Annotated in this window: 48 protein-coding genes, 1 tRNA gene and 3 pseudogenes (1 of these 52 running past the window's edge); 4 read left to right on the forward strand and 48 right to left on the reverse strand. The window is 34.9% G+C overall.

What is annotated here, in order from left to right; translation table 11 throughout:
• Nucleotides 1–199 precede the first annotated feature (199 nt).
• From MQX03_RS20600 to MQX03_RS17140, 32 genes and pseudogenes are all read right to left on the reverse strand, one after another.
• Nucleotides 200–388 (reverse strand): annotated as a pseudogene (locus tag MQX03_RS20600) (RHS repeat-associated core domain-containing protein); the annotation flags it as partial.
• Nucleotides 389–437: 49 nt separating this feature from the next.
• Entirely contained in the window at nt 438–974 is a 537-nt protein-coding gene (locus tag MQX03_RS16990; protein WP_242804469.1) for a hypothetical protein, read from the reverse strand.
• 644 nt (nt 975–1,618) lie between these two features.
• Nucleotides 1,619–1,810: pseudogene (locus MQX03_RS20605) on the reverse strand (RHS repeat-associated core domain-containing protein); the annotation flags it as partial.
• A 62-nt stretch (nt 1,811–1,872) separates the two neighbouring features.
• Nucleotides 1,873–2,130, reverse strand: coding sequence for a hypothetical protein (locus tag MQX03_RS17000; protein WP_242804471.1), 258 nt, complete (start codon nt 2,128–2,130; stop codon nt 1,873–1,875).
• Nucleotides 2,131–2,264: 134 nt separating this feature from the next.
• Nucleotides 2,265–3,923, reverse strand: a complete 1,659-nt coding sequence (locus tag MQX03_RS20555; protein ID WP_317224929.1) for an RHS repeat domain-containing protein — start codon at nt 3,921–3,923, stop codon at nt 2,265–2,267.
• A 415-nt stretch (nt 3,924–4,338) separates the two neighbouring features.
• Nucleotides 4,339–4,530 (reverse strand): annotated as a pseudogene (locus MQX03_RS20480) (RHS repeat-associated core domain-containing protein); the annotation flags it as partial.
• Between the two features lie 32 nt (nt 4,531–4,562).
• Nucleotides 4,563–5,084: a hypothetical protein gene (locus MQX03_RS17015; RefSeq protein WP_242804473.1), complete on the reverse strand. Its 522-nt coding sequence runs from the start codon at nt 5,082–5,084 to the stop codon at nt 4,563–4,565.
• Complete coding sequence (locus tag MQX03_RS17020) at nt 5,044–6,861, reverse strand: RHS repeat domain-containing protein (RefSeq protein ID WP_242804474.1); 1,818 nt, start codon at nt 6,859–6,861, stop codon at nt 5,044–5,046. Before MQX03_RS17020 ends, MQX03_RS17015 begins: the two co-directional genes overlap by 41 nt.
• A gap of 248 nt (nt 6,862–7,109) precedes the next feature.
• Entirely contained in the window at nt 7,110–7,640 is a 531-nt protein-coding gene (locus MQX03_RS17025) for a hypothetical protein (protein WP_242804475.1), read from the reverse strand.
• Between the two features lies 1 nt (nt 7,641).
• Nucleotides 7,642–11,151, reverse strand: coding sequence for a DUF6443 domain-containing protein (locus MQX03_RS17030; RefSeq protein WP_242804476.1), 3,510 nt, complete (start codon nt 11,149–11,151; stop codon nt 7,642–7,644).
• Nucleotides 11,152–11,158: 7 nt separating this feature from the next.
• Complete coding sequence (locus MQX03_RS17035; protein ID WP_242804477.1) at nt 11,159–11,836, reverse strand: IS1 family transposase; 678 nt, start codon at nt 11,834–11,836, stop codon at nt 11,159–11,161.
• A 134-nt stretch (nt 11,837–11,970) separates the two neighbouring features.
• The gene (locus MQX03_RS17040) at nt 11,971–12,525 is read right to left on the reverse strand and encodes a hypothetical protein (protein ID WP_242804478.1); all 555 of its coding nucleotides are present in this window, start codon (nt 12,523–12,525) and stop codon (nt 11,971–11,973) included.
• Complete coding sequence (locus MQX03_RS17045; protein WP_242804479.1) at nt 12,488–15,913, reverse strand: DUF6443 domain-containing protein; 3,426 nt, start codon at nt 15,911–15,913, stop codon at nt 12,488–12,490. Before MQX03_RS17045 ends, MQX03_RS17040 begins: the two co-directional genes overlap by 38 nt.
• 7 nt (nt 15,914–15,920) lie before the next feature.
• A complete protein-coding gene (locus tag MQX03_RS17050; protein WP_242804480.1) occupies nt 15,921–19,391 on the reverse strand; it encodes a hypothetical protein in 3,471 nt (1,156 codons plus the stop codon).
• A 3-nt stretch (nt 19,392–19,394) separates the two neighbouring features.
• Entirely contained in the window at nt 19,395–20,936 is a 1,542-nt protein-coding gene (locus MQX03_RS17055) for a T9SS type A sorting domain-containing protein (RefSeq protein WP_242804481.1), read from the reverse strand.
• Between the two features lie 266 nt (nt 20,937–21,202).
• Nucleotides 21,203–22,588 (reverse strand): NADH-quinone oxidoreductase subunit N, encoded by a 1,386-nt coding sequence (locus tag MQX03_RS17060; protein ID WP_242804482.1) that lies wholly within the window; start codon nt 22,586–22,588, stop codon nt 21,203–21,205.
• 125 nt (nt 22,589–22,713) lie between these two features.
• Complete coding sequence (locus MQX03_RS17065) at nt 22,714–24,207, reverse strand: complex I subunit 4 family protein (RefSeq protein ID WP_242804483.1); 1,494 nt, start codon at nt 24,205–24,207, stop codon at nt 22,714–22,716.
• On the reverse strand, nt 24,207–26,120 hold the full coding sequence (gene nuoL, locus MQX03_RS17070; protein WP_242804484.1) for an NADH-quinone oxidoreductase subunit L: 1,914 nt from the start codon (nt 26,118–26,120) through the stop codon (nt 24,207–24,209). Before nuoL ends, MQX03_RS17065 begins: the two co-directional genes overlap by 1 nt.
• Before the next feature lie 3 nt (nt 26,121–26,123).
• Entirely contained in the window at nt 26,124–26,453 is a 330-nt protein-coding gene (gene nuoK, locus MQX03_RS17075; protein ID WP_047447237.1) for an NADH-quinone oxidoreductase subunit NuoK, read from the reverse strand.
• 3 nt (nt 26,454–26,456) lie between these two features.
• Entirely contained in the window at nt 26,457–26,954 is a 498-nt protein-coding gene (locus MQX03_RS17080; protein ID WP_242804485.1) for an NADH-quinone oxidoreductase subunit J family protein, read from the reverse strand.
• Complete coding sequence (locus tag MQX03_RS17085) at nt 26,954–27,511, reverse strand: NuoI/complex I 23 kDa subunit family protein (protein WP_076452809.1); 558 nt, start codon at nt 27,509–27,511, stop codon at nt 26,954–26,956. The genes MQX03_RS17080 and MQX03_RS17085 overlap by 1 nt, the downstream gene beginning before the upstream one ends.
• A gap of 78 nt (nt 27,512–27,589) precedes the next feature.
• The gene (gene nuoH / locus MQX03_RS17090) at nt 27,590–28,651 is read right to left on the reverse strand and encodes an NADH-quinone oxidoreductase subunit NuoH (RefSeq protein WP_129534832.1); all 1,062 of its coding nucleotides are present in this window, start codon (nt 28,649–28,651) and stop codon (nt 27,590–27,592) included.
• A 90-nt stretch (nt 28,652–28,741) separates the two neighbouring features.
• On the reverse strand, nt 28,742–29,740 hold the full coding sequence (locus MQX03_RS17095) for a 2Fe-2S iron-sulfur cluster-binding protein (protein ID WP_129534831.1): 999 nt from the start codon (nt 29,738–29,740) through the stop codon (nt 28,742–28,744).
• Nucleotides 29,741–29,796: 56 nt separating this feature from the next.
• Nucleotides 29,797–30,663, reverse strand: coding sequence for a hypothetical protein (locus MQX03_RS17100; RefSeq protein ID WP_242804486.1), 867 nt, complete (start codon nt 30,661–30,663; stop codon nt 29,797–29,799).
• 14 nt (nt 30,664–30,677) lie between these two features.
• The gene (nuoF, locus tag MQX03_RS17105; protein ID WP_129534830.1) at nt 30,678–32,033 is read right to left on the reverse strand and encodes an NADH-quinone oxidoreductase subunit NuoF; all 1,356 of its coding nucleotides are present in this window, start codon (nt 32,031–32,033) and stop codon (nt 30,678–30,680) included.
• A 65-nt stretch (nt 32,034–32,098) separates the two neighbouring features.
• Nucleotides 32,099–32,608 (reverse strand): NADH-quinone oxidoreductase subunit NuoE family protein, encoded by a 510-nt coding sequence (locus MQX03_RS17110; protein WP_129534829.1) that lies wholly within the window; start codon nt 32,606–32,608, stop codon nt 32,099–32,101.
• Between the two features lie 104 nt (nt 32,609–32,712).
• The gene (gene nuoD, locus MQX03_RS17115; RefSeq protein WP_047447218.1) at nt 32,713–33,936 is read right to left on the reverse strand and encodes an NADH dehydrogenase (quinone) subunit D; all 1,224 of its coding nucleotides are present in this window, start codon (nt 33,934–33,936) and stop codon (nt 32,713–32,715) included.
• 69 nt (nt 33,937–34,005) lie between these two features.
• Nucleotides 34,006–34,500 (reverse strand): NADH-quinone oxidoreductase subunit C, encoded by a 495-nt coding sequence (locus MQX03_RS17120; protein WP_129534828.1) that lies wholly within the window; start codon nt 34,498–34,500, stop codon nt 34,006–34,008.
• Nucleotides 34,501–34,505: 5 nt separating this feature from the next.
• On the reverse strand, nt 34,506–35,066 hold the full coding sequence (locus MQX03_RS17125) for an NADH-quinone oxidoreductase subunit B (RefSeq protein WP_047447216.1): 561 nt from the start codon (nt 35,064–35,066) through the stop codon (nt 34,506–34,508).
• A gap of 102 nt (nt 35,067–35,168) precedes the next feature.
• Nucleotides 35,169–35,540 carry an NADH-quinone oxidoreductase subunit A gene (locus MQX03_RS17130; protein WP_047447213.1) on the reverse strand — a complete coding sequence of 124 codons (372 nt, stop codon included), beginning with the start codon at nt 35,538–35,540 and terminating at the stop codon, nt 35,169–35,171.
• Between the two features lie 121 nt (nt 35,541–35,661).
• On the reverse strand, nt 35,662–35,838 hold the full coding sequence (locus MQX03_RS17135; protein ID WP_242804487.1) for a hypothetical protein: 177 nt from the start codon (nt 35,836–35,838) through the stop codon (nt 35,662–35,664).
• A 1-nt stretch (nt 35,839) separates the two neighbouring features.
• Entirely contained in the window at nt 35,840–36,964 is a 1,125-nt protein-coding gene (locus MQX03_RS17140; protein ID WP_129534827.1) for a GTP cyclohydrolase, read from the reverse strand.
• Between the two features lie 107 nt (nt 36,965–37,071).
• Between MQX03_RS17140 and MQX03_RS17145 the strand changes: the two genes are divergently transcribed.
• Complete coding sequence (locus tag MQX03_RS17145) at nt 37,072–37,761, forward strand: zinc metallopeptidase (protein ID WP_129534826.1); 690 nt, start codon at nt 37,072–37,074, stop codon at nt 37,759–37,761.
• 3 nt (nt 37,762–37,764) lie between these two features.
• Here the strand turns inward: MQX03_RS17145 and MQX03_RS17150 are convergent, their stop codons facing one another.
• The 7 genes from MQX03_RS17150 to rbfA form a co-directional block, all read right to left on the reverse strand.
• Entirely contained in the window at nt 37,765–38,370 is a 606-nt protein-coding gene (locus tag MQX03_RS17150; protein WP_242804488.1) for an IMPACT family protein, read from the reverse strand.
• A gap of 12 nt (nt 38,371–38,382) precedes the next feature.
• The gene (ribD, locus tag MQX03_RS17155; RefSeq protein ID WP_242804489.1) at nt 38,383–39,408 is read right to left on the reverse strand and encodes a bifunctional diaminohydroxyphosphoribosylaminopyrimidine deaminase/5-amino-6-(5-phosphoribosylamino)uracil reductase RibD; all 1,026 of its coding nucleotides are present in this window, start codon (nt 39,406–39,408) and stop codon (nt 38,383–38,385) included.
• Nucleotides 39,409–39,467: 59 nt separating this feature from the next.
• Nucleotides 39,468–41,273 carry a DUF349 domain-containing protein gene (locus MQX03_RS17160; protein WP_242804490.1) on the reverse strand — a complete coding sequence of 602 codons (1,806 nt, stop codon included), beginning with the start codon at nt 41,271–41,273 and terminating at the stop codon, nt 39,468–39,470.
• A gap of 70 nt (nt 41,274–41,343) precedes the next feature.
• Entirely contained in the window at nt 41,344–42,081 is a 738-nt protein-coding gene (locus MQX03_RS17165) for a shikimate dehydrogenase family protein (RefSeq protein WP_242804491.1), read from the reverse strand.
• 62 nt (nt 42,082–42,143) lie between these two features.
• Nucleotides 42,144–43,955: an endonuclease gene (locus MQX03_RS17170; protein WP_242804492.1), complete on the reverse strand. Its 1,812-nt coding sequence runs from the start codon at nt 43,953–43,955 to the stop codon at nt 42,144–42,146.
• A gap of 50 nt (nt 43,956–44,005) precedes the next feature.
• On the reverse strand, nt 44,006–45,211 hold the full coding sequence (locus MQX03_RS17175) for an ABC transporter permease (RefSeq protein WP_242804493.1): 1,206 nt from the start codon (nt 45,209–45,211) through the stop codon (nt 44,006–44,008).
• 6 nt (nt 45,212–45,217) lie between these two features.
• The gene (gene rbfA / locus MQX03_RS17180) at nt 45,218–45,577 is read right to left on the reverse strand and encodes a 30S ribosome-binding factor RbfA (protein WP_129534819.1); all 360 of its coding nucleotides are present in this window, start codon (nt 45,575–45,577) and stop codon (nt 45,218–45,220) included.
• 174 nt (nt 45,578–45,751) lie between these two features.
• Here rbfA and mce point away from each other — a divergent pair, with 174 nt between their 5' ends.
• Entirely contained in the window at nt 45,752–46,150 is a 399-nt protein-coding gene (mce, locus tag MQX03_RS17185) for a methylmalonyl-CoA epimerase (RefSeq protein ID WP_242804494.1), read from the forward strand.
• Between the two features lie 62 nt (nt 46,151–46,212).
• Nucleotides 46,213–46,286, forward strand: a tRNA-Ile gene (locus MQX03_RS17190).
• An 85-nt stretch (nt 46,287–46,371) separates the two neighbouring features.
• Here MQX03_RS17190 and MQX03_RS17195 read toward each other — a convergent pair.
• From MQX03_RS17195 to MQX03_RS17210, 4 genes are all read right to left on the reverse strand, one after another.
• Nucleotides 46,372–47,847 carry a serine hydrolase domain-containing protein gene (locus MQX03_RS17195; protein ID WP_242804496.1) on the reverse strand — a complete coding sequence of 492 codons (1,476 nt, stop codon included), beginning with the start codon at nt 47,845–47,847 and terminating at the stop codon, nt 46,372–46,374.
• A gap of 30 nt (nt 47,848–47,877) precedes the next feature.
• Complete coding sequence (locus MQX03_RS17200) at nt 47,878–48,933, reverse strand: serine hydrolase domain-containing protein (protein WP_242804497.1); 1,056 nt, start codon at nt 48,931–48,933, stop codon at nt 47,878–47,880.
• A gap of 139 nt (nt 48,934–49,072) precedes the next feature.
• Nucleotides 49,073–50,206, reverse strand: a complete 1,134-nt coding sequence (locus MQX03_RS17205) for a helix-turn-helix domain-containing protein (protein ID WP_242804499.1) — start codon at nt 50,204–50,206, stop codon at nt 49,073–49,075.
• A gap of 235 nt (nt 50,207–50,441) precedes the next feature.
• Nucleotides 50,442–50,927 (reverse strand): hypothetical protein, encoded by a 486-nt coding sequence (locus MQX03_RS17210; protein WP_242804500.1) that lies wholly within the window; start codon nt 50,925–50,927, stop codon nt 50,442–50,444.
• Between the two features lie 228 nt (nt 50,928–51,155).
• On the opposite strand from MQX03_RS17210, the gene MQX03_RS17215 reads away from it, so the two are divergent.
• Entirely contained in the window at nt 51,156–54,197 is a 3,042-nt protein-coding gene (locus MQX03_RS17215) for a VIT domain-containing protein (RefSeq protein WP_242804501.1), read from the forward strand.
• A 122-nt stretch (nt 54,198–54,319) separates the two neighbouring features.
• On the opposite strand, the gene MQX03_RS17220 is transcribed toward MQX03_RS17215, so the two are convergent.
• The 5 genes from MQX03_RS17220 to MQX03_RS17240 form a co-directional block, all read right to left on the reverse strand.
• Nucleotides 54,320–54,712 (reverse strand): hypothetical protein, encoded by a 393-nt coding sequence (locus tag MQX03_RS17220; RefSeq protein ID WP_242804502.1) that lies wholly within the window; start codon nt 54,710–54,712, stop codon nt 54,320–54,322.
• Between the two features lie 299 nt (nt 54,713–55,011).
• On the reverse strand, nt 55,012–55,695 hold the full coding sequence (locus MQX03_RS17225; RefSeq protein WP_242804503.1) for a hypothetical protein: 684 nt from the start codon (nt 55,693–55,695) through the stop codon (nt 55,012–55,014).
• 36 nt (nt 55,696–55,731) lie between these two features.
• Nucleotides 55,732–56,220, reverse strand: coding sequence for a GDYXXLXY domain-containing protein (locus MQX03_RS17230; protein ID WP_129534800.1), 489 nt, complete (start codon nt 56,218–56,220; stop codon nt 55,732–55,734).
• Nucleotides 56,207–57,280, reverse strand: a complete 1,074-nt coding sequence (locus MQX03_RS17235) for a DUF4401 domain-containing protein (protein WP_242804504.1) — start codon at nt 57,278–57,280, stop codon at nt 56,207–56,209. Before MQX03_RS17235 ends, MQX03_RS17230 begins: the two co-directional genes overlap by 14 nt.
• A protein-coding gene (locus MQX03_RS17240) for a DUF2157 domain-containing protein (RefSeq protein ID WP_242804505.1) crosses the window boundary here: on the reverse strand, nt 57,270–57,671 show its 3' end. The gene runs 555 nt beyond the window's last position; only the last 402 of its 957 coding nucleotides appear in the window; its start codon lies beyond the right edge, outside the window — the gene reads right to left on this strand; its stop codon occupies nt 57,270–57,272. The genes MQX03_RS17235 and MQX03_RS17240 overlap by 11 nt, the downstream gene beginning before the upstream one ends.

The raw sequence follows: 57,671 nt of genomic DNA on the forward strand, positions 1-57,671 counted from the left end.
GTACTTGAATAGAACTGTCTGTTGTCGCATCTAAAAGTTTTTGGGATTTAGCACTAAGTGTTTTTCCTTTTACTGCAGTTGCTTTTACTTTTCCGGTTTCATTGTTCATTGTTAACTTCAATTCTCCGCTTACAGATTTTCGAAGTTCTTTCAAAGTTTCTTGTGATTTATTTCCTTTGATGATTACGTCAGTAACTCCACGTCCATCAGGGTCAATAAATTTCATAGGATTGTTCACAGCATAATTATAAGTTGACCATCTGCGGTATTTCTCCGCAAGCGGATCGACCACACCCCATCTTCCAATATCGGGCATATAAAATCTTGCACCATAATCATACATTCCGGTCTCTTGCAACTCCTTTCCGTTGTACTTGTATTGATACGAAAAACCTTATTATCTCCCACACAATACAATCGTGTGGGAGCGAGGGTTTTTACAGATTTGTATTAAATGTTTTTGCGCTCCGAATAAATGTTTGAAGATTTTCAGTTTTTATATTATAGAGCAGTATTTTGTATTTCCCATTTGTATATAATTTCGATACCCTTCCATTATGTGCTTTATAGAGATGATTTTCGTTATATTTTCTTTTATCCCAATACTCTCCAATATATTTTAAAACTTCATTGTGAGTAATATCTTTTAATTCCCAATTCTTAGACGTCTGTACTTCATTTTTATAAGAAGAGTAAATATAAAAGATTTGCTTGTCATTATATTCAAAGAAAAAGTTATTACTAGCTATATTCCAATTAACAATATTTTTAGGTAAAGTTATTGAAAAATGAGTTGTATAATATACATCGTGATCAGCTGAAGTATTAACTTTACTAACATATTTAAGTCTATTCTCATTGCCACTGTAATCAAACACCATAGTATTATTATTTATACTATTTTCTGGCACATCTACATAAGAAGCACAAGAACTAAGCAACAAAGTCAATAAAGCAAAGATTGAATATTTCATAATTATTTATTTACTTTTTCCATGGCTTTTTTAAACATTGAATAATCTATTGTAATAATAGAACCTCCACTATTATAAAATCCTATTGTAGGGGAGTATGTACTTGGAGGCGGTGTTCCTCCTTTCTGACTCAAAGGCAATGATCCAACAACTTCTGTCCATCCCAAAACCATAGATGGCTGATTCCCTTGCATATTTTTAGGATCTGTATCATTGTCTGCCCCCATTGAAGGTGTTGGCGCTCCGTAAGCAACGACTTTACCATCACTGTCATATTCAAGAGGATGTAGATGTGCATCAGAAGCTACAGTATCACCTTTTTCTTTTAAGTCTTTTCGAGCTTCGCTCCATTGCTTTGAACCTAATATTCCTGCTTTTTCACTTGTGATCGTTTTTGATGATTTCTTATTTTGTCCAAATAAAAATCCTTTTTCAGTTCCTGTTTTATCTGTTTTACCAAAAGTATATATATCGTCAATCTGTTTAATCTGATCATTAGTTATCTGATTAACAATATGACCGCTATTAATTGCAGCATCCGTATCAGCTTCCTTTTTACTAGTAGTTAAAACTATTTTCTTATCAGTTTTACCATCTTCGACATGTTTTGTGAGCTGCCCTTTTAAATTATAATAGTCGGTAAGAGGACTTCTTCCATCAGGATCAATATATCTGATCGGGTTATCAAATGCATAATTATAAGGAGACCATCTTCTCATTTTCTCTGCCAACGGATCTACAACCCCCCATCTACCAATATCCGGCATATAAAATCTTGCTCCGTAGTCATACATTCCCGTCACTTGAAGTTCCTTTCCGTTGTACTTATACTGATAAAAACCTCGCAAAATACGAGGTTTTTATCATCTGCCCCACGATACAATCGTGCGGGATTAATTTATTTCCATGTATAAAGACCACAAGTATTATTTGAATATTCAAAATAATCTATGCCAGAAAAACTATTCCATGTTTCTTTACCTTCAACTTCAAAAACCAATTTCTTTTCGTTATAATTATTCTGAATCATCCGAGATAATTCAAAATTATAACTATGATTAAGCATGATTAATTTACTATTTTTAGGATGTTTGCATTTAGTTTTCTGAGAAATAAATACACCTTTTTTATTATTCTTGTATTCGAAATTAATCATATACCATGATTGAGTAGAATCAATATTGGTAACTTTTCCTATAATTTCTTCTGAATGAGTTTGTCCTTTTGACTTACAACATATTATTGTAAATAACAGGCAAAATAATATTATATAGCTGTAGCTTTTCATTATTACTTACGTTTTAAAGTTTTATAATTTCCAATTTCCTTAACGGCTTTAGTATTTACATTTTGAATTCTATAAGAATCAGTATATTCAATATACTTACTAGAACCAGCACTATAATTTGGAGATTTTATTGAAGTCCAATTTGGATTTGGATCGATGTTTCTTGGATCAAGCCTATTCGCTTCTTTATGTGAATAATTATAACCTTTACTGTTATTTTCCTCAGAAGTGGCTGCTGGAGCATTTGGAAAACATTCTGCCATAACAATTGCCTCTAGTGTTTCATGTAAAATTCCATAACCTGTTTTAGATCCATAATAAGCCTGATCAAGATTCCCCAACATTTCTGGATTGACTACATTTGTTGCAGTCGTTATTCCTGTCGAGGGATCTGTTTTAGACCCTCTGGATGCTCCACCTACATATTTACTATTATCTTCATCAATACGCATATCAGAATCAGTTTCAATTTTAGCAACAATAGCTGTGTTAGTAGTTGCGTCTAATAACTTACTTGCTCCTTCAGATAAAGTAACTCCCTCCACAGCGGTTGCAGTAACTTTACCTTTTTTGTCCATAGATAGTGTTAATTGCCCATCTACTGCTGATTGCATTTGATTCAATGCTTCTTGTGCCCCACTTCCTTTTATGATAACATCTTTTGTTTCTCTTCCATCAGGATCGATAAAACGTATAGGATTGTTGAAAGCATAATTATAAGGACTATGACGGGTCATCTTCTCCGCCAACGGATCCACAACACCCCATCTTCCAATATCCGGCATATAAAATCTTGCCCCATAATCATACATTCCGGTCTCTTGGAGTTCCTTTCCGTTGTACTTATACTGATAACTTGGGTTTCCAGCTAAAGCATTGTATCCTTCGTGCTTCAACCCAAAAGGATAATAGTTATTTTCTTCAAGAACTTCTATGCTGCTGCCATTGCTCTGGTAGCTTAATCTCACATTTCCCAAGTGGTCACTATAATTGTAAATATACTTATTTTTTTCAAAATCAAAATAACCTTCGGCAGTGGGTGAAAATTTTAAAGAAACGGTTGCATTTGGGTTTGCAAAAGTCGCATTTCCTTCATACTGAAAACTATCAAGATATTCTGTCGTTTTAATGGCAAGATAGAGATTGATCCCATCTTTATAACTATATTGCTTTCTTAACTTTATACCATCTGCACGATATATGTATACGCTATTCACAAATCTTGCTCCACCTCTGCTTGGTATTGATTGATTAAATTTAATATATTTAGGAAGATTTAAAAAGTTATAATCAATTTGCAAAATTCCTTTATCTAAATGATTAATCATGTTCCCATTGAGATCATAATTAATTGTGTTTCCTGACGTATCAGGATATCCGAAGTAATTGGTTGAGGTATCTGTAACGCTACTGAGTCTATTACTTTGATTATTATTTTCATATGCATAAGTAAGATTATCAATCTGCATTGCTGAACCTGTAGTAGTATTTTTTGAGTTTCGGTAGAGATGTTTGATATTTCCATTAAAATCATATTCAATAGATTCTCCAAAATGATTATCCTGTGGTACTGTTCCAAAAGGTTCGGAATAATAACCAAAAACCAATCTGTTTAAACTATCATAGTAATAAGAATATCTCCGGTGCATCTGCTGTTGCAACGTATGCGGTTAATGGTTTTCCGAACCCATTATCTTCTTTTTTACCGTTCTTATAAGCAATGTTTTTTGCTAAAACAATATCTCTTTTACTAAATTTATTTGTACTACTATATTCTTTTCCTCCATCCATTATTTGCATATCTATTTCTCCTCCATGTGTATGTCCGTCAGCAACAATTTCACCTAGTTTTGATGCTTCAGCAATATCTTCTGGTTTATATTCTTTTGTCATGCCGGGTGAACCAACTTCTGGTACAGTATAACTATAAAAAGTTTCTCCGTTTGCATCTGTGGATTTGTAAAAAAATGTAGAAAGTTCTAAATTATAATTAATGGAAAGACCATTATACAGTTTTCCAAAATCACGTGCTGCATCTCTTAAGGTTTTGAAAGGATCTTTAGGATCCATCACCTGCATTCCATCCGGATCAATGAAACGGATAGGATTATTTACAGCATAAGCATACGTAGAATGTCTTCTGTACTTCTCCGCCAACGGATCTATTACGCCCCATCTACCGATATCCGGCATATAAAATCTTGCACCATAATCATACATTCCGGTCTCTTGAAGTTCTTTACCGTTGTACTTATATTGATAAGCATTCTACCTTTACACTTTACGAGATTACTTAAATATTATTCTGTAAGATTTAAATTTTCACATATTGGAAAAAGAATAGGATAAAATTGGTTTTGATTATTTTTAAAATAACTTTTTTCTTCAGAATTTTTTGTTCTGTTATCATATTCCTTTAATGTTGTAAAGCCAAAATAAAAATACGTGATATTTTTTGGAAGTTTAAAAATTGTATATTTATTCTTTAAAGTAGATATGCGAGATAATTCTGCACAACTTCCTAATAATTTTTTTTTCTCATTTGGAAAAACACCTTGAAACAAAGTATTATCATTAAATAAAAACATTTTTCCTTCTAAAATTAATTTGTCGATATTAATATTGCTGGAAATATTCTTTTCTGAAGTAAGAAACAATTCATAACTTCCTTTTACTGCAACAACTACAGCATTATCAATTTTCACTTTGTCCTGAACTAAATAAAATGTTTTTATCTCTTGAGACTTAATCAATAAAATATTACATATAAGTAGAAAGAAACTAATTGGCAGCCTTAACCTTACCATTTCTAAATTTCTCATAATCTTGATCTGTTTTTAAGTTATTATTCCGTATATGTATTGTAGCTTTAGGTTGAGTTGAATTTGAATTATTAGGATTATCAGGACTACCTCCAATAGCATCTAAAATTTCTTTTACATGATTTGAAGTAACCTCAGTAGAGTCTGAATTCCCCATTATATCTTCATATTTATGACTTACACCTAATGTATGACCGACTTCATGACCTCCTGTGCCCGTTGAAGGGTCTGATTCAGAATCTTTTACCCTTACGTATTTACTTAATCCTGCTACTCCCTTTATTCCTTCATTAAAACTGTCGTCTGGTGCCGTTCTATAAGAGTTACCCTCGCCAGATGAATCATTCCAAACAGAACTTTCAACAACTTGCTTGACTGTTTGACCTTTTTCGGGAGTTACTTCAGATGTTTTTAATTGAAAGTTTATTTTCAAGGAAATTTTGTTTCCATTAGCATCTTTATATGAATAATTATATTTACCACTTTTATCATTCCAAAGTTGTATAGCTCCATTTGCTGATTTCATATCACCTTTGACAGCGTAATATGTAGCTTTTATCGTAATAGTACCTGCTTTTAAGTCTACATAAACCCCATAATCTCTACCATCATAATCAACAAATATTGCAGGGTTATTTCCAACATAAGTATATGGAGACATTCTTGTATATTTCTCTGCCAATGGATCAACCACACCCCATCTACCAATATCCGGCATATAGAACCTTGCGCCATAATCATACATTCCGGTCTCTTGGAGTTCTTTTCCGTTGTACTTATATTGATATGCATTATTAAAACTATAAAACATCATATTCATATGCATCATTCCAAAGGGATAGTAGTCGGTGACCTCTTCTATATCCCCCATTATTATTCCCGGCATACACGGTTGGTCAGGAGGTGAATTATCACAATTCTTAATACCGTCTCCTTTAACGATTCCATCACCATCAGAATCACTATAGTTCAATCTTACGTTACCTAGGTGATCTGTATAATTATAATAGTATCTAGCTCTTAATGCATCGTAAAAGCCTTCTGATGTTGGAATAACGCTTAACTTCATTCCATTATTTGCTACATTTCCATACGGATCTACCCAATATCTATATTGAAACCCATCTAAATAATTCGTTTCTAAAGTACCAAAGAGCTTCTTCACTTTAACTCCGTCTGCACGGTAAGTATAATTGGTTACCTGTCCGTTCTGAGTAATCTGCTTGGGTAAATTTAAATAATTATATTGTATTGACGAAATACCCTTGTCTACAAATGAGGTCATATTTCCATTTAGGTCGTATCCTATATCTGTAGGTGTAGCTTTATAAGGATAGCCATATGCTGTGGTAACGGCATCAGTTATTTTCTGCAAACGGTTGCTTTTATTATTGTTTTCGTACTGATAGGAAAGATTATCAATGAGCATAGCGGTAGTTCCGAATCTATGAGCGGTCCTCTTCATAGTCTTTATATTCCCGTTGAGATCATAGGTAACTTTCTCGTAATATTCTCTTAGTGAAGGATTGGTTTCGTCTTGATAAAATCCTGCTGACAGTCTGTTTAGACCATCATACACGTATCCATATCTTTTTAGAGGATCATTTTCATTACCAATTCTCCAATCCACTTCTGCAATATTCCCATTGTATCTTGGAAGAACTTGTAAAGCTGTATCAGATGTATCTGGAGTTTGCAGACCTTCCACCTGATTATATTTGATTTTATAACCAAATAAGTCAGCCCCAAGATTATTGGGATCGTTGATGTGCGTCATCCAACCTCTGATATTGTATTGGTAATTTTGTTTTCCTAAATTTTATAAACTTACTGTTTTCACCAACACATCTGAAACACCTATAGAAAGTAGACTGCATTTGAATAGTTAAATTTCTTTCAAAAATAAAAAGAGTAACAATTTAGTTACTCTTTTTAATGGTTTTTATTAATTATTTTTTTCTAAACATCGATTAATAAAGGAAACCAACACTTCTGATACATTACCTCGATTTTTATACAAGAAAATTACTTGCAATTTAAATCGTTTTTCATTTCTCTGGGCATTGCAATAGATGTAGTTTCTTTTTTATAAATCAACAAATTATCTTTGCAGAAGTAATAACTCGTACCTTTTTTTTTGTCATCAGTTAGATATCCCATATCCTCAGTAAAAGCTTTTACAGAGTCAATAACTTTATATTCAGACAGTTTTTTTATAATATTTGGATCTCTGCCTTTCTCATCATCATACCAGCAAAACAATCTGCCTTTATACTCAATATATTGATCCTTAATCCTACCTTCAGGAGAGCCATTAACAACATATATTTTATTAATATTGCCAATAATGCTTACTCCCACAATTCCAGAATTATACTCTTTAGAATAAAGATTGAAAACTTTATCTTTTTTCACCAAATAAGATGTATTATAAAAATCTATTATTGCATTTTTGATAGCAATTTCATTATTGCCATTTTGAGATAATTCTTTTTTCCAAGTCGAGCAACTTGAAATCATTAAACTAAAGAAAATTAGTAAACTGTATTTTTTCATTTTAATAATTTGTATAATCAATTCGTTGTACTTTATTGGAATTAGCTTCTCTTGTTAGAATTAAAAATTTATAAAACTCTTTTCTATAATTAGATTTAGTTTCAAGGTCTTGACGAGATGGGTTTTCTATATCTGTTCTACTGTATCCTATTGTTGGATGAGTATGAAAACTGGTATTCTGGAAATATCCGTCAAACATTGGAGCTCCAATTCTACACCAATATAATGAGCTAACAGAACTACCATTCGTATTATTTTTATATTTTTCTAAATAAACCTTACTAATTGCTCCATTTTCACTAGCATCTTTTGAAAGATATGCACCAGCTAATTCTACACCGACATAATCAGAGAGTGCAACGACAAAATCTTCTGCTTGTTCTAAAGTGGCTTGATTTTTTCCGCCAACATCAATAATTTGATCGTTTTCTTTAAAATTTTGACCATTTTTCAAAATCCCTTTTGCAATATTGTCAACTTCAACTTTTGCTTCCCCTTTTTTATTAATTTTCACAATTCTGTCAGGTCGGTCATTCGTTTCTCCTACTTGTCTTACTTCTCCTGTTTTTTTATTAAATGTAAAATCGGTTAAAGGCATACTATTCCTATAATTCATAAACGCCTGTTGAGCAGCAGATCCCGTAAGAGGTGCTCTTCCGTCCGGATCAATGAAACGAATAGGATTATTAAAAGCATAATTATAAGGACTGTGACGAGTCATCTTTTCTGCTAATGGGTCTATTGTTCCCCAACGAATTACATCCGGCATATAAAATCTGGCACCGTAATCATACATTCCGGTCTCTTGCAATTCTTTGCCATTATATTTCATCTTAAAAGCGTTTCTACTGTTTGCCTGTGCAATATGATCGAAAAGCATCCCAAAAGGATAGTAGGTATTGTTGGCAACAATCTCTCCGGGAATAAAATAGTCAATACAATTTCCGTCATAACATTCCTTGATTCTCTCATCCCTGCCTTTTATGCTACCATTATGATCAGAATCTGCATAACTTATTCTCACATTTCCTAAGTGATCAACATAATTGTACACGTACAAATTCAGCAAAGCATCATAATAACCTTCAGATGTCGGAAGAAATCTCAACTTCATTGCTGCAACAGATGTCAATCCCGATTCGTCTTCCCCAGGCTGAGTGTATTTGTACTGGAAACCATCCAGATAATTAGTTTCTACAGTTCCATAGAGCTTCTTCATTTTTACTCCGTCTGCACGGTAAGTATAATTTGTTACCTGTCCGTTCTGAGTAATCTGCTTGGGTAAATTTAAATAATTATATTGAATTGATGAAATACCTTTATCATTAAAAGTCGTTGTATTGCCGTTTTCGTCATACCCAATATCTGACGGAATGTTTATGTAAGGATAACCCAAAGAAGTTTGGTTGCTTTCCGTAATACTTTTCAGTCTGTTGCTTAGGTTATTGTTTTGATACTCATAAGAAAGCTCATCAATTACCAAAGCTGTAGCACCCATTCTTTGAGCAGATCTTTTCATGCTCATGATGTTTCCATTGAGGTCGTATGTTGCTTTCTCGTAATATTCTCTTAGTGAAGGATTGGTTTCGTCTTGATAAAATCCTGCCGACAAACGGTTCAGATTATCGTAAACATACCCATATCTTTTCAGTGGCTCATTTTCCTGTGTAGAAGTCTTCCAGTCGATTTCTGCAATATTACCATTAAAACGAGGTTTTACCTGCAATGCAGTATCTGAAGTGTCTGGAATTACTAAACCTTCCACCTGATTGTATTTAATTTTATAACCAAATAAGTCAGTCCCAAGATTATTAGGATCATTGATCTGCGTCATCCAACCTTTGATATTGTATTGGTAATCAACCGTCTGAAGACCGTTTCCTACAATCTTACCGCCTACTTTCTTTGTTTTAAGCTGGGACAGCTCATTATATTCATTCTGAGCCAGAATTTCTTCCGTATTGTTGTCTATCTTGTGTTTATGAACTTTTAACCTGTTTTGATGGTCGTAGGTAAAAGTTTCGGTAATCACTTTTTCGGTGTCGTTGGCTAATCTTTTATGATACGTTTTGGTCTGCAAAACTGTTCCTGCAAAATCAAGTTCAGATTCGGTTTTGGTGTAGCCTCCAAGATGATTGATGGCGTAACTTCCGACAGTTCTTCCTTTGGTATCGTAGTAGGAGTAGCTTTTCGTCCAGTTATCATCTTCAATATTCTTTACCAAAGTCATTACCGGAAGGCTCTTGGTGCTTTTCCCCAATGTCGCTGCATTATCCGTTAAGATCGTTTTCCCGTAGATCGTGGAAGGAAAAGAAGGATTGAAGCTGTATGCAGGATAACTGTCATAGTAATTGACACTCAGGATTTTCATGCTTCCTGTAGGAAATGCATTTTTGGTGTAAAACACGTCCATCCCGTTCAGGTTAAATGATGTTTCACTTCTCACCTCATTGTTCCCCGGATTAGCCGTCATGTTGTTTATAGCGGTCTGCATTGCCGTTCTGGTCGCTGTATTGGAAAAGAAACCGGTATAGACCACTCTTCCAAATGAGTCATATTTGGTAAACATCCAACCTTTGGCGGCAAAATTATTTGTGGTTGTTCTCAGATTCGCATCCTGAGTCAGCACCAAACGATCCTGTTTATCATACACCATATATTCCCATCCTTTTCCGGGAAGTTTCTTTTCTGCCAATCTGCTGTCTCCATCATATCGGTATTGATAACAGAGATTATCCAGAGCAGTCTGGTTTACAGCTCCCACTGATGCTAAAGGGGGAATTACATAAGCTAACTGATTAAATTCATTGTAAACATAGTAAGTATCAACATTATTGCCTCCGTCATTTTTCCTCACCAGTAAAGTCTGGCCTTCTCCATTTTTAAACTCGATGGTTTTGTTGCCGTCTTCATCAATTACTGTATTTTTAAATAATTTATTAGCCTCGTAATTAACAGTCTGGCTGAGGACAGAATGGGTAGCTCCATTCACCGATGTAGTCGTTGTGGTATATTTTTTAACGGCATCTGCAACGCTGTTGGCATCATACTCAAACTTTACGGGTTTGTCGTTCCATGCATTTCCTACCTGCTTTTGTTCGAAAACTCTGTTTAAGGGCGAGCTTTCGAGAAGCTTTTCAGCATATATTTTCTCTGAGCCATAGATTGCAGGCTGTATTGCATTGGCAAGCGGATCGGGAACAATCGCCCCATTCATCGTTCCGGATTGAGGAACGGGAAGATAATCTTTTACCTGTCTTCCGTATTGATCGTACTCTATGTGGGAGACAACATCTTTTCCTTGTGGTGAGGCTTTTACACTGACCACTTGTTTCGGTCTTCCGAGACCGTCCAGATACTGAACGGTTTGTATTTGTTTTGCTGTGGAGCTTGATGTAGTTACAGGTTCAAGGTAAACCCTTGTCTGTATATAATTTTCTGTATTCGTTGCCTGTGCATGGGATAAACCTGCTACAAACAACATACTGATGGGGATAATAAGTTTTTTCATTGTGTTTTTATGACCAAAAATATATTTTCAGAATAGCATTAAGCATCAAAACATTTTTACTAAAACAGATTGTCTTTCTGTTCAGTCTTTTTAAATGTGTTCTGATACTCAGGTTTTTTCTTTCAATAGAATTAGTTCCAAATCTTTTGGTCTGATGAATTTCTTTTGGAATTAAGTATTGATAATTTCTGAGTTTATCGGTATGAATTTTTTCAGGATTTGAATGGAGTAAAGTCTTGATAACCACATTTAAAGTTTCATTGGATCTTTTTCCTAAATTAAAACATATTACATTTTTGCTGTCTTTTTCTAAGGCATAAACAAGCCATATTATTTGTTTTTTATTTCCGATGTATGTTCTTAATTCGTCAACCTCATATGTTTTGTTAGAATTACCTGAAGGTGGTCGTATGCAATCCGAAATATTAATTATCCTTTTGAGAAGAGTAGTAGTTGATATTCTTAAAAATCTCGCAATGCTTCTTATTCCCATCCCTTCTTTCGTTAAACGAATGATTTTTATATCAATATTTTTTCTGTATGCTTGGTAAGAATACTTTAAAACGCTGGTTTTTCTGCATGAGGTACATTGAAATCTTTGTTTACCGTTTTTTGTTTTTCCAAACTTTATAAACTTATTTTTTTCACCAACACATCTGGAACACATATAGAAAGTAGACTGCATTTGAGAGAGTAAATTTCTTTCAAAAATAAAAAGAGTAACTAAATTGTTACTCTTTTTTAAGGTTTTTAAGAGTGATATTTTCTTAAACATCCATCAATAAAGGAAACCAACACTTCTGATACATTACCAGGGGTTTATGGGTAGGAGTTATATTTATAGTCTTTAAGAACTAAAATCCCAAAATATTTCCATTCAAATTCATCTTGAAAATTAATCTTTAAAATTAAATCTTCTTTTGTTTTTGAAAGAACTTCAATAGAATTGATAATTCTATGATGTGAAGGATATCCTCCAAATGGAGATTTTGCAATAAAGACGTCTTCGCTTTGTCGTTGTAAACTAAACTCATCAAATATTCCTAACTTAATATTTTTTTGGATATCGAAATTATCAGGTTGTAAACTAATCATTTTTTGAAAAGCTCTAATTGTATCATTATATTTATACAAAACTTCTTTGTCTGAATCATACTTCAAATATTCATATTTCATTTTTGATGTATCCTCTCTAAACCGATCAAAGATTCCAATATTAACTTTTTCATTATTTACTATTGCTGATTTATAGGTTACAACAATTGGTTTGTAGATTTCTAAAATCTGTCCTTCAGCCATATTTGATAAAAATATTATTGCTAAAAAAACTATATTTTTAATTACTTCCAATCTTATTATCTTTTCTTTTATCATTTTCTCTTAAGTTTATAAGTTGCTTTTTGATTATTTCTGCAGGAGAGCCGGGGGTTCGTTTTCCTTCGAGTTTAAAGTAGGTTGACCCATAATTTATATGGTCTTCTTCGGCACTCGCATCAAGACGATCCTCTATATGAGCTTTTATTTCATGATAAACTGCTTCTGCCAAATCATAATTGTCATATTTTACAGAATTAGATTCTCCATCAACATCAACTGTTGTATTATAACCTTCATTATTACCATCTTTTTTAAAGAAATTTTCATTTAAAGATATTAAATGTATTTTTTTTCCATTGGATTGAGATACATCTAAATCATTGAATTCAGCAGAATTTTTAAACGTAGGATTATCTTTAGAAATGATCACTTTATTAGTACTTAATTTTACAAATCCTTTTGATTTTGCATCACTAATCGTTTCGGCAACAGTCTGAGAATTAACACCAAAATCTTTCGAATTAATATATATATCATCGGTCTTACTGTTACCGTACTTATCCCATAACTTTTTTCCTTCCGGAGTCTTATACATTGTTTCTTTAGATGCTTTAAAAGCTCCATTAGCAGTTAGTATAAATATGTCTGTTGCCTGCCTTCCATCCGGATCAATAAACCTAATTGGATTATTAAAAGCATAATTATATGGCGACCATCTTCTCATCTTCTCCGCCAACGGATCAACAACACCCCATCTTCCAATATCGGGCATATAAAATCTTGCGCCGTAATCATACATCCCAGACTCCTGAAGTTCCTTGCCGTTGTACTTATACTGATAACTAAGATTTCCGGCAAGAGGATTATACCCTTCATGCTTCAACCCAAAAGGGTAATAGTTGTTTTCTTCAAGAACTTCTATGCTGCTGCCATTACTTTGGTAGCTTAATCTTGTATTTCCTAAATGATCAGTATAGTTGTAAATATACTTATTTTTTACAAAATCAAAATAACCTTCTGAGGTGGCCATAAAGTTTAATTGAAAATTGTAGGAAGGTATTCCTGATAAAGGAGTGTAATCATATTCATACTGAAAACCATCAAGGTAATCAGTTGTTTTTGTTGCCATTTGAAGATTTGTACTATCCTTATAATCATGTACTTTTCGAAGTTTGGTTCCATCTGCACGGTATATATGTGTTGTATTTACATATCTGTCTCCTTTTCTGCTGGGAATAAAATCATTAAACTTAATATAGTTCGATAAATTTAGATAATTATAATTTATCTGCAGGATTCCTTTATCTTCATGAGCAGTCATATTGCCGTTAAGGTCATACGGTATGGTGATACCTGAAGTATCAGGATAGCCATTGTATTGACCTGATAGATCCGTCACACTATTTAATCTGTTCCCTATATAATTATAATCAAGATTGTCAATCGTCATTGTCGTGGCACTTCCGGGTAATATTCCTTCCGACCTTTTAAGGGTTTTAATATTTCCGTTCAGATCATATGTCATTTTTTCGAAATATTCCTTAGCTGCAGGATTTATTTCATTCTGATAAAACCCTGCCTTTAGTCTGTTTAAACCATCATAAACATATCCATAGCGTCTTAGATTGTCATTAGGATTTGTGGCAGTCTTCCAGTCTACCTCTGCAATATTCCCGTTGAATTTCGGAAGCACTTTTAATGTTCCGTCTAAAGCATCGGGAGTTTCTAAGCCTTCTCTTTCATTATATTTTATTTTATAACCAAAAAGATCGCTTCCCAGATTATTGGGATCGTTGATGTGCGTCATCCAACCTCTGATATTGTATTGGTAATCGACAGTCTGAAGACCGTTTCCTACAATTTTCCCTCCCACTTTCTTTGTTTTAAGCTGGGACAGCTCATTATATTCATTCTGAGCCAGAATTTCTTCCATATTGTTGTCGATTTTATGCTTGTGCGTCAGCAGTCGGTTTTGGTGGTCGTAAGAAAAAGTTTCGGTAATCACTTTTTCGGTATCGGTGGCTAATCTTTTATGATACGTTTTGGTCTGCAAAACTGCTCCTGCAAAATCCAGCTCAGATTCGGTTTTGGTGTAGCCTCCGAGATGATTGATGGCGTAACTTCCGACGGGTCTTCCTTTGGTATCGTAGTAGGAGTAGCTTTTCGTCCAGTTATCATCTTCTATGTTCTTTACCAAAGTCATTACCGGAAGGCTCTTGGTACTTTTTCCCAGTGTGGCGGCATTATCGGTTAAGATCGTTTTCCCGTAAATTGTTGAAGGAAAAGCAGGATTGAAGCTGTAAGAAGGGTAGGTGTCATAATAGTTAACAGACAACACAGTCTCGATATTAGCAAAATAACCGTTGCTGTAATAAATCTGCATTCCGTTTTTCGTAAAACCGGATGCATGCCTTGATTCGGTAATCACCAAATTTCCTGCCTGATTCTGCATACTTTCTCTGATTCCTCCAGCAATGATTCCGGTATAAATTACTCTTCCAAACTGATCGTATTTTGTAATGAGCCATTTACCCTGTTGATTTAAGTTGGCATCCTGTGTTAAAACAAGCCGGTCTGCTTTATCATACACCATATATTCCCATCCTTTTCCGGGAAGTTTTTTTTCTACCAATCTGCTATCACCGTCATATTTGTATTGGTAGCAGAGATTGTTTAAGGTAGTTGTATCTACAGAGTGGGCAGCAACTGCTAAAGGCGGAATGACGTAAGCGAGCTGGTTGTAATCATTATAGATATAGAACGTATCGGCACTCGTTGTTGCGTCCAGCATTATTCTTACAAGCAAGATTTGACCCTGACCGTTCTTGAACTCAATGGTCTTGTTTCCGTCTTCGTCAGTCACCGTGGTTTTGTACAACTGGTTGGCTGCATAATTTCCGGATATGCTGATTGATGATTCAAAAGTTGAATAATTAAATGCAGCGGTATATTTTCTTACTTCTCCGTCTGCATTGGCACTGTATTCAAACTTTACGGGTTTGTCGTTCCATGCATTTCCGACGTGCTTCTGTTCGAAAACTCTGTTTAAGGGCGAGCTTTCGAAAAGCTTTTCAGAATATATTTTCTCTGAGCCATAGATTGCAGGCTGTGTTGCATTGGCAAGCGGATCGGGAATAATTCCGCCATTCATCGTTCCGGATTGAGGAACGGGAAGATAATCTTTTACCTGCCTTCCGTATTGATCGTACTCTATGTGGGAGACAACATCTTTTCCTTGTGGTGAAGCTTTTACACTGACCACCTGCTTCGGTCTTCCCAAACCGTCCAAATACTGAACGGTCTGTATTTGTTTTGCTGTGGAACTACTTGTGCTAACAGGTTCAAGGTAAACTCTTATCTGTATATAATTTTCTGTATTCGTTGCCTGTGCATGGGATAAACCCACTACAAACAACATACTGATGGGGATAATAAGTTTTTTCATTGTGTTTTTATGGTTTGTAGTTGTACGTGTTTTCCTTTAATATCTTTCCTTCTTCATCAATAACTTTTTCCAGTCTGCCGGCAGAATCATATTTGTAGATTTCTCTAATTCCTGATGGTGGCGTAAGGGTCGTCACCCCAATCAAAGGATCATACGTAATGGTTGCCATCTGGAAACTTTTAAAGTTGACATCATTTCTAAGGGCATCCAAAGCAGCAATCAGACTGCTCTCGGTTGCAGGATTTGCAGCATCAGAGTTGGATGCATTAATGATGGCAGTAATCAGAGAATTGTTTTTGATGTTGTCATACAATGCACCTTCTATTTTAGCAATGGGCTGCGTTTTATGATACCCCCAAATGATCGAAGTGGGTTTGCCATCCTTTGTCGTGTATTGCAATACATTCCCCTTATCATCATATTGATCGTAGATCAATTCGGTTTTCAGAGGATTATTGGCTTGAGATTCTTTTATCAATTTTGGTAAATACGATACATTATCAGACCAGGTGTTAGAATAATCTATTTCTTTGGTATTGAGCAGAATATCATTTTTGAATGTTTCTATTTTTTTGATCTCAGAAATACGGTTTTGAGAATAACCCGAGTTGTTCCCGATGTCATAGTAGAACTTTTTTTTGATGTTACTTCCATCACTCGTGGTAACCCCATGTTGGGCTATCTTCTTATTGGTGTTATTATATTCAAAAGTTTCATTTTGCTCCATCATTTTTTGAGTAGCCCCTTCATAAAAATAATTTCTGGTAGTTTTATTGGTGAGTTTTGCCCAACCGTATGCGGATATTAACGGATAAAAATCGATATCATTAACAGGAGAAGTTCCTAATAAATGAGATTTAGAAAAAGAGTCACAAGAAAAAGAATTACCACATTCCAAAATTTCAGTTTGTGCCATCTGCTGTGCTGCAAGATATCCCTGAAAACTATGGTTGGGTTTCAATCTTCCCTGAAACAGCATTCCGTCTGGCCTATTGAATCTGTACCCATATGTTTTTTCATAATTTTCAAACGAATAGGTATTGAGAGTTTCATTAAGCAGTCTGCCAGACTCATTTTTTATTCTTTCTTCTAACAAAAGTCCTCTTTTGTAATCAATGTTTTTAGAAGGCAAATAGGGTTTGGTATATGTAATTAATTCTGTTTCAGGATAATCAATAGGAGATGAGAAAACCTGTTCTGTAGATCCTAATCCGGTTTCTATGATTCTGACGTTTTTATATCCTACACTGCTTCCCTGTGTAAATACCTGTTCCTGGTTTGATATAACAAATTTTGATAAGTACTGGTAATCTTGACTATTAATTTGATATGAAGAATAGGGAGGTAATTCGCACTTTGTTCCTAATTGTTTTACAAATCTATATTCTTCGAACTTTGGCTTTCCAAAAACAAGAGATCCACTGCTTTTAAAACGATCAGAATGGAGATTGTAATGATATATTTTTTCTTTATTTGGGTTGATATTTTGATTAGGTACCTCATAGTAATCTTGAGGTATCTCACCATTAAAATATCCAATTTTTTTAATTCTGTTTCCACCTCCATACAGAAATTTATTATTTTGATTGAAACTGTGATAGTTTACGGTCATATTATCCGTATCAGTATAATTTAACTCAAAATTAAGTCTTGTAAGTACATATTGAGTATTGGGCTCCAGAATAAATTCTTTACAGCAATTAGCTTCGGGCAGTATACAATGTATCGACCCGATAGGTATATTTTGTCCATTTACAATTTTAGAAATATGGAATGTTCTTGTCCAATTAGAATTATTATCCAAAACAATACTTGGATACACTATTATTTTTCTCTTTTCAGTTGAGATAGGTATACTATGTGTGCTTGAACTATTCGTAAAATAGTAGGGTACAGTTTCTATAAAAGTACTGTTGTCAGGATTCTCGGCAAAATCATTAATAGGCTCATTACCTGTAAAAGAATACTGATTTGTTTCAAAAAGAAAGACTGCAGATCCTCTGGTAGGATATTTAATCCTTTGTAATACATCATAAGTACTTACATGAGGTGATGCCTCCCTCATGTAAGTGATATCTTGTGCATTACAATTATCCGAATTAAAGGTGTTAAAATAGCCCCAGAAATCTCTGCCAAATACAGAAGGATTACCGGAAGAGCTGCTTCTTTTATAGTAAAATTCATGTTTTTCTGTGCCGCTTTGATTAGGATAACTCTTAACAATTGACTTCAAAAACATTCTTTTGACAATAATTTGATTATAATCATAATCTAATGTAAACTTTGATACAAGAGATTGGTTGATGTTTTTTAATTTGATCTCCTTTAAGAATGGAGTACTTGCGTTTGTAGAGTAGTCATCTCGACCCGTGAGGTATGTAAAATCAATGATTGCTTTGTCAGCTATAGTGATCGTTTTAATTTTTTTTGTTGTAACAATATTATTATTGCTTACTGTTGATTCCATAGGTGGAATTTCATTCCAGCAGTTAGCATATTTCATTGCATTCATGCCAGCATCGTCATATTCATTTCGGGTTTTATTGTATTGCAGATTATTTTCTTTAAAAACTGTGTCATCGTATGAAATGTCAAAAACCGTTTTATTATTAGAATCAATCACTTTAGTTAGATGAAATGAACTTCTAAAGGCTTTGTCATCACTATGTGTATTGGAACTCACGTAATTATTGTTTTGAATCGTTAGATGCAACCCGTCTGATGATTTTGCAGTAGTTTCATAAACATCAAAAATGTACTTGTATCCTTTTTCATCAAATATTGTAAAACCTGTCGGTGTATAGGGCTGATTATAGTACGTTTCAAAATTAGTCTGAATATGTAAACGGTAATCATTCAGAGGCTCAACAATTAATTGGTTATCTATCCTTTTCAAATAAAAACTACCGGTATTACCCATAAAATTAAATTGCCAAAGATCATGTTCTGTATCATACTTTCCGTTTTCTACAGTTTCCCAGTAATATTCGTTAGCAATATTTGGATTGTTTTGTTCAAAATTTACCGGATTTTGAATCCATTGGTAATAGATATTATTATGATTGTTAACAGTTGTATGATACATTCCAACTTTACCACTTTGATTTGTTCCCGCCATGACCAATTCTTCATCGGGTAACCCTCTCACAGTCCTGGATACAGTTCCTCCCGCAAAAACACTCCATCCCAATCCCACATCTCCGGCAACATTATCAGCTTTCACATTTCCTGGATGATATTTTAATGAAATATCTAGTTCGATATCTTTTGAATGTGTAGAAAGTTTGTATAAAGGGATGCTGATATCAGGAGTTCCTGTATAACCACTCACGGGTATTTCCTCAAATTTCATCAGTGAACTTACAGAAGGAGATGGCGGTACTATTTTAGGTAATTCATTAGATATTTCCGGATTTGCAGATTGCGCAAAAACCAGATAAAAACTATTTAATAATAATATGATGCATAATTTTCTCATAATCTATTTTTTAATCAATTTAGCATTTGCTGTTTTATTCGTATCCGTTTTTATCGTCACCAGATACGCTCCCTGAATCAGATTCTGAGTATTAATCTTAGTCACTTTATTCTTGGTTTTCAGGCTTTGAAGCTGTCTTCCCCCCATATCATATAACGTAATATCAGCTTCCTTAAAATCAAAACCGATCTCCGCATAACAATAATCAGAGACAGGATTCGGATAAATCTTAATATCCAGTTTTTCAATCAGCTGATCCAACTGCTTATCTCCAAGCTTCACAATCTTCCAGTTCTCTTTTCCTAATTCCTCAGCACTTGTTCCTGCCAGAATGATAGAACCGTCTCTGTTTAATTTAATATCAGATAACCTTTCCTCCTTTTTTCTTGATTCACCTTTCACATGCTTTCTCCACTGTTCATTACCATCCTGATTCAAATAAAGCATCCAAAATGTTTCATCATCTGCTTCTATTCTTCCTTCCGCCTGCGTGTAACCACCCAATAAAATCCCTTTTGAGTTCTTATCGTCTCCTGTTTTTACCACATTCATGCCCATCAGAACATCTCTGTTCTTAAAGTTGTAAGACTTTTGCCACAACTCTTCACCTCTATCGTTCAATGAGATCAACCATATATCAGTACCTTCTTCAATGCTCACAGATTTATTTCCCGATCTTTCAGATCTCGATTCTCCGCCAACAATAAATCCTGTAGAAGTCATCGCCAGAGTTCTTAAATGATCATCTCCTTTACCACCGAAGTTTTTTTCCCATTCTACTTTTCCGTCTTTGCTCAGCTTCACCACCCAAAAATCACCTTCACCGAAATTTTCTGTTTTTTTTGATCCACCTGCATTACTTCTTGAATAAATTCCGAGCAATGCTCCTCCGTCAACTGTAGGAATCATTTTTTCTACCTCGTCTAATCCTCTTCCGCCTAAAATGATTTGTGAAAGTTCTTTCCCGTTTTTATCAATTCTTGAGATAAAAACATCTTTCGATCCGTAACCTTTCGGTGCATTCTGCACATTTCCTGCAACAAAAAATCCAAAATCTGTAGTCTGAATAACCGCCCTGGCTTCTTCATCCTGAGAAGTCCCCAAAGTTTTCTGCCATAGCTCATCACCAAATTCATTGATTCTGATCAACCATAAATCTGAGCCTCCTTTAGCATCCTCTTTTTTGTCTAACCCTTTTCCGGAGTAAGAAGTCCCGGCCAACAGAAAACCACCTTCCTGAGTAGCGACCGTTGCAGAAAGAAAATCATGGTTCTGTCCGGAGAAATATTTTTCCCAGACTTCTTCACCTTGTTGGTTGAGTTTTATCAAGTGGAAATCGTAACCGTTATTTTGTTTGTTTTCGGAAGTGATTTTTTTCGATTGAATAGAGCTTCCTGTAATGAGGTATTGCTGATCGATTGTTGTGGTGACCTGCGAAAGAAAATCCTGAGTAGAAGATTTAATGTCTTTCTGCCATACCACATCCTGAGCATACCATACTGCGGCAGTGCATAGTAGAGCTGCACTCATGTAGATTTTTTTCATGATTTATGTTTTTATTTTAAGTTATTTTTTGCTAAGATAAAAATATTTTGAACTCCTGCTATAAGGGAAACCTTAAAAGAAGTAAATATTGATTATAATTTAATTTCTGATGTTTTTCATATCATTTATTGTTTTTAAATTCTTTATGGCAAATATCAACATCTAATGCGACAGAAGGTGACGTATTATTTTAATTGAATATTGATATCATAAAAAAACCTTCCAATTCATTGGAAGGTTTTATAGTATATAATGTAAATCTTATTTTATAATCCGAATTGTTTTGCAAACAAATCAGGGAAAACCCCCAAAGCAACCAACGATACGATAATCGCTACTGCAACGATATTATATGTAATCGTTACTTTTTCTGAAGTTTTGAAAGTGGTTTCTTTAAAGAAGAACATCGCAATAATCAGTCTTAAATAATAAGCAATAGAAATCGCCGAACCTAAAACCGCTACGATTACTAAGAACGTATTGTCATCTTTTGTCAACGCCTGAGCAAACAATGAGAATTTACCCATAAACCCTGCCGTCAACGGAATTCCCGCCATTGATAATAAAGAGATGGTTGCAACAACAGCCAGTAAAGGTTCTGTTTTTGCCAATCCTTTGAAAGCTCCGAAAGAAGTTTCTCTTTTCACTTTTTCTACCCAGATCAGACACATAAAAACTCCAACGGTAGAAAGAGAGTAGGCGAATAAGTAGAATGCTAAAGTATATGTAGAAAGCGCATTCATGCCGAAGAAAACCAAACCGATATATCCTGCATGAGAAACTGACGAGTATGCCAACATTCTTTTTGCATTGGTTTGTGCAAGTCCCATTACATTGGCAAGAACCAAAGTGATGATTAAGAAAACACCAAGAATATTAATCCATTCAGCGGTAACGCCAGAGAATCCTATCGTCATTAATCTGAACAGTGCAAAGAATCCTGAGATTTTCACCACACTTGCCATAAAAGCCGTAATCAATGAAGGCGAACCAGCGTAAACATCAGGGCTCCACATGTGGAACGGTGCCAAAGCTACTTTGAATGACATTGCACAAAGCATTAGGATAACTCCTAAAATCAACATAATATTTTTAGGATTCGTGATCGTAAATTCCTGAATTCTATATAAATCGAAAGTTCCTGTACTTCCGTAGATAAATGCAATACCAAACAATAGGAAACCTGTTGCAAATGCACCCATCAGGAAATATTTAATAGAAGCTTCGTTTGATCTTAAATCTGTTTTGTTCGCTCCCGCCATTACGTACAACGGAATAGAAAGGATCTCAACGCCTAAGAACAAAGTCACTAAGTTTTGGAAACCGAAAAGGATGATTCCGCCACAAAGAGCAAACAACATTAATGCATACAATTCTGACTGGTGGCTTCTGTGATTGCTGAATGCAAAACCTCCCAGAAAGAACAAGAGTAAAGTCGTTACAATAGAAATCTTTGTGAATAAAGCAGCATTTGCGCTGAATTCATACATGTGTCTGTACTGCTCAAAGAATGAAGCTTCCGGTAAGAAACTCACATACAAGGCAATGATTAATCCAAAAATCCCAATGTATCTTGCGAATTTTCCATGCTCAAAAACTCCCGAAAATAACGCAGCAACTGCAGTTAGGAAAACAATAATTAAAACACTCATAATTTATATTTGAGATGAGAAGGTTTAAAGTTTTTAGTTTAAAGTTTTCAGTTCAATGTTGAACTTTTTACCCGGCTCTTTTTACTTTTTACCTCTTAATTCTTTAATCTTTTACTATTTAAATTTTAGTTAATCATTGAAGTATAAATAAACTTCAGTGAACTACTTACCATATCAATGACCGGCTGAGGAAAAACTCCCAATACAATTACAAATACTGCAATACTTGCCAATACCGAAAATTCTACTGCTGATAAATCTTTTGCTGTGCTTAAGACTGCATCGTCTCCCTGTCCGAACATTGCTTTTCCGTAGAATCTTAAAAGATACACTGCACAAAGAATAACGGTAAGACCGGCAATTACTGAAGCCAGTACATTAAAGTCGAAGATCGATTTAATCAAAATAAATTCTCCGATGAAACCATTCGTCAATGGAACGCCCATTGAACCTAATATGATAATCAAAAACAAAACGGCAAACTTCGGAGCGACTTTCGCCAAACCTCCCATCTGTCTGATGTCTCTTGATTTAAATCTTTTGTATAAAATATCAGCACAGAAGAATAAACCAGCCACGTTAATACCGTGAGCAAATGTCTGTACCAAAGCTCCTTCCGCTCCTTCAATCGTAAATGTTCCTCTTAAAGTAAGCACTGCTGATGAGAAAATACCTGCCACCATCAATCCAACGTGAGAGAAAGAAGAATAAGCAATGATTCTCTTCATATCAGTCTGGATAATCGCAATCAATGCTCCGTGAACAATTCCTACAATCGCTAAAATAATTACAATCTGTCCGGAAATTCCGAAGATTGCGGTTGGCGTAATTGGAAGAAGATAACGAAGTACACCATAGATTGCCATTTTAAGCATAATCCCTGATAACAACATCGATCCCTGAGTAGGAGAGTAGGTATAAGTATCCGGCTGCCAAGTGTGGAAAGGGAAAACCGGAAGTTTTACTGCAAATGCAAAGAAAATAAACCAGAAAACAATGATTTGCTGAGTCTCGCCAAGGTCTGCATTATACAGATCTGTTAAAGCAAATGATGCTGAATGTGTGTAAACGTAGATTAAACCTGCCAGCATAAACAAAGATCCTACGAAAGTATACACGAAGAATTTTGTTGTGAACTCCAGTCTTTTGTTTTCCTGACCCCAAAGTGCGGCGATAAACCAGATCGGAATCAAAGTTACTTCCCAGAAAATGTAGAACAACAATCCGTCTAAAGCGGTGAAAACACCAACCAATCCGAACTGCATCAGCAAAATCAGACCGTAGAAAGAATTTTTATAGCTTACATTTTCGTTAAAAGATGATAAAATAATGATCGGCATCAAAATATTGGTCAGCAATAAAAGAAGCAAGCTCATTCCGTCAATTCCGAAATGAAGATTACTTTTTATAAATTGTGACCAAGGATAGTTGATCTCGTACTGCAATACGCTGTCTACGGTTGGATTAAAATCAAAATCCGAAACAACGTAAAATGTAAGCAGCATTTGAATCAAAGCAATTCCTAATGCCAGGTATTTGCTGGAAGTATTCTTCCATGCAAAGACCAATCCCGAACCTACTAGAGGTAAAAGTAATAATGTTAATAGTAAATAAGACATTATTGTAATATAAAGTTAACAATCAGTATAATTCCCACAGCTAAAGACATGATCAGAATGTAGTTTTCTACATTTCCGTTCTGTATACGCTTCATCGATCTTCCGCTGTCTTCAGCGCCTTCTCCGATGTAGTCTACAAAACGATCCAACACGCCTTTGTCAAACATTTTTCCGCCACGTCCCAGTCCTTCAACAGTTTTTACAATTAATGCATTGTAAAGCTCGTCAACGTACAGTTTCTTAGCAGAAAGTTTTTCCCATCCTGTATAATCGTCTTCAGCGATAGCTCTTTTTTTCTTATTTACATAAGTATTTTTCACGATAAACCAAACTGCAAAAAACATTGCAACAGTTGCTCCTAAAAGAATAAATTCAGTGCTTTCTGCTACGCCTGTAAGGGTAGTTTCCATTTGCTTAAAGCTTTCCGGTGTCAATACTGGTTTCAGCCATTCCATTAATTTAGCATAATGACCGTGACCGATAAAGTGAGGAAGGTTAATGAAACCTCCAACCACTGAAAGGATTGCCAAAACGATTAACGGTAAAGTCATACTTGTAGGACTTTCGTGTAAATGATGTTTCTGTTCGTCCGTACCTCTGAAATCTCCGTGGAAAGTCAGGTAATACAGTCTGAACATATATGTTGCAGTAACAGCTGCTAAGATAAATAACATCACCCAGTAAATTGGGTTTTTAGCATAAGCTGCTACTAAAATTTCGTCTTTTGAAATCATCCCTGATAATAAAGGGAATCCCGAGATGGCTAAAGTTCCGATCAGAAAAGTTGCGTGGGTAATTGGAATGTATTTTTTCAAACCTCCCATGAAACGCATATCCTGTTCGTTGCTCATTGCGTGGATTACAGAACCTGCACCCAAGAATAACAAAGCTTTAAAGAAAGCGTGTGTCATTACATGGAACATTGCTGTTGTATAAGCTCCCAAACCTAAAGCGATGAACATGAAACCAAGCTGTGAAACTGTAGAATATGCCAATACTTTTTTGATGTCGTTTTGACGAAGTGCATAGAAACCTGCCAATGCTGCAGTTAAGAATCCGATTAATAAAATTCCGTCTTGTACGGTGGGCGCTAAAGTAAATAAGAAGTTTGATCTTACTACCAAATAAATACCTGCCGTTACCATCGTCGCCGCATGAATTAATGCAGAAACCGGAGTCGGACCGGCCATAGCATCGGGTAACCATGTATATAAAGGAACCTGAGCAGATTTTCCTGTAGCACCGATAAATAAACTCGCTGTGATAAATATGATGATCGTTCCATCTAATTCAAATTTCCCTGCGTTTTGAGCGACCGTTAAATAATCAACAGCGTTTGTCTGAGAAGCAATCATAAAGATTCCAATCAACAAAGCAAGGTCACCAATTCGGTTCATGATGAAAGCTTTTCTTGCTGCTTTCCCATATTCTTCGTTCGTGTACCAGAAACCAATCAGTAAATAAGAACACAAACCTACACCTTCCCATCCGATGAATAAGATTAAGTAGTTGCTTCCCATTACCAAAAGTAACATTGAGAAGATAAACAGATTTAAATAAGTAAAAAACTTATAGAAACCTTTATCATGACTCATATATCCGATAGAGTAGAGGTGAATCAAAGATCCGATTCCTGTGATAATCATGACCATCATTAATGACAGCTGATCGATCTGGAAACCGAAGTTGATTTGAATTCCGTTGACTCTGAACCATTCAAAAGCTCTTACGATTACGGGCTGGTTTTCAGAATTGAAATTCATGAAAATGCTTACTGCAATACAGAACGGAATAAAAACCATTGCTGTAGCCAGAGAACCAACCACTATTTTTGGAAGATTTTTTCCGAATAAACCGTTAATAAGAAAACCTAAAAGTGGTAAAAGTATTATTGCATAGACTAAATTCTCCATTCTTTATCCTCTTAATTTATTAAATATACTTACATCCACAGAACGGGTATTTCTATAGAGCATCGCAATAATTGCCAAACCTACAGCAACTTCTGCAGCAGCAACCACCATAATGAAGAAAACTAAAAGTTGTCCGTCACTGTTACCGTTGTACGCCGAAAATGCAGCTAACAAAAGGTTTACAGAATTAAGCATAAGCTCCACACAACCCAAAATTACAATTGCATTTTTTCTCAGCAATACTCCCAAAACCCCAAGACAGAACAATACTGACGAAAGGATAATGAAATATTCCAGAGGGACGCTTTGCATAAAAGTATTTACTTCTCCCATAATTTATAAATCTTTTTTACCGATTAATACCGCACCTACAATCCCTGCTAAAATCAGGATGGAAGCAAGCTCAAACGGCAAAACATATTCGTTGAATAAAAGTCTTCCCAGATTCTTCGTAAGACCAACACCTTTGTCTACGTTTTCTACGACCAAATGTTTCTCCTGAACTCCTCTGAAAACACCTAAAACCCCAATTAACAAAAGACCTGCAGTAAAAACTCCAACAAACTTTAAAGTATTGTTCTTCTTACTTTCGTCTTCTTTATTAAGGTTAAGCATCATCAGTATATAAAGGAATAAAACCATGATCGCACCTGCGTAAACGATGATCTGTATGATAGCCAAAAACTGAGCATTCAGAAGAATGTACATTCCGGCAATTGAAAACATTGTAACAATTAATGACAGAATAGCGTAGAGAGGATTTCTCGCAAATACGAAGTAAACCGCACTTGACACTGCTAAAAACGCCACCAAGAAAAATAAAAACTGATCCATTATTTTACCGCATTTTTTTGTTTCTCGGACTGTCTTTCTGTGATGTCAATCCTTTCATTAATTTTTTCAACCAATTTATCTTTTCCATAAATGAAAGAACCTCTGTTGGTTTCTACATCCACCAAACGGTCAGTCAAATAAATTGCAGATTTCGGACAAGCTTCTTCACACATTCCGCAGAAAATACATCTCAACATATTGATTTCATATACTGATGCATATTTTTCTTCTCTGTAAAGATCTTTTTCTTCTCTTGTTCTTTCTGAAGCCGTCATTGTAATTGCTTCGGCAGGACATGCCACCGCACACAAACCACAAGCTGTACATCTTTCTCTGCCTTCTTCATCTCTTTTCAGAACGTGCTGACCTCTCCAGATATCTGCTCTCGGTTTTTGTACTTCCGGATAAGAATAAACATTCGGAGCACGTTTTACAACGGTTCTCACAGCATGCTTAAAAGTAATCCCCATTCCCTTGAAAATCGCCGGAAGGTAGATTTTCTCAGAAAAGGTCATTTCTTTATTCGAAACAACTTTTGATCTGTTTGTAAGTTTCATTTATTTATAGATGTTAGATGTTAGACTTTAGATTTTAGACCAATCTTGTCTGTTATCTTAATTTATATTCAATTTTATTTAATTTCCAAAAGCTAAAATTACAGCTCCAGTAATCATCAGGTTAACCAATGCCAATGGAATTAATGTTTTCCATCCTAAGTGCATCAATTGGTCGTATCTGAATCTTGGAAGCGTCCATCTGATCCACATAAAGATCAAAATTCCGACTATAGTTTTCGTTAAAAATGCTACAATACTTAAAATTCCCGCTGCATTTTCTCCCCAGTTCTGAGTGACCCACTCAATTCCAGGATAATTGTAACCTCCGAAGAAAAGAACTACGATAAATGCATTTGAAATGAACATGTTTACATATTCACCAAACATATATAATCCTAACTTCATTGAAGAATATTCTGTTGAATATCCTGTAACCAATTCAGATTCACATTCTGGTAAATCGAAAGGGTGACGGTTGGTTTCTGCCAAAGCCGATACAAAGAAAATTAAAAATGCTAAAGGTTGGTAAAGTATATTCCAATTTAATCCGTCTATCTCAAAAAGACCCCAGATTTTCCCTGAAGTCTGAGTTTCAGTAATTACTTTTAAATCTAAACTTCCTGACATCATGATGATAGAAAGTAACGCAAGACCCATCGCCAATTCGTAAGAAATCATCTGCGAAGAAGCACGGATTGCACCCAGTAATGAATACTTATTGTTGGAAGCCCAGCCTCCGATCATAATTCCGTAAACTCCGATAGAAGCCATACCGATAATGAATAGTACACCTACATCAATATTAGCAACCTGTAGATCGAAAGATTCACCACCAATATTCAAAGTTTTACCCCAAGGAATCACCGCTCCGGTAATCAATGAAATAAACATCACCAATGCAGGTCCCAATACAAAAAGGAATCTTTCTGCATTTTGAGGGGTAAAATCTTCTTTAAAGAAAAATTTCCCACCATCTGCAAGAGGCTGCAGCAAACCGAATGGTCCAGATCTGTTAGGTCCGATTCTGTCCTGCATGATTGCCGCCACTTTTCTTTCTGCCCAGGTAGAGTAGGCCGCTATCGTTAATGATAACAGGAAAAGTGCCAGTACAAGTATTAATTTAAATGTAAGTAAATCCATTTTTTATTTTAGAAATTAGAAATTAGAAGTTAGAAATTAGAGGCTAGATTAAATCTGCTATCTAATGTCTGAAATCTGATGTCTTTAAAATTATTTTTCGTCTTTTTCGCTGATTTCTTTCGCCATCGGATTGTCTAAAACTCTCAATTCGTCTTTAGGTTTCTCGTAATGGTTCAATGAAATAACTGAATGTCTGTCAATATGTCTCGGACCTTCAATGTTCCAGTCGGATAAATTTTTTCTTTCAAAACGACAAGTGTCACAGATAAATTCTTCAACTTCTCCCCACTGATCTTTTCTTGCAGTAACTCTTACAATCTCGTCACCTTTCATGTAAACAGTAGCTTTCCCTGAACATTTATCACATTTACAAGAAGCGTTCATTGGCTTTGTAAACCAAACTCTGCTTGCAAAACGTGCTGTTCTGTCAGTTAAAGCTCCTACCGGACAAACGTCGATGACGTTTCCGATAAAGTCATTATCTAAGGCTTTATTTAAATAAGTAGAAATTTCAGCATGATCTCCTCTGAACAAAATTCCGTGCTCACGCTCACCAGTCAATTGATTCGCCGCTAGAACGCATCTTGCACATAAGATGCAACGGTTCATATTCAACTTAATGTGTGGACCTAAGTCGTCAGCTTCGTATGTATTTCTCTTAAATTCAGTTCTGGTTTCAAGATTTCCGTGCTCGTAACCTAAATCCTGAAGATGACATTCTCCAGCCTGATCACAAACCGGACAATCTAATGGGTGATTCACCAACAAAAATTCAGTAACGGCTTTACGACCTTCCTGTGCTTTATCAGAAGAAAGGTTTTTCACTTCCATTCCGTCCATCACATTCGTTCTGCAGCTTGCTACCAATTTAGGCATCGGACGCGGGTCTGCTTCCGAACCTTTAGAAACCTCTACCAAACATGTTCTACATCTTCCTCCACTGGCTTCCAATTTGCTGTAATAGCACATTGCTGGTGGTACAGATTTTCCACCGATTTGTCTTGCTGCTTCCAAAATAGAAGTTCCAGGCAAAACTTCAGCAGTCTGTCCGTCTATCGTTATTTTAAATTTCTTAACCTCTTCGCTCATATTCTTTCGCTTTATAATGCGCTAAGCAATAGTTCTATTTATTAATTAAAATCAAATTACTTTGACTTTTTTGCTGTATTAAAAGTATATCCGATTCCAAAATTAACTTGTGCAAAAGTGAAATCCTGACTTGCTTTATCTGAAAATCCGCTTAATCTTGTTTTAACATCCGGAAGATTAATGTAGCCATATTTTACTTCTACTCTTGCTACAATGTGTCTCCACAAAATAAAATTAAGGTTGGTTCTTGCATCTAATCCGAAACCTGCTACATGAAATCTGTCGCTTCTTTCGTAACCAAATAATTTAGCATTGGTCTTCGGAAATAAAACTCCTGCACCTGCACCATAACCCCAATTGATATCAAAATTCTTCGTATGTAATAGATTTTTATATTTTTCTAAACCGAAGTTGATATAATTCAAACCATCGGTATGCTCATACGTTAAAAACTGCTCATCAGATAAATCAATCTGACCATTTTTTACCATTTTAGCAAATTCAGGGTTGTCTATACGTCCTGAAAAATCTACCGTCTGATCTTGATCCATCACATATTTCATGTGGTCTAATCCTCCTACAATTGCCAAATTATCTTTAATAAAATAGGCGATTCTTACATTCGTCTGAGGAATTGTAATTCTTCCCGGATTAAAATAAGTTCCCCAATCAAACTTTGTCTGTCTGTCGTGAGCAACCACATTATTCAACTGAAAATCATACCCATCTCCTTTAAATCTAATATCAGATTTGCTGTATTTAGCAAAATTCCAACCCCAAAATAAAAGAACGCTCCCTTTTTTGAAAGTTTTGTTATTATTTACCCTAATTCCATCTCCAAGTTCTACACTTTTTTGATCATTATGTTCTTGTCCAAAAACAAAATTCGACATCAATAATCCAACAACAATTAACTTCTTCAAAATTTCAATCTCTATTAATTACTTGCTGCAACTGGAATCGGGTCTGCATAATTGGCTAAACCGTAATTCTGAGTTTGACTTAATTCAGGATTTTTCACATGCCACTCAAATTCATCTCTGAAATGACGAATCGCTGCTGCTACAGGCCATGCTGCTGCATCACCCAATGGACAAATGGTGTTTCCTTCGATTTTTCTCTGGATATCCCAAAGCAAATCGATGTCTTCCATTTTTCCTTCTCCTTTTTCTATTTTCTTTAAAATCTTGTGCATCCATCCCGTTCCTTCGCGGCAAGGAGTACACTGTCCGCAACTTTCGTGATGATAAAATCTCGCCAAAGTCATGGTATGTTCTACAACACACTGGTCTTCATCCAAAACAATAAAACCTCCAGAACCCATCATCGTTCCGGTAGCAAAACCACCGTCAGCAAGAGATTCATAGTTCATATATCTTGGTTCACCGTTTACGGTTTTCAATAATAAGTTTGCCGGAACAATCGGAACTGAACTTCCTCCTGGAATACAAGCTTTAAGCTTTTTCCCATTTGGAATTCCGCCACAATATTCGTCAGAGTAAATGAATTCTTCAACCGTAATGGTCATGTCGATTTCGTAAACTCCGGGCTTATTGATATTTCCGCAAGCAGAAATTAATTTTGTACCTGTAGATCTTCCAACACCTATTTTAGCATATTCTGCTCCTGTAATATCAATAATCGGAACGATTGCTGCGATAGATTCAACGTTGTTTACAACCGTCGGTCTTTCCCAAAGTCCTTTTACAGCCGGGAAAGGTGGTTTTAATCTTGGGTTTCCTCTTTTTCCTTCAAGAGATTCAAGTAAAGCCGTTTCTTCACCACAGATATAAGCTCCGCCACCTCTCTGAACATAAATTTCACAATCGAAACCTGTTCCTAAGATGTTTTTACCTAAAAATCCTGCAGCTTTAGCTTCTTCAATTGCCTCTTCCAAAATATCAGGAATCCATGAATATTCTCCACGGATGTAGATATAAGAAACATTTGAACCTAAAGTGTAGGACGAAATCAACATTCCCTCAATCAAAAGATGAGGAAGAAATTCCATTAAATATCTGTCTTTGAAGGTTCCCGGTTCAGATTCATCTGCATTGACTACCAAGTGTCTTGGTACACCTTCCGGTTTTGCCAGAAAGCTCCACTTCATTCCCGTAGGAAAACCTGCACCACCACGACCACGAAGACCTGAAACTTTTACTTCTTCAAGAATTTCTTCGGGTGTCATTTTCAAGGCTTTTTCTGCTGCAGTGTAACCTCCCTGTTTACGGTAAGTTTCATAATAGCGGATGCCTTCGATGTGTGCGTCTTTAAGTAAAAGTTTTTTACTCATTTTAATATGCTTATTGCAATTGGCTTTTGGCTTCTTGCATTTAATTGTTAAAAATGAAATTTATATTAGCCCAAATCAACTTGTCCTTCTCTGCAAAGATCAATGATTTCGTCAACTTTTTCTATGGTTAAATTTTCGTGATAGAACTTTCCTAACTGCAACATTGGAGCATATCCACAAGCACCCAAACATTCAGCTGGCTTTAATGTAAACATGCCGTCTGCGGTAGTTTCGCCGTCTTTAATGTTCAGCTTTGTTCTGATGTGGTCTAGTATTTTTTCGCTTCCACAAACCATACAAGGTCCGGTTCTGCATACTTCTAAAACATATTTACCCACCGGTTTCATATTGAACATGGTATAGAAAGTTGCCACTTCATACACTTCAATCGGCTTAATACTCAATAATTCAGCAACATAATCCATTACAGGAACGTCTAACCATCCTCCAAATTCTTTCTGTGCAATATGCAACACAGGAAGAAGAGCCGATTTTTGTTTTCCTTCAGGATATCTAGCGATAATTTTATCTACCTGCTGTAAACTTTCCGGTTTAAAAGCTATTGTTTCGCTCATTTCTTATCTAAGATTTCAGATGCCAGATTTCAGACATCAGATTTTAAATTTATATATAAAGCGAAGAGTCTAACATCTTAAGTCTGATGTCTGACGTCTTCTTTTTATGCGTCTAATTCTCCCGCAATGATATTCATACTACACATCGTAACGATGGCGTCTGAAATAACAGAACCTGTAATCATCTCAGGATAAGCCTGATAATAAATGAAACAAGGTCTTCTGAAGTGCAATCTGTAAGGTGTTCTACCACCGTCGCTCACTAAATAGAATCCTAATTCTCCGTTTCCGCCTTCTACTGCGTGGTAAACTTCTCCTTTCGGAACATCAGTTTCTCCCATTACAATTTTGAAGTGATAGATCAAAGCTTCCATTTTCTGATAAACATCCGCCTTTTCAGGAAGATAGAAATCAGGAACATCTGCGTGGAAAGGTCCTTCAGGAAGATTATCGTAAGCCTGGTTGATTATTTTTAATGATTCCCAAATCTCTTGTTGACGAACCATAAAACGGTCATACGTATCACCTGCAGTTCCTACAGGAATGATAAAGTCAAAATCTTCGTAAGAAGAATATGGTTCTGCAACTCTTACATCATAATCAACACCTGCTGCACGTAAGTTCGGACCTGTAAAACCATAGCTTAAAGCTCTTTCAGCAGAAATTGCTCCTGCACCAATGGTTCTGTCCATGAAAATTCTATTTCTTTCTAACAACTGACCGAATTCAGCAAATCTAGCCGGAAAGGTTTTTAAGAAATCTTTCAACAACTCATGGAATTTTGGAGTGAAATCTCTTTCAAAACCTCCGATTCTGCCCATATTGGTCGTCATTCTTGCACCGCAAATCTGCTCGTACATATCATAAATACGTTCTCTTTCTATGAACATATAAGTCAATCCTGTAATTGCACCTGCATCCATTCCGGTTACCCCGTTACAAATCAAGTGATCACCGATTCTTGCCAATTCCATCAAAATAACACGCATATAATCTACACGCTTTGGAACTTTGATACCGATTAGCTTTTCAACCGTCATGTGCCATCCTAAGTTATTGATAGGAGCTGAACAATAGTTCATACGGTCAGTAAGGGTAGTGATTTGAGAATAGTTTCTTCTTTCAGAAATTTTCTCAAAAGCTCTGTGAATATAACCAACCGTTTGCTCAGCATGAAGAATTCTCTCTCCATCCATTGTCAACACGTTCTGGAAAATTCCGTGTGTTGCAGGGTGTGTAGGACCAAGATTCAGGGTATAAAGCTGCCCGTCAATCTGTTCTTTACTTTCGTGTTGGTTAAGTATATTAGATAATGAGTTATCTTTCATAATATATAATTGATAATTGATAGGAGATAATTGATCATACATCAATCATCATTAATCATTTATATTTTTTTATCTTCCGAACATTGCATCATCCTTGTCGGTTCTTGTACCGTCTTCAAGGCGATATTCCTTCAACATAGGGTGGTATCCAAGATCTTCCATATTTAAAATTGGTCTTAAATCCGGATGTCCTTTAAATTTAATTCCGTAGAAATCAAAAGTTTCTCTTTCCATCCAGTTAGCTCCAGCATATAATTCAGTCAAAGAATCTACCTCAATGTTTTCTCTTGACATGAAAATCTTCAAACGCAATCTGAAGTTGGTCATCATGTTTTGTAAATGATACACTACACCAATTTCTTTTTCAGGAAATTCTGGGTAATGGATTCCACAAACGTCTGTAAGGAAATTGATTTCCAATGAAGAGTCTTTCAAATAATGAATGACTTTTTTAATGTCTTCCTTTTTAATTTCAATTGTCAGCATTCCGTAAGGTTCTGAACTTGAAATTACAGTTTCCGGAAATTCTCTCGTAATTGCTTCTAATACAAATTCGTTCGTCATTTCTCTTAGTTGCTAATGTTATAAGAGTCTAGTAAATGCTGATATTCCGGCGTATCTCTTCTTCTGATGCTTTCGCTTTCTGCCAAAGCCTGAACCTGCATTACGCCTTCAATAATCTGCTCCGGTCTTGGCGGGCATCCTGGAACATAAACGTCTACCGGAATAATTTTATCAATTCCCTGTAAAACAGAATAACTGTCAAAAATGCCACCACTTGACGCACATGCTCCAACAGCTACAACCCATTTTGGCTCAGCCATTTGAGTGTAAACTTCTTTTAAAACAGGTCCTAATTTTTTAGAGATAGTTCCGCAAACCATCAGCATATCTGCCTGTCTTGGTGAGAAAGAGTTTCTTTCCATACCAAATCTTGAAGCATCATATGTAGGGTTTAGCGTCGCCATAAATTCGATACCACAACAAGAAGTTGCAAAAGGTAGAGGCCAAAGTGAAAACTTTCTAGCCATACCGATTACACTACTCAGTTTTGTTGCAAAAAAACCTTCTCCTTCAAATCCTTCGGGAGCTGGTGCATCTGTTCTTATAATTGGTTTTTGATCTGACATTTTGTTGATTTTAATATTCTAATTTAGATTCCAAATTACGGTTAATGTTAACCTTAGTTCGATTGTGTTTATCTAAATCTCTTATTTAAAATGATGATGAATTTATTTATCCCAGTCTAGCGCACCACGTTTCCAAACATAGAAAAATGCAAGGAAGAAAATGGCTACGAACATTAGTACTGCAAAAAAACCTTCAACTCCAAACTCTCTGAAGTTGACAGCATACGGATAAAAGAATACGATTTCGATATCAAACAATACGAAAAGTACTGCCGTTAAGAAATATTTAATGGAGAATGGAGTTCTTGCATTCCCTTCAACAGGAATACCACATTCCCAGCTTGAGTTCTTTACAGAATTCCCTTTTTTCTGCTGTGGACCCAAAAAATGAGCGCCTAATAAAGAAATGGCAACAAAACCAATGGCTACACCGGCTTGTATGAGTATTGGAATATAACTTTCAGGTAAATTCATTTTTACATTATTATCTCAAGTTGCAAATTTAGGCAATAAACAATAAAGCATGAAATTAATCAACTTAAAAGTCTGATGAAAATAGGAAAAACCGATAATTTAGAATCAATAAAAATAGCAGTTACTTCTTCAGTTTTTTGAGGAGAGAGAACGCCATAAATGAAATGTAACCAAAAAGCACACTCGCATATAAAATGTTGATGATGGTATTTGTGCGGTCATCTTCAGACTGTAAAAAGAGATTGTAAGAGACGAAACCGGCAATTAAAATTGCGAAAACGATGAGATGTATTTTCATATCAGAATTTTAAAGAATAGGTTCTTCTTCTTTTATGATTAACTGGGTTGTAATCTTGCCAAAGTACCTGCACGCTTTTGTTTTCTTCTAGTTCTGGGTTGGTTTCGGCGAAATCGATCCCCATGTTATTGAAACGAACAAAGATTTCTTTAAAAATAATTGCCGTCACACCACGCCTTTGATACTCCGGATGAATTCCGATCAGATAAAAATTGGCTCTGTCGTTTTTCTTTTGAGCTTGCATAAAATGCCACCAGCCAAATGGTAGAAGTTTTCCTTTAGCTTTCTGTAATGCTTTAGAATACGAAGGCATCGTCACTGCAAAAGAAACCAGTTCATCATGTTCATCAACAACACAAATCACATAGTTTTTAGCAATCATCGGGAAGAACTTTTCTTTGTAAGTCTTAATTTGTTCTTCGGAAATAGGAGTGTAGGTTGAAAGATGTTTGTAGGTTTCATCAAGCAACTTAAACATAGGTTTTACGTACGGTAAAATTTCTTCTTTGCTTTGGAAATCTAGAACTCTTAATTTATATTTTTCAGCAATCAGTTTGCTGAATTTCTCTACTTTCGGAGGGAGAATTTTAGGGAAATTCATCTCAAATTCTACCCATTCTTTTTCTTTTACAAGTCCAAGATTTTCGATATGCTGAGGGTAATATTCATGATTGTAAATTCCGATCATCGTGGCAATTTTTTCAAACCCGAACGTCAGCATTCCTGCTTTGTCAAGATTTGTGAAACCCATCGGCCCTTCAATATTGTCGATCTGATGCGACTTGGCATAGTTGATCACGGTATCTATCAATGCTTTTGAAACTTCTTTATCATCAATAAAATCAATCCATCCGAAACGAACTTTTCTGATACCAAGTTCTTTTTCTTCTTTATGATTGATGATTACGGCAATTCTTCCAACTATTTTCTTGTCTTTCCATGCCAAAAACTGCTTTGCTTCAGAATACTGCAAGGCAGGATTTTCCTGAGAATTCCACACGTTCAACTCGTCTTTCACAAAAGAAGGAACATAATATGGGTTGTTTTTGTACAAATCCATCGGGAATTTTACAAATTGTTTTAATTCGTTAGGTGTTTTTACTTCAAGAATTGAAACTTCTGACATAGTATTTTGGGGTAATTTCTACCACAAATATAATTAATAATTGTTAATACTTTGGCACAATTATTACATCTCATAATAGAATTATTATATTTTAAATATCAGAAAAAATGACAGGTTATTATCTTATTATAGGAATCTCAATGCTCCTAAGCTGGCTGGTTTCCTCAAGATTGAAATCTAAATTCGAGTATTACTCAAACGTACATCTTAGAAATGGACTTTCAGGAAAAGAAGTGGCAGAAAAAATGTTGAGAGATAACGGAATCAACGATGTTCAGGTAATATCGGTTCCGGGGCAACTCACAGATCATTATAATCCAGCAGACAAAACAGTGAATCTTTCAGAAGGTGTTTATATGCAGAGAAATGCAGCGGCAGCGGCGGTTGCGGCTCATGAATGTGGTCATGCAGTACAACACGCAGTTGGTTATTCGATGTTGCAGTTGAGATCCAAATTAGTTCCGGTAGTAAGTATCAGTTCTAATTTAATGCAATTTGTTTTGATGGGAGGTATCGTTGTAATGGCGATGAGCGGAAACAAAATAGTACTTCTGATTGGAGTCATTATGTTTGCATTGACAACACTTTTTGCATTCGTAACACTTCCGGTGGAATATGATGCAAGTAACAGAGCGATGAAATGGCTGAAAGATACAGGGACAGTAACTGCTGAAGAATTTGTTGGAGTGAAAGACAGTCTGACCTGGGCGGCAAGAACCTACTTGGTAGCAGCTCTTGGATCATTGGCGCAGCTTCTGTATTTCGCTTCTTTACTAATGGGCGGCAGAAGAGATTAAAATTTAGTCTTTAAAATCAAAAGAAATATGTTGCATCTCAGAAAGTTTTTCTGAGATGTTTTCTTTTTGCGCTGTTTTTAAAGTAGCGGTAAGAATACAGTTTTCATCAGCATCAAAATTCAAAACTTTTGCGTCAAACTTTGAAAGTAAAGTGAAAATTACATTTTGCTGATTGAAGTTAAACTGAATTTCAATCTCGATTTCTAATTCTTTAGTGATGATTTTAGCTTCTTCTAAAGTGATTTTAGCAGATTCTTTATACGCTTTTACCAAGCCTGAAACTCCCAGTTTTGTACCACCATAATAACGCACGCTGATGACCAAAATATTGGTGATTTCATTTGCTAAAAGTTGATTGTAAATGGGTAGGCCTGCACTTCCAGAGGGTTCTCCATCATCATTTGCGCGATAATTTTCTCCATTCAAACCCATTCGGAAAGCATAACAATGATGAGTCGCTTTTGGATGTTCTGATTTTACTTTTTCTAAAGCATTTTTAAGTTCAGTTTCATTATTTACCGGAAAAGCAAAACCTATAAATTTGCTTCCCTTTTCTTTGAGAAGTATGTTTTCAATAGGTTTATCAATGGTTTTATATTCGTGTATCATTTCCTTAAAATTCTAATTTGAATTTTCATGAAATTCCATAAGATTATCTCTGAATTGTTTAATTTCAAAAGGTTCATGCTGAAATCTTGGTGCTTTAGTTCCGTTTTCAATTTGGAGATTTTCATTTTTAATAACAATGGTTTCATCCCACAAATTAGCATCTATAAATTGTTGTAAAACTAAATTTCCACCTTCAACAATTACTGATTGAATCTGTAATTCATATAATTTTTTAATCAACTTTTCAATGAATCCTTCTCTCTCTGTTTTGATAAATCTAATATTTCCTTCATCGGAATTTTTTATAGAATTAAATACCAAAGTTTCCGCTTCATTGTTATAAATGTGATAATCACTCGGAACTTTTAAATCAATATCAATCAAGATTCTTATAGGATTTCTTCCCGTCATCTCTCTTGTGGTAAGGCTCGGATTATCGCGCAAAGCAGTCATTGTTCCAATCAAAATGGCATGTTCGTTATTTCTTAATTCATGCACATATTGTTTCGTTAAAGAATTGCTGATCTGTGTGGGTTTAAAATCTTTATCTATAAATCCGTTTCCTGATTGTGCCCATTTTAGAACGATAAAAGGACGCTTTTTCTCATGATAGGCGAAGAATCTTTTATTTAAATCAATACATTCTTTTTCCAAAACTCCGGATAGCACTTCGATCCCTGCATCCTGAATAATTTTTTTCCCTTTTCCGTTCACTTTATCATGAGAATCCATTGCGCCGATAACGACTTTTTTAAATCCTAATTCCACGATTTTTAAAGCACATGGCGGTGTTTTTCCAAAGTGAGCACAAGGCTCCAGTGAAACATAGATGGTAGATTCTGGGATTAGGCTTTTGTCATCAACAGAATTGATGGCGTTGATTTCCGCATGGTTTTCTCCTGCTTTATGATGGTAACCCTCACCAATAATCTTTCCGTTGTGAACAATCACGCTCCCTACCAAAGGATTTGGATAGGTGTCTCCCGTAGCTTTTTTAGCTAGCTCGATGCATCTTTTTATATAAAATTCGTCTTGCATGATATGAAAAAGCGAAGACAAATTTCTTTGCTTCGCCTGTGTAAATTGTATTAAATATTTTAATCTCCAGAAATGATATTGTGCAGATTCTGCTTCAAAGTTTCTAGGTGACCTTTTTTATTGTCAATCGTATTATATGTTTCTGTAAGCATCGGGTTTTCTCTCGATGGTTTTTTGAAGAACGATAAATTATTTTCCAGTTTTACGATTTCAGCTTCAAGATCAGAAATCTGGCTCTTAATTTTTCTCGCTTTGTCTGTCAATTGGTTTTCAGATAAACCTTCTTCTTTCAGCTCCAATTCATTGATTTTATTCAGCTTTAATTTTTCTCTTAAAGTCTTATTAAATTCAGAGTTGATGCCGATTTTATCTCTAGGAACTTTTCCGATGTTGTTCCACGCAGTTTTAATATTTTCAATTTTCTCGATGCTTCCTTCTTCGTCAGAAATGGTTTTAAGCTCTTCAAGAATTTCTTTTTTCTGCTTATAATTTTCTTTCCAGTTGTCAGTAGAAGCACTGCTTTTTTCTCTGTAATTATTAAAAAATGTGTTACAAGCCTCACGAAATTCGTCCCAGATTTTATTGGTCATACTTTTTGGTACGTGACCGATTTTTTTCCAGTCTTCCTGAAGTTTTTTGAAAAGAGCAACCGCAATATCCCAATCTTCAGAAAGCATATTGTCTTTTGCAGTCTGAATCAATTTCAGTTTTTCATCTAGATTATCCTGTTGAGAGCCTTTTAATGACTTATAGTAATTGTTTTTTGTAGTATTAAAACTTCTCAAAGTAGATTTAAAATCATTCCAATTGTTGTTGGATAATTTTCTAGGAACACTTCCTGTTTTTAGAAATTCTGAACGAAGCTCTTCCACTCTTTTGATAGAGTTCTGCCAATAATTATGGTTTGGAGTGTCTTTCGGCTCAGATAATTTTTTGATCTCAGCAATGATTTCGTTTTTCTTCTCGAAATTGGCATTTTGCTCAGTTTCAATCGCTGCAGAAAGTTCAGATTTTCTTTCGTGAATTTTGTTTGAAATTTCTTTAAACTCGTCCCAGGTTTTCTCACGGAATTCTTCAGCTACCGGCTCTGCTTCTTCTTTCCAAAGCTTGTGAAGATACTGTAATTCGTTTAAGGCTTTTTGTACAACCGGCTCATTTTCCAACTCTTTTGCACGGGCAATAATGTGTTGTCTTTTTTCAAGATTGTGGCTGTATTCCTGTTCAAGAAATTCTTTATTAAGATCCAACATCTGATAAAACTGATTCAAATGATGGAAATAATTATTGTTGAGAATTTTAAATTCAGATTTTGCAACCTGTCCGGCTTTTGACCACTCTTCTTTAATCTCACGAATCGATTTGAAAAGATTGACTCCAGGCTCAGAATTGGTGTACAAATTTTTCAATCTGTCAATTAAGCTTTGACGGTGATCAAGATTTTTTTTCTGTTCTTCTTCCTGACCTTTTTGAAAAGCATCGTGCTTTTCTTTGTAAATATGAATCAGTGCAGAAAGTTTAGACTGTGCAGGGTGCTCATAACTGAAGTTTTCAGGTGCATTTCCGGCGTCTGCATGTTCGTGCTTTTTGTCTTCAATCTCATCGTGAATGGCGTGATTTGCTATTTCTTTCAATGCATTAAACTGTCTGAAATTTTCTCCTGCAGTTGTAGAATTGATGATTTTTTCCATTTCTTTCAAGGCATCAGCCAGAGAAATATCTGCATCTACATGTTCTTCTGTATGTTCAGCTTCTTCTTCGTGGGGCGTTTCTTCAGAAGAAACTGTAATTTCAGATGTTTCCTGTTGAGTTTCCTCGGTAGAAATTTTATTTTCTTCGTTTTCAGAAAGGTTGTTTTCTGTAGTCATAGCAAATCTTTTATGTGAGTGGCGTTATTTCTCTATATGTAGTAAAAGCCTAATAAAGTACTAATTTATGTTATTTTTTTTTATTATTCCAAATTTCCCAGGCTTTTTCTGCTTGTTGCTCAAGCATGTAATATCCGTTCACCGTTTTTGCTTCATTTTCAGCAGATTTAATGATGAATTTTGAGTAATTCGGATTGTAAATTAAGTCAATCACCAAGTGATCTTTTGAAAGTCCGTCAAAAGGAAAATCCAAACAGTCATCTGTATTTGGGAATGTTCCGACAGGTGTACATTGGACGATGATTTTATGATTTTCTACGGTTTTTTTATCTAAATTTTCAAAATTTAAATCTGAATTTCTCGAAACTATTTTTGATGAAATTCCATTTTTAGTTAAAACATATTGAATTGCTTTTGCAGCGCCGCCATTTCCTAAAATCAAAGCCGAATTTTGATGTGCTTTTCTGTGAATTTTTAATGTTTTTTCAAAACCAAATGCATCGGTATTGTAACCTGTTTTTTTACCGTCATGAATCAAAACACAGTTCACGGCACCAATTTCTCGGGCTTCATCACTTAAATCATCCAGATAATCAATAATTTTTTCTTTGTAAGGAATTGTGACGTTGAAGCCTAAAAGCTCAGAATCTTTAAATAAATTTTCGACCTCATCAATTTCCTGAAGGTCAAAAATCTGATATGAAAAATGAGTGAGCATCTGCTTTTGAAATTTTTCTTCAAAAAAATTCTTAGAAAAAGAATACGAAATGTTTCTCCCGATGAGACCTAGTTTTTTATTGGAATCCATAATTCAAAAATAAAAAAAAGACCGAAAAAATCGGTCTTTTAGTTGAATAATATTTAGTTTAATTAATCTACGATGAATTTTGAAGTACTGTTGTCTGTTTTCAGGATATAAACTCCTTTGGTAATTCCGTGAAGATTGATTTTGTTTGAATTTTTAAAAGGATTTTCAATCGACTTGATTACTTTTCCTGATAAATCATAAATTTCAGCTTTTACAATTTTGTTTAAGTTTTCACCTTTTACAAAAAGCTCATTGTTTTTTACCGGGTTAGGGTAGATGCTGAAAGATTTTTCTTTTGTTGTTTCAGAAGTTGATAGTGCGCTAAAACATGTCCAGGTAAGATCGTCTAACGCAACTCTATTGCCATTATTACTGCTAGGCGGGTTAACTATTTTAATCACAACATTTCCTGAGATATTGATATTATTAATTGTGGCAATTGTCATGCTTTTATCTGCTGTATAAGGAATTGTCCCTACAAGGTTGCCATTTATTAAAACATTGAGTGTACCAGCAGTACTTCCGTATTTTAATTGTGTTTTTATTTGCAAGTTTTGAATTCCACCAGAAAGAGTAGTGCTTGTGAGTTCGCTATCTCTAAGTGTTATAGCCTTACCATTAATTACTTCATCTACTCTAGAATCAGTTGATGTCCATGTGATGCCGTTGTTAGTCCAAGTTCTGGTAGCATAAGCAGGATTTGTAGAGGTCGGAATGTTTGTAAAGTCTTCTGTTCCACAGCTGCTGCCTCCAGGTTGTCCTGCTAATGTAGTTTCATTTGCAATATTGCTTTGAGGAGATGGGTTTCCTGCTGCATCTTTAGCAATTACATAGAAATTGTAAGCGGTTAAAGGAGTCAGCCCCTGAACAGTTGCTGTTGTTCCTGATACTGTAGCTTTATATACAGAATTTGCATAAATATCATATCCGGAAACTCCTATATTGTCTGTTGAAGCTGTCCAGCTCAATGCAACAGTGTTTGATGTCGGATTATTTGCAACTAAATTAGTTGGAGCGGTCGGAGCTTGTGTGTCAATAACAGGAGTTCCCCAGACAGCAGTTACGTATGATGGGTTGTCGATGTAAGGGTTTCTGTTACCCTGAAAAATGTATGATGCGTTGTTTCTTGCAATTTCTGTAGGAGATACAGGATCCATGGCATGCCATGCTAAAAGTTGATTAAGTTCCCAAGTCTGTAAGCCAGGATAGGCGGAACCTCCCAACATATTTCCGGAAGAGAACCCGGAAAGCTGAGTTTCGTATCTTGTTACAAAATAAAAAATCATTCTTGCTACATCACCTTTGAATGCATCGATAGGCTCGAATACAGTTCCTGCGTATCCGGGTGATACTGAATTTCCCAGTTTAGATCCGTTTTGTGATGTTATAGAAGGAGTATTGTTAACTTTTCCGAATGGATAACTCGATCTTATACCATTTACTTTACCGTCTGTGGCTCTGATGAAGTGAATATCAGAAACCATTGGAGAATTTTCATTGAATAAACTTTGTGGTACGATATGTTCTCTGTTGTAGCAGTCACCTTCAATATTATAATTACCGCATTGATCTGGTGATCCGTAGGTGAAAGTATAAGGATCTGTTCCGTTCGGGTTTTCAGAATAAATGTCTAAAATAGTATTGTCATTTTCAAGCCCGGGAATTCCTGAAATATTATCACGATCGGTAGTGGCGTAGCCTGTCCATAATCCACCATAGCCTTTATCCTGATGTCCATTTGTAATGATTAAACTCAGTTGGGTTTTCAGGGCTGCTCCCGTACCAATAGCATTGTCATAATATCCAGTCGGAATTTGTGCAAAAGTATTGACAAAAAGAATACTTAATACAAAAGAAAATAGAATTCGCTTCATTTTTTTTTAAATTGGAAGGCAAATCTACGAAAAATATTAACCGTAATATGTTAATTTTTAGTAATGTAATCTTTACTTATTTTTGAGAAAAACCAAGAAATAGAAATTCCGAATATTGAAGCGGTTGCAGCAACTATTAAATAATTTTCTGTCACAATTTTCACAGGGAAAGGTAAGGTTTCAACAGCTTTGAAAAACTCAGTTTTCAATTGAAAAAAACATAGTGCTGTTCCCAAAAGTAAGCCTGAAATAACACCTAAGACAACAATTAAAATTCCCGTGTAGAAATATGTTTTCCTTAAATGACTTAAAGGAAATCCTAAAGAAATTAATGATTTTGCCTGTTGCTTTTTGTCGAGTTGTAAGATAATAATTGCTCCGGCCAGATTGAATGTTGTAATAAAAATGACCAAAGCGAATATTAAATAAATGAAAAGTTTTTCTGTATTTATCATCTTCCAGAAAGCAGCGTTCTCTTCCTGTTTAGTTTTAATTTCGACTCCTTTGCCGATTGATGAAAGTAAATCCTTTTTTACCTGATTAATTTTGTCAGGATTTTTAAGTTTAATTACAATTTGGTAAGCCGAGTTTTTTGGAAGATCAAGAAGTTCTTCAGATAGCTCAATCGGTGCAATGATATAATTGTTTAATTGATCATTTCCCGGAAAAATACCGGTAACCAGAATATTCTTTTTGTTGTAAATATCTTCTTCTTTATTGATAATTCCGGTTCCGGATTTTGGCATAAAAACCGTAGCGAAATTATTCAAAGTATCAACAGGAATCGAAAGTCGCATTTCGAGACCGTGTTCCATAATAACTTCATTGGAATATTGAAAGCTGGGATATTTACCAAAAAAAATGGTAGTGTCAATCGGGTTTACTTTAATATAAGAAGAATCTACACCTCGTAAATACCCAATGTCACCTTTTCCGTTATAATTGAGATAAACTTTTTCCTCAATCACACGGGAGAAATTCAGAATTTCTGTATTCTTTTTTAAAATACCTTTAATCTTATCAAAATCTTTTATGGTTTTCCCCGATGTACTTTTAATCGTTAAATCGGCATGAAGATTTGAAATCAAATTCTGATTAAATACCTCTAAGCCTGAAAATACAGAGATAATGACAAACATTGCTGCAACGGCAACCGTCATAGCACCCACCGCCAGCCACGTAATAAATGTGACTGCCGTACTTCCTTTTTTAGATAAAAGGTAGCGTGAAGCTATGTAAAATGCAATGTTTTTCAAGATGGTTTACAATACAGGATTGTCGCCTTCGCCTCTCAGTTCTTTTTCTATTTTTTCTACATCATCAAGAGCGGTATCCAGATAAAAGCTGAGCTGAGGAATTACACGAACCTGCTTAGCCATTTTCTGACCAAGGAAATTTCTGTACTGTGCTTTGTTAGTCTCAATTTCTTTCATGATTGAAGCTCTGAATTCCTGCGGGAAAATGCTTAAATAAATTTTTGCAACCCCCAAATCCGGAGAAATTTTGACATCAGAAACCGAAACTAAAAAACTTTGTTTGCTTTCTGCTGACTGTTTGCGGAACAATTCTGCGAAATCTTCCTGTATAATTTGTGCTACTTTTCTTTGTCTGTTACTTTCCATAAGTTCTGCAAATTTACTATTTTTGTTTGAATTGCTTATTTGAAAATAAACGAAACCATCAAATTTTCGATTAATTAAGCGAAAACGGTCTTGAAATCATCTTCAGCTCAATTTTCTGTAAGTGAAAACTGATGATATGATGATTTCAGTAGACTTTAAAACAATATAAAATTTATGAAATTAGAACATATCGGTATTGCGGTAAAAACTTTAGGTTTTTCTGACGAGCTTTTTGAAAAGCTTTTAGGAAAAAAATCATATAAAAATGAAACGGTGGAAAGGGAAGGAGTGACCACCTCTTTTTATCAAATCGGTGAAAGTAAAATAGAGTTGCTTGAAGCTACCAATCCTGAAAGTCCGATTTCTAAATTCATCGAAAAAAAAGGCGAGGGGATTCATCATTTGGCATTTGGAGTAGAAAACATCATTGAAGAAGTGGAAAGATTAAAAAAAGAAGGTTTTCAATTTATCTCCGAAGAACCTAAAGAAGGTGCTGATAACAAATTAGTTGTCTTCCTTCATCCAAAATCTACGAACGGAGTCTTGGTAGAACTTTGCCAAGAAAAACCATAAAAAATTTTGTAGTGAAAGAAATTTTACTATTTTTGCAAACACAAAATTTAACCAAATTTTGAGGTCCTATAGCTCAGTTGGTTAGAGCACCTGACTCATAATCAGGTGGTCCCTGGTTCGAGCCCAGGTGGGACCACATTAAAAAAAGCACTTACATTGTCGTAAGTGCTTTTTTATTTTAATTTAGATAAGTATGATTTTATTTTACAATGTATTGATTTTCAATATTTTTCATGAGATTTATTTCCTTTATTAATGATTTTAATTGTATTAGTCATGCTGTCTCTAGATAATTTCACAGAACTTACCTTCCCATCACTAAATTCAAATTTCAGTAGACTTGGATAATCGATAATTTTGAATGATCCATTTTTTAAATACACCAATTCATTTTCATTTTTTCCTTTAAAGTGTTCAAGAATCGCAGATTCCACATATAGGCGATTATTTTTTTCTACTATTTTGGTTTCCATTTTTTGTCCGTAAAGGAAATCGTCGTAAGTTCCGATGAGCTTTTCTTTTAAGATTGAAGGTATTTCCTGCGTTTCTTCGTTATGGAAATTTCCTTTCCAATTCATCAATTTCAGAATTGTTCTTTGTGTTTGTCCCATCACTGGAAAACGATTCGGTTTTTCGCCATTGGCAAGAAAGGCAAATCCGTTTCCGTCTTTCATAGTTCCCATAACGTTTCCGCCAACTCCGGTGTTTGAGCCGTTACAGGCAAACCAATCATAATTGTTGTAAGCGAAGGATTTTTGCCAACCATAACTCCATCCGCCAACAGCATTTTTGAGAGCAGAAACTTCGGTCATTTTTTTTGCTACATCGTGGGAAACCACTTTGTTATTTTTATTGCGTAAAGCATTTTGAATCTCAATAGCAATTTTGGCTAGTTCTGTCGGAGTTGACCATAATCCTGACGGACCAACTTGTGGAGTAACGGGTAAACCGGTTTTAATTACTTTTCCGTCTTTATCGTGAACCATAGCAATATTCGTCAGAAATCCTTTTTCATTCGGCTGAATCATGGTTGTGTGTTTTAAACCAAGTGGAGCAAAAATATATTCTTTTGCTAATTCAGCAATCGTTGTATTGAATTTATCTTCCAGAGCCATTTGGATAATTGTGTAACCGCCACCACTGTATTGCCAATTGGTTCCCGGCTCAAAAAGGAATTCGATTTCTTTATCATATCTCGGGATTTTACCCATTAAACTTTCTTCTAATGTTGGGATTTTTTCACCTTCATAATGGTCCTCAAAACCGTCTTGAGACGTTCCTGCAGTATGATTCAGAAATTGTCTCCAGGTCGGAGCTTGGTTTTCCGTAAACTTACTTTTTGGCAAATGCCATCTTTTTAGAGATTTGTCAATCGGCTCATTGAGATTAATTAAGCCTTTTTCTTCCAGGATAAAACAAAGAAGTGCCGTAATTGGTTTTGAGATAGATGCTGTGGAAAAAGCAGTGTTCTCATCAATCTTTTCAGGCGAATTTGCTGATTTTACACCGAATTGTTTGGAATAAACAATCTTATAATTTTCAAAAACAACTACGCTGAATCCCGGAAGTTTGTATTTTTCTAATTGTTCATCGATTTTTAAACTGTCGGTAAGAAAGCTGTAGTCTTTTTTCTGAGCAAAAACCTGAAAGCTTGTAAAGAATAATAGAAAAAGACTGATGTAAGAAATTGTTTTCATTGTATCGTTATTTAAGGTTTTGATAAAAATTTATTTCAAGATATTTCTATAGATGACGTTCAGCAGATTCTGTCTCATTTTGAAGTCTTGTTTGGTTAAAAGAATGATGATTCCCCAATTTTTAGCTCTGTTGTAGCAGATGATGGAGGATTGTCCCAACGAATCTCCGGTTTTTAGATAAATGGTGTCTCCGTCAGTTGTATTGATGTTGAATCCCAATCCCAATTCCCGTTTCTCATCTTTGAAGTAAATTTTTTCGCTTATCAATCCTGCGTTGGATATTGTATTGCCTTTGTCTAAAAGGGTTTTCAGATATTTCACCATATCAGAGGCGTTGGATTTTATTAGTCCAGCTGGTGCAGTTACATTCCAGTTGAAAAATTCCTGAATGCCACCTTTTGGATTATAGCCTGTTGTTTTATTTTTCACATCGAAATTTTTCGTCAATGTGCGGTTCATTTTTGTAGGAATCAATATTTTTTCTCGGATGATTTCATCATAAGTTTTGCCATATATTTTTTCCAAAATCTGTCCCTGTAAAGTAAAGCTGGTATTAGAATATCGGAATTTTCCATAATCAATCAAGTCTTTGCAATCATTAATTATTTTGGCTAATGATTGTTCTGTAACGCTATCCATTGGCTGTTGTGGATTGTTTTCCAATAATTTCACAAAATCGTAATCAGGCAAACCAGATTGATGTGAAGCCAAATCTGAAATTCTGATTTTATTCTGTAGATTCTTCTGTAAAATATATTGTTTTGGCAGATAACTATCGATATAATCATCAAGTTTTAATTTATTTTCAAGAGAAGCTTGTGCAATCATATTTCCGGTTAAGATTTTGGTAATAGAAGCAATTTCGAAGATGGAATTTTTATCAATATCCATCTTGCTTTCCTTACTCAGTTTTCCGTAAGAAGTGTAGAATTCTTTATTGTTATGGATGAATCCAACACTGATTCCAACGTCCGGATTTTTAGTGTAATTATCTTGGATGATAGAATCAATCTTTTTGGAAAAGTCTTGTCCGAAAGAAACTTGGCTGATGAATAACAGCGTTGCGAAGATTTTAATTGTTTTCATTGTATCGTTATTTATGAGTTAATCAATATTTCGATACAAAGATGTGGAAGTGCGAAATCCTGTGCGACCGAGTAAAGGTATTCGTCCAGATTTCGTGAAAAGAATTGGTAGGAATGATTAAATCGAGAAGTACGAGTAATTACAACGATTTGTCTTGCAGTGATTTGCGATATTCGGTTGGTGTGTTTCCCGTGTGTTTTTTAAAGGCCGTATTGAAAGAAGATTTCGAATTAAAACCTACTTCATAAAGAATTTCAAGAATCGTAACCTTAGATTTTGATGGATCTTTCAGAATTTCCATTGCATTTTCGATCCGGTAAGTATTCACAAAATCATAAAAATGTTGTCCCAGCTGATGATTAATCAAAACAGATAATTCCCGAACCGGAACATTCATTTCTTTAGAAATGTCCTGAATCGTCAAAGCCGGATTCAAAAATGGCTTTTCATCAATCATATATTTTTTCAGTTTTAGGAGATCCTCATTCAACGTTTCTGGCTCGATCTTTTTCTCCTCCAAAATCAAGTCGGAAACGAGTTTCAATTTCGAATCAATATTTCTGAAAAGTCGGGGATTATTCAGCGCTTTGTACAGATACCAGCAAATGATAAAAAGTTGCGACACCAAAATCCCGATTTTGATCCAATCGGAAACGTATGGATAATCGGAAAATTTGAAAATATTTTTAAGAATGACAACCAGATAAAAAACCGTCAAAACACTTGTGAACTGAAATAGCCAATGGTAAGAACTAAGACTTTCTCCCGAATTATTTTCCAGATAAAGTTTCTTCGCCTTTCTCAACAGCAGAAAAACAGCCGTAAAATATACCACAACCTGAAGATGAAATAGCCAATGAGTGAATTGCAACTCCACCATATTCTGACGGTTGACAATAAAATCAAGCTTCGAAGCCAAATCCACCGAATAAAAACGAGGCACCAAAGCAAGATTCGCAATCAAAAACGGAAGTAAATGAACAAGATATTTTGGTTTCCACTTAAAATCGGAATAACAAACCGACAAAACATACAGATAAAAAGCAGGAATCTGTAAAAAAGCCAACAAAGTTCGAAACATTCCAAGATTCGATGGACCGTCAGTTATTTGGCTGATTAAAGGTTCGCTAATATCAATCGAAGTGATAATGAGGAAAAAGGCAAAAAGTTGATTACTGATTTTGTGCTCAGCCTTAACAGTCAATAGAAAAAATGCCAGGAAAAACGAAATGAACAGCGAGATGATTGTTACAATGCATAATAAATTATCCATTTACGCTGTTTTGTTGAGGTTGTAGATTTTGTTTTTGTAAATATAGATGAAATACAATTTTCTACCAATTTCAAAATTCAGAAAAGATTGAAAATATAAATCACAACTTATAAATAGTTAAACTGCATAAGAATTTTAAAACTTGCTTTCATTTGTTTAAAAAAAAATCTCCAAAATCTAAAGACTTTGGAGATTATATCGAACCGTTTAAATTTAATCTTGATTTTAAAAAGTTTTATTTACCAGGCTTTAAAGAAAAATTATCTACATAAACTGCTTGATGTATACCATTCAGCAAAACTTTCAGTCCCAAGTTTGAATCTTTTTTTAAAGAAATATCATACGCTTTTTTTCCGCCCTCAATTTTTGAAGATTTAGCTATTGAAACATATGATTTTGCATCAGCAACGTTGTTGATAGAGAATAATTCTAATGCAGTTTCTCCACCATTGTCTGAAATATCAAGAGTCAATGTATATTTTCCGGCTTTAATTTTTGGAGTCACCAGATACATGTTTTCTCCGGGATTGGTCATCGAATAAAATACAATTTTTTTATCACTTGCGTAAAGCATTGCTTTTCCTTGTTGAGCAGTCCAGCATTTGTTGATGTCTTTCCATGCATCAAAATTTTCTGTAAGGGTAGATACGGTTTTACATTGTGCGTTTGCTGTTGCAAATCCTCCTAAAGCTACTATTCCTGCAAATACGATTTTTCTCATTATAATCATTTATCTATTGTGAGGTAAAAATACTTAAAAAAGGCTATATCAGAAAGGTATTGCTTGATGATTTATGTTAACTCAGACTTTCGAAAGTTTTAAATATTTTTTTTAAATTAAAGCTTTTGAATAATTTATGATAAAAGAGTTTTCATCATTTCCAACCTTTCTCCTAATCATTGCATCAATATATATAATTACATTTGTTAAACTTCAAACGCAGTTGATATGAAAAATTTATGGCTTTTACTTTTAGTATGGTTTCCAATGGTTTGCTGGGCTCAGATTCCGGTGATAGAAACGCCGGATGGAAAAGGTGGTTTCGGGAAGAATAATCAGGTTGTTCTTCAGAAACTCAATATTGAAACCAAAATTACGGGTAGTATTTCAACCAATACCGTAACGATGGTTTTTAGAAATAATTCTAACCGATTGATTGAAGGTAGATTGACTTTTCCACTTCCGGAAGGCGTAAATGTTAGCGGCTATGCAATTGATATCAATGGGAAATTGCGAAATGCGGTTCCCGTAGAAAAAGAAAAAGCAAAAGAGGTTTTTGAAACCATTCAAAAAAGAAATGTCGACCCCGGAATATTAGAAAAAGTGGAAGGTAATAATTTCAGAACAAGAATTTATCCTATCAACGCCAATGGTGGCGAGAGAACGGTTCAGATTTCTTACAATTATGAATTAAAAAAATTGGCTGACCACTATCAATTCTTTTTGCCGCTGAATTTTGATCATCCTATTCCTGAGTTTACATTGAAAACAATAGTTTTTCAGACTCAAATGACTCCAAAATTAGAAGAAAAACCTGACGGAAGTTTTCAGTTTGTAAAAAATGGAAATGTCTGGATTGCCGAAACGCATAAAACCAATTATAGACCGACTCAAAATCTGAAAATTAATTTTCCGAAGAATAATGAAGATGAAAATGTTTTGATTCAGAAAGCATCTGATCATTCATCATATTTTTTAGCAAACATTGCCATCAATTCTAATGAAAGATCTAAAAAATTATTTACAAAAACGGCTATCGTTTGGGATAATTCTTTGAGTGGTTCTAAGAGAAATCACATGAAAGAATTTGCTTTGTTGGATGAATATTTTAAAATCAATAAAAATGTTTCGGTCAACATCTATTTCATTAACAATACTTTTGAGGAAGGGAAAAGTTTTAAAATTAATGAAGGAAATTGGACTGAATTAAAAACTTATTTATCCCAAATTACTTACGACGGCGGAACAGATTTTAGTCAATTGAAACCGATAAAAGAAGATGAAATCTTATTTTTCACAGACGGAATGTCATCTTTCGGAAATCTGAATCTACCTTGGACAATACCTGTCTATACGATTGCCGCATCAAATAAAGTGAATTTTAATCAGTTGAAATTCATCAGTACAAAAACCGGAGGAGAATTTTTAAATTTAAATGAAAACGATCCTGAAAAAGAGATTCGTAAAATATTGTATCAGTCATTGAAGTTCTTAGGTGTTGAGAGTAACGATTCTTTGTCAGAAGTTTATCCTGCTTTATCACAAAGCATTGCTCAGGATTTTGTGTTGACGGGTATTTTAAAAGGAAACCAGTCCACTGTAAAAGCTCTGTTCGGATATGGAAATGAAGTAACAGAAACCAAAACAATACATTTAAATACAGAAAAGCAATCAGTAAAAGATTGGGAAATCTCAAAGTTTTGGGCACAAAAAAAACTGAACGAACTGGAAATTTTTGAGCAAAAAAACAAAGACGAAATCAAAAATATCAGCAGACAGTTTGGGTTGGTAAGCAACAATATGAGTCTGATGGTTTTGGAAGATGTCAATGATTATGTACGATACAAAATTTCTCCACCGGCTGAATTGCAGTCAGAATACAACAAAATTGTAAAAAATAATAGGGAAGAGCGTGAGGAACGAGTGCAGGATTTGATGTCTGATGCCGAAGAAATGGCAGAAAATCTTAAAGTATGGTGGAATACGGACTTTAGTGCTCAGCAAAAATCTTATCCAAAACCTGATGAAGCGCCAATACAACATGGTAGAAGTGACTCAGATTTAGATGGTGCTGCAGATGAAATGATTGAAATTGTTCAAAATGTAGTTCCTGAGCCAGTAAGGGCACCAAAAGTTGAAAATGCTCCACCAGCATCATCAATGGCAACGAGAGAAGTTCAGGCTTCCCAAGTAGTAGTAGCAAGAGGTTTGGCAAGTGCAGAAAAAAGTATACCTACAGTTCAAGCGCTTCAAGGGCGGGTTGCGGGTGTTCAGGTTTCGGTGCGGGGTGTACAATCAATTTCCAAGGAAGTACAAATTGAGGAAGTGGTAAACAGCGGACGGATTATTGCGGTCGATGTAAAATCTGATGCAAAATATATGAAGTTTTTTGAATCTCTAAAAAAGCCTGCAGATATTTATCAAACCTATTTAAAATATAGAAAAGACTATCAGGAAACACCACAATATTATTTTGATATTGCCCAATTGATGTTTAAAAATAATGATAAAAAATTAGGCTTAAGAGTTTTGAGTTCTATTGCAGATCTTGATATTGAAAATGAAGAGTTGTACAAATTGCTCGCTTACAAACTAAAGCAGGCAGAAGTATTTGATAAGCAACTTTGGATTACCCAAAAGGTTTTAGAATGGCGACCTTTCGACCCGCAAAGTTACCGTGATTATGCATTGGCATTAGAAGACAATAAACAGTATCAGTCGGCTCTAGATAATTTATACAAAGTGCTCACTCAATCTTATACTCAGGAGTTAGCAAACAGAGATGATGGTATTGAGGAGGTTGTTTTAATGGAAATGAATCAGTTAATTTCAAATCATAAAAATCAACTGGATTTCACGAAAATTAATCCCAAAATTGTGGCAGATTTACCGGTTAATATCCGCGTTGTTATCAATTGGAACAAAGATAATACAGATATTGATCTTTGGGTGACAGATCCTAATGGCGAACGCTGCATGTACTCTAATAGCAAAACAAAAATCGGAGGAAGATTAAGTAATGATTTTACCAGCGGCTTCGGTCCTGAACAGTTTTTACTAAAAAAAGCAGTGAAAGGAAAGTATAAAATTGAAACTAATTTCTTTGGTGAAAATCAAGTGAGCGTTTCCGGTCCCACGGCGATTATGGCAGAAATTTTCATCAATTATGCTACCGGCAAACAAGAAAGAAAAATTGTGGTTTTCCAGAATAAAACCGAAACAGATCGAGGCGATAAAGAAGGGGTTTTGATTGGAGAATTTGAGTTTTAAACTGAAATAAATTTAGATATAACACTCTCAGAAATGGGAGTGTTATGTTTTGATAATTGTATTAAACTTGAGGTTTTTTATCACCGCAGGAAATCATGAGATTCTGTTTCTTGTCAATTGACTTACGCAGCCCTTCCCGGATTAGAATTTTTTATGCATACCAAGCAGTACAAATCCTTTCTCCAAACCCGGTTCACTTTATAATTTAATACTGCATTTATTTCCTGAACGATATTTATATTTTGGTCTGCAATAGATTTTTCAGTGTCAGATTTTGTTTCTGGAGCTTTTTTATGATCCGGACTTTTTATTTTCTTATCATCTGTAAGATTTTCTTCTTTCTTTTCTGATAGTAAAGTAGAATCTGAATTATATGATCGAGATTTTTCATTATTAACATTCAAAATAGTATCTGTTTTAACCTTTTCTTTTTGACTTGAAGAATCTGGTTCTTTAATTTGAGCTGAAAAGATGGCGAAACAGAAGATGAACAAAAGGTTTAAATATGATTTCATAATTTGATAATTGAGTCCCAATTTAGTGAAAATTTGAATATTTTTTTATTTCTTCTTTAAACTTTTTAAAACTGGTGAAATTCGGAAGAACCATCTAGCGTTTCGGTGATCAAACTGTTTCCGTTGATTAGATAAAGTATGGGATAAACGTTAATGTCGAATTGTCTTTCAATTTTTTTTCAATCGGCAATTACAAGGGATTTCACTTATTTATTAATGAAATATCTCTTGACATTCGCTGTTGAATCTGAACCAAAAATATTGATGGCTTAAAATGACGAGGCTTTCATATTTTTCGTTTAAGGTTGCAAAGCATCTTGTCTTTCAAAATATTTTAAAGAATAATTTTTCGGAAGAAGCACCTTGAGATTAGTTGTTTTGTCATAGAAAATATAATTGCTAAATAAGTACGTCATAGTTTCTCCGGATTTTCCCTCTACGAAACTTTTTCTTTCAAATTTGGTCAGGTTGAAATTTCCCGAAATGTAAATATGAAGCTCAACCCTTACTTGTTTTCCATCATCATCATTAATGCTCTCAACGTTTGAATAATGGGTGTTAATTTTTCCGTCGATTTGCGTCTCATCGATAAAAGTCCATTTCTTTTTGAGTAAAGTTGTAGGCCCGAATTGTCTCAATCTGGAAGAAGAAATAGCAGCGTTTTGATTGTCTTTATTTTCGTATTCATAGATGGTTTTTTCAGTGTGATTGACGTGATAATACAAACCATTTTTATAAAACTCTTCTGAACTTTCGTTCTTGCTATAGAATTCGAAATCTTTATTTTGAGGTTTGTAAATGGTATACAAAGCATTGGTAACAGACATTGCATATGTTTCAGGATTTGAATATGATGCAGTTTCTTTATAGCTTATTACATTGGCCTGAAAATATTTCCGTTTGGCTTTTTCGAGATCAGGAACTTGAGCTTGTAAATGATTTGTACAACTACATAAAAGAAAAGTAAAGAAGAATTTTAGCATTTTGTATGATGTCAGTCGAAATTTTTGACTTACATTTTATTTAATCTGTTTTAAATTTTCACCGTAAAGCCCGGTCAATAAACTGTTTCCTTCCTTGTCAACTTTCACGGCTCCGTATTTTGCTTTCTCGTATTTTTCGCCTTGCCCTTCCTGAAAAAAGAAAGATTCTGCACCAATGTTGATGTTCCAATTATCGGACGAGGTGTAATTAATCAAATATTCACCATCCTTTAAAGGAGTTTTATTTTTCTGAAACCGCTGCCTCTGTGCAATACCATTTTTATCTAATGTTACCACGCAATATCCTCGTTTGGGAAGCATTTCAGAATTTAAATCTTGCGATATGCTGTATCTCAGACTCATGTAATCACCCTGCATCAAAGAACGCGGATCAACGGGAGCTAATGATAGTAAAATTAATTTCCCATCTTTTAAAAGCTCTTCTTTTTTTGAAACAGAAAAATTAAAATACACCAAAAGAATCAAAAGGTTCAGAATAATAATCAACCATTTATATTTTTTCATCTGATTTAAGTTTTTTGTGAGTTAAAAAGTACAGTCCTAAAAATAAAATTCCCGAACAAAACATAACGATCGATTTTGTAAGCAAAGTGTAATGAAGATCGTAATAATATTGAGATACAAAATAAATGAAAGCAACAATTCCGATGATCAGACTCGTTTTGTAATTGACCAGAAAACTTAAAAGTATAATCAGTAGAGCTCCTGAAATTGCCGGAGAAAAAAGGGTTGGCAGCAAAATAAAGATTGAAAGTAAATAAATCGCCCATTTTTCTTTACTTTTTTTAATGCTTAGTAAATCAAAAAGATGAGAAATTACATAGAGAATCGCTGCAATAATGCTGACAGAAGACATCCAGATGTACTCCGGAGAAAGTTCTGCGATGTCCATTTTTCCTATAATAATTAATCCCGCCAAAAAAGAAAATACCAATGCTATTCGTACCGGATTATAAAGTTTTGAAACTGTCTTATTGTTCTTTATCAGTTGAGCTTCTTTTAAATAGACAAAACTGACCAAAAATGCCATCACGGAAAGATAGACATGAATAAGATCACCATAGTCATTCGAAATTAAAAGCGTTAAAAATGCTCCGCTGATAATCAAAACCGAAACAAACGAAATAATGTAAGCCTGAACAAGTGATAATGTGCATGCTGCAACAAGAATGAAAGCCAAACTAATTGCGTTTTCGTCTAATTCATTATGAGATAAACCCATTCCTAAAAGTATATACCCAATGATATAGGCCGAAATACTTACGGTGTCAACAATGGTACTGTCAATACTTTTATTGATGAAAACTCCGGAAATAATAAGCAAAACTCCAACAATCAATAAGCCGATCTGAGAATCATACAAACCTGCAATAAAAAGGAAGCCGATAAAAAAACAACTTGCCAATAGTCCTCCAAAAATAGAAAGAATTTTTACAGCCAAAGATTGGTCGCTATTTGTCTTTTCGTAAGCTGAAGCAATTTCTTCTTCGTTAAATTGTATTGCTCGTTCCTGTTGGCCATTAATAAAACTGATGAGCTCCTGTATTTCTTCTTTAGTTTTCATTTTTCCATTTTTTTTGAAGATGAATAAGATTAATGACCACCATTGTTACGCTTCCGATGACGAAAAAAGTAGCAAAGAAAAACATGCTTCCGTCATCAGAAAATTTAAATAACAAAGAGGTAATCATAATGATCATGCTGAACGGAATAACCGACAGATAAAAACCACTCTTGGATTTCAATCCATGCCAGATTCCGAGAGGATAAAGGATTAAAACGATACATAAAAACAAAGCGGAAAAAGTTTTAAAATCATCAAAAATAACGATTGTCATTCCTATCGTAGCGCAAACAGCGATTGCCAATGCTAAAATGTGTGTAAACCATAGAGGAATTTTTAGTTTTTGCTTAGGTTTTTGAATGATGCAACTGCTAGTTAAAATTGCTGAATT

This window comes from Chryseobacterium aahli (assembly GCF_022699665.1).
Lineage (GTDB): Bacteria > Bacteroidota > Bacteroidia > Flavobacteriales > Weeksellaceae > Chryseobacterium > Chryseobacterium aahli.

Coding starts and splice junctions, on each gene's coding strand:
- MQX03_RS16990 (WP_242804469.1), bottom strand. CDS start 974: ATGAAATATTCAATCTTTGCTTTATTGACTTTGTTGCTTAGTTCTTGT.
- MQX03_RS17000 (WP_242804471.1), bottom strand. CDS start 2,130: ATGATTAATTTCGAATACAAGAATAATAAAAAAGGTGTATTTATTTCT.
- MQX03_RS17015 (WP_242804473.1), bottom strand. CDS start 5,084: ATGAGAAATTTAGAAATGGTAAGGTTAAGGCTGCCAATTAGTTTCTTT.
- MQX03_RS17020 (WP_242804474.1), bottom strand. CDS start 6,861: ATGACGCACATCAACGATCCCAATAATCTTGGGGCTGACTTATTTGGT.
- MQX03_RS17025 (WP_242804475.1), bottom strand. CDS start 7,640: ATGAAAAAATACAGTTTACTAATTTTCTTTAGTTTAATGATTTCAAGT.
- MQX03_RS17030 (WP_242804476.1), bottom strand. CDS start 11,151: ATGAAAAAACTTATTATCCCCATCAGTATGTTGTTTGTAGCAGGTTTA.
- MQX03_RS17035 (WP_242804477.1), bottom strand. CDS start 11,836: ATGCAGTCTACTTTCTATATGTGTTCCAGATGTGTTGGTGAAAAAAAT.
- MQX03_RS17040 (WP_242804478.1), bottom strand. CDS start 12,525: ATGATAAAAGAAAAGATAATAAGATTGGAAGTAATTAAAAATATAGTT.
- MQX03_RS17045 (WP_242804479.1), bottom strand. CDS start 15,913: ATGAAAAAACTTATTATCCCCATCAGTATGTTGTTTGTAGTGGGTTTA.
- MQX03_RS17050 (WP_242804480.1), bottom strand. CDS start 19,391: ATGAGAAAATTATGCATCATATTATTATTAAATAGTTTTTATCTGGTT.
- MQX03_RS17055 (WP_242804481.1), bottom strand. CDS start 20,936: ATGAAAAAAATCTACATGAGTGCAGCTCTACTATGCACTGCCGCAGTA.
- MQX03_RS17060 (WP_242804482.1), bottom strand. CDS start 22,588: ATGAGTGTTTTAATTATTGTTTTCCTAACTGCAGTTGCTGCGTTATTT.
- MQX03_RS17065 (WP_242804483.1), bottom strand. CDS start 24,207: ATGTCTTATTTACTATTAACATTATTACTTTTACCTCTAGTAGGTTCG.
- nuoL (WP_242804484.1), bottom strand. CDS start 26,120: ATGGAGAATTTAGTCTATGCAATAATACTTTTACCACTTTTAGGTTTT.
- nuoK (WP_047447237.1), bottom strand. CDS start 26,453: ATGGGAGAAGTAAATACTTTTATGCAAAGCGTCCCTCTGGAATATTTC.
- MQX03_RS17080 (WP_242804485.1), bottom strand. CDS start 26,954: ATGGATCAGTTTTTATTTTTCTTGGTGGCGTTTTTAGCAGTGTCAAGT.
- MQX03_RS17085 (WP_076452809.1), bottom strand. CDS start 27,511: ATGAAACTTACAAACAGATCAAAAGTTGTTTCGAATAAAGAAATGACC.
- nuoH (WP_129534832.1), bottom strand. CDS start 28,651: ATGGATTTACTTACATTTAAATTAATACTTGTACTGGCACTTTTCCTG.
- MQX03_RS17095 (WP_129534831.1), bottom strand. CDS start 29,740: ATGAGCGAAGAGGTTAAGAAATTTAAAATAACGATAGACGGACAGACT.
- nuoF (WP_129534830.1), bottom strand. CDS start 32,033: ATGAGTAAAAAACTTTTACTTAAAGACGCACACATCGAAGGCATCCGC.
- MQX03_RS17110 (WP_129534829.1), bottom strand. CDS start 32,608: ATGAGCGAAACAATAGCTTTTAAACCGGAAAGTTTACAGCAGGTAGAT.
- nuoD (WP_047447218.1), bottom strand. CDS start 33,936: ATGAAAGATAACTCATTATCTAATATACTTAACCAACACGAAAGTAAA.
- MQX03_RS17120 (WP_129534828.1), bottom strand. CDS start 34,500: ATGACGAACGAATTTGTATTAGAAGCAATTACGAGAGAATTTCCGGAA.
- MQX03_RS17125 (WP_047447216.1), bottom strand. CDS start 35,066: ATGTCAGATCAAAAACCAATTATAAGAACAGATGCACCAGCTCCCGAA.
- MQX03_RS17130 (WP_047447213.1), bottom strand. CDS start 35,540: ATGAATTTACCTGAAAGTTATATTCCAATACTCATACAAGCCGGTGTA.
- MQX03_RS17135 (WP_242804487.1), bottom strand. CDS start 35,838: ATGAAAATACATCTCATCGTTTTCGCAATTTTAATTGCCGGTTTCGTC.
- MQX03_RS17140 (WP_129534827.1), bottom strand. CDS start 36,964: ATGTCAGAAGTTTCAATTCTTGAAGTAAAAACACCTAACGAATTAAAA.
- MQX03_RS17145 (WP_129534826.1), top strand. CDS start 37,072: ATGACAGGTTATTATCTTATTATAGGAATCTCAATGCTCCTAAGCTGG.
- MQX03_RS17150 (WP_242804488.1), bottom strand. CDS start 38,370: ATGATACACGAATATAAAACCATTGATAAACCTATTGAAAACATACTT.
- ribD (WP_242804489.1), bottom strand. CDS start 39,408: ATGCAAGACGAATTTTATATAAAAAGATGCATCGAGCTAGCTAAAAAA.
- MQX03_RS17160 (WP_242804490.1), bottom strand. CDS start 41,273: ATGACTACAGAAAACAACCTTTCTGAAAACGAAGAAAATAAAATTTCT.
- MQX03_RS17165 (WP_242804491.1), bottom strand. CDS start 42,081: ATGGATTCCAATAAAAAACTAGGTCTCATCGGGAGAAACATTTCGTAT.
- MQX03_RS17170 (WP_242804492.1), bottom strand. CDS start 43,955: ATGAAGCGAATTCTATTTTCTTTTGTATTAAGTATTCTTTTTGTCAAT.
- rbfA (WP_129534819.1), bottom strand. CDS start 45,577: ATGGAAAGTAACAGACAAAGAAAAGTAGCACAAATTATACAGGAAGAT.
- mce (WP_242804494.1), top strand. CDS start 45,752: ATGAAATTAGAACATATCGGTATTGCGGTAAAAACTTTAGGTTTTTCT.
- MQX03_RS17195 (WP_242804496.1), bottom strand. CDS start 47,847: ATGAAAACAATTTCTTACATCAGTCTTTTTCTATTATTCTTTACAAGC.
- MQX03_RS17200 (WP_242804497.1), bottom strand. CDS start 48,933: ATGAAAACAATTAAAATCTTCGCAACGCTGTTATTCATCAGCCAAGTT.
- MQX03_RS17205 (WP_242804499.1), bottom strand. CDS start 50,206: ATGGATAATTTATTATGCATTGTAACAATCATCTCGCTGTTCATTTCG.
- MQX03_RS17210 (WP_242804500.1), bottom strand. CDS start 50,927: ATGAGAAAAATCGTATTTGCAGGAATAGTAGCTTTAGGAGGATTTGCA.
- MQX03_RS17215 (WP_242804501.1), top strand. CDS start 51,156: ATGAAAAATTTATGGCTTTTACTTTTAGTATGGTTTCCAATGGTTTGC.
- MQX03_RS17220 (WP_242804502.1), bottom strand. CDS start 54,712: ATGAAATCATATTTAAACCTTTTGTTCATCTTCTGTTTCGCCATCTTT.
- MQX03_RS17225 (WP_242804503.1), bottom strand. CDS start 55,695: ATGCTAAAATTCTTCTTTACTTTTCTTTTATGTAGTTGTACAAATCAT.
- MQX03_RS17230 (WP_129534800.1), bottom strand. CDS start 56,220: ATGAAAAAATATAAATGGTTGATTATTATTCTGAACCTTTTGATTCTT.
- MQX03_RS17235 (WP_242804504.1), bottom strand. CDS start 57,280: ATGAAAACTAAAGAAGAAATACAGGAGCTCATCAGTTTTATTAATGGC.